This window comes from Streptococcus gallinaceus (assembly GCF_024170225.1).
In the GTDB taxonomy this organism is placed as follows: Bacteria; Bacillota; Bacilli; order Lactobacillales; family Streptococcaceae; genus Streptococcus; species Streptococcus gallinaceus.
In genome coordinates this window covers 1-57305 of sequence record NZ_JALJXU010000006.1, presented here as the reverse complement: position 1 = coordinate 57305, position 57305 = coordinate 1, and the positions used below count along the sequence as shown (strand labels likewise).

Annotated in this window: 58 protein-coding genes, 12 tRNA genes, 1 rRNA gene and 1 riboswitch (1 of these 72 running past the window's edge); of the genes, 9 read left to right on the top strand and 62 right to left on the bottom strand. The window is 42.0% G+C overall.

Annotation, left to right across the window (positions count from 1 at the left end):
* The 9 genes from J2T50_RS07945 to J2T50_RS07905 all read right to left on the bottom strand — a co-directional run.
* Window positions 1-184, bottom strand: the 5' portion of a protein-coding gene (locus J2T50_RS07945; RefSeq protein WP_253365454.1) for a hypothetical protein. Its footprint begins 101 nt before the window's first position; 184 of the gene's 285 nt are visible here — the first part of the coding sequence; its start codon is at window positions 182-184; its stop codon lies beyond the left edge, outside the window.
* A gap of 354 nt (window positions 185-538) precedes the next feature.
* Window positions 539-778 (bottom strand): hypothetical protein, encoded by a 240-nt coding sequence (locus tag J2T50_RS07940; RefSeq protein ID WP_253365452.1) that lies wholly within the window; start codon window positions 776-778, stop codon window positions 539-541.
* A 159-nt stretch (window positions 779-937) separates the two neighbouring features.
* Window positions 938-3016, bottom strand: coding sequence for an elongation factor G (gene fusA / locus J2T50_RS07935; RefSeq protein ID WP_253365451.1), 2079 nt, complete (start codon window positions 3014-3016; stop codon window positions 938-940).
* Window positions 3017-3247: 231 nt separating this feature from the next.
* Window positions 3248-3718, bottom strand: coding sequence for a 30S ribosomal protein S7 (gene rpsG / locus J2T50_RS07930; protein WP_253365449.1), 471 nt, complete (start codon window positions 3716-3718; stop codon window positions 3248-3250).
* A gap of 18 nt (window positions 3719-3736) precedes the next feature.
* Window positions 3737-4150, bottom strand: coding sequence for a 30S ribosomal protein S12 (gene rpsL, locus J2T50_RS07925; RefSeq protein ID WP_253365447.1), 414 nt, complete (start codon window positions 4148-4150; stop codon window positions 3737-3739).
* A 184-nt stretch (window positions 4151-4334) separates the two neighbouring features.
* Window positions 4335-5381 carry a zinc-dependent alcohol dehydrogenase family protein gene (locus J2T50_RS07920; RefSeq protein WP_253365445.1) on the bottom strand — a complete coding sequence of 349 codons (1047 nt, stop codon included), beginning with the start codon at window positions 5379-5381 and terminating at the stop codon, window positions 4335-4337.
* A 170-nt stretch (window positions 5382-5551) separates the two neighbouring features.
* The gene (gene groL / locus J2T50_RS07915) at window positions 5552-7174 is read right to left on the bottom strand and encodes a chaperonin GroEL (RefSeq protein ID WP_253365653.1); all 1623 of its coding nucleotides are present in this window, start codon (window positions 7172-7174) and stop codon (window positions 5552-5554) included.
* Window positions 7175-7236: 62 nt separating this feature from the next.
* Complete coding sequence (gene groES / locus J2T50_RS07910) at window positions 7237-7521, bottom strand: co-chaperone GroES (RefSeq protein ID WP_253365443.1); 285 nt, start codon at window positions 7519-7521, stop codon at window positions 7237-7239.
* 165 nt (window positions 7522-7686) lie between these two features.
* Complete coding sequence (locus tag J2T50_RS07905) at window positions 7687-8082, bottom strand: single-stranded DNA-binding protein (RefSeq protein WP_253365440.1); 396 nt, start codon at window positions 8080-8082, stop codon at window positions 7687-7689.
* Between the two features lie 90 nt (window positions 8083-8172).
* Between J2T50_RS07905 and J2T50_RS07900 the strand changes: the two genes are divergently transcribed.
* Window positions 8173-8880, top strand: coding sequence for a class I SAM-dependent methyltransferase (locus tag J2T50_RS07900; protein WP_253365438.1), 708 nt, complete (start codon window positions 8173-8175; stop codon window positions 8878-8880).
* A 9-nt stretch (window positions 8881-8889) separates the two neighbouring features.
* Window positions 8890-9663, top strand: a complete 774-nt coding sequence (locus J2T50_RS07895; protein ID WP_253365436.1) for a DUF2785 domain-containing protein — start codon at window positions 8890-8892, stop codon at window positions 9661-9663.
* A gap of 27 nt (window positions 9664-9690) precedes the next feature.
* On the opposite strand, the gene ytpR is transcribed toward J2T50_RS07895, so the two are convergent.
* Genes ytpR through J2T50_RS07880 form a run of 3 tightly spaced genes read right to left on the bottom strand, consistent with a single transcriptional unit; the run spans window position 9691 to window position 10916 of the window.
* Window positions 9691-10317 (bottom strand): YtpR family tRNA-binding protein, encoded by a 627-nt coding sequence (ytpR, locus tag J2T50_RS07890; protein ID WP_253365434.1) that lies wholly within the window; start codon window positions 10315-10317, stop codon window positions 9691-9693.
* A complete protein-coding gene (locus J2T50_RS07885) occupies window positions 10318-10635 on the bottom strand; it encodes a thioredoxin family protein (protein WP_253365432.1) in 318 nt (105 codons plus the stop codon).
* Window positions 10632-10916 (bottom strand): DUF4651 domain-containing protein, encoded by a 285-nt coding sequence (locus tag J2T50_RS07880; RefSeq protein WP_253365430.1) that lies wholly within the window; start codon window positions 10914-10916, stop codon window positions 10632-10634. Before J2T50_RS07880 ends, J2T50_RS07885 begins: the two co-directional genes overlap by 4 nt.
* A 52-nt stretch (window positions 10917-10968) precedes the next feature.
* On the opposite strand from J2T50_RS07880, the gene pepA reads away from it, so the two are divergent.
* Window positions 10969-12039 (top strand): glutamyl aminopeptidase, encoded by a 1071-nt coding sequence (gene pepA / locus J2T50_RS07875; protein ID WP_253365427.1) that lies wholly within the window; start codon window positions 10969-10971, stop codon window positions 12037-12039.
* A gap of 39 nt (window positions 12040-12078) precedes the next feature.
* On the opposite strand, the gene J2T50_RS07870 is transcribed toward pepA, so the two are convergent.
* On the bottom strand, window positions 12079-12636 hold the full coding sequence (locus J2T50_RS07870) for a folate family ECF transporter S component (protein ID WP_253365425.1): 558 nt from the start codon (window positions 12634-12636) through the stop codon (window positions 12079-12081).
* 41 nt (window positions 12637-12677) lie between these two features.
* Window positions 12678-12767, bottom strand: a riboswitch (THF riboswitch).
* A gap of 104 nt (window positions 12768-12871) precedes the next feature.
* Between J2T50_RS07870 and J2T50_RS07865 the strand changes: the two genes are divergently transcribed.
* A complete protein-coding gene (locus tag J2T50_RS07865) occupies window positions 12872-13588 on the top strand; it encodes a hypothetical protein (protein ID WP_253365423.1) in 717 nt (238 codons plus the stop codon).
* Window positions 13589-13660: 72 nt separating this feature from the next.
* Here J2T50_RS07865 and J2T50_RS07860 read toward each other — a convergent pair whose 3' ends face one another.
* From J2T50_RS07860 to comGA, 9 genes are read right to left on the bottom strand one after another with little or no spacing between them, the layout of a single operon-like run.
* A complete protein-coding gene (locus tag J2T50_RS07860) occupies window positions 13661-14857 on the bottom strand; it encodes an acetate kinase (protein WP_253365421.1) in 1197 nt (398 codons plus the stop codon).
* Between the two features lie 47 nt (window positions 14858-14904).
* Entirely contained in the window at window positions 14905-15858 is a 954-nt protein-coding gene (locus J2T50_RS07855) for a class I SAM-dependent methyltransferase (protein ID WP_253365419.1), read from the bottom strand.
* 19 nt (window positions 15859-15877) lie between these two features.
* Window positions 15878-16213, bottom strand: a complete 336-nt coding sequence (gene comGG, locus J2T50_RS07850; protein ID WP_253365417.1) for a competence type IV pilus minor pilin ComGG — start codon at window positions 16211-16213, stop codon at window positions 15878-15880.
* Entirely contained in the window at window positions 16191-16631 is a 441-nt protein-coding gene (comGF, locus tag J2T50_RS07845) for a competence type IV pilus minor pilin ComGF (RefSeq protein WP_253365416.1), read from the bottom strand. The genes comGG and comGF overlap by 23 nt, the downstream gene beginning before the upstream one ends.
* Entirely contained in the window at window positions 16615-16854 is a 240-nt protein-coding gene (gene comGE, locus J2T50_RS07840; RefSeq protein WP_253365414.1) for a competence type IV pilus minor pilin ComGE, read from the bottom strand. Before comGE ends, comGF begins: the two co-directional genes overlap by 17 nt.
* Window positions 16855-16879: 25 nt before the next feature.
* Window positions 16880-17314 carry a competence type IV pilus minor pilin ComGD gene (gene comGD, locus J2T50_RS07835; protein WP_253365412.1) on the bottom strand — a complete coding sequence of 145 codons (435 nt, stop codon included), beginning with the start codon at window positions 17312-17314 and terminating at the stop codon, window positions 16880-16882.
* Entirely contained in the window at window positions 17274-17588 is a 315-nt protein-coding gene (gene comGC / locus J2T50_RS07830; RefSeq protein ID WP_253365410.1) for a competence type IV pilus major pilin ComGC, read from the bottom strand. The genes comGD and comGC overlap by 41 nt, the downstream gene beginning before the upstream one ends.
* Before the next feature lies 1 nt (window position 17589).
* Entirely contained in the window at window positions 17590-18627 is a 1038-nt protein-coding gene (gene comGB, locus J2T50_RS07825) for a competence type IV pilus assembly protein ComGB (RefSeq protein WP_301282835.1), read from the bottom strand.
* On the bottom strand, window positions 18539-19489 hold the full coding sequence (gene comGA, locus J2T50_RS07820) for a competence type IV pilus ATPase ComGA (RefSeq protein ID WP_253365408.1): 951 nt from the start codon (window positions 19487-19489) through the stop codon (window positions 18539-18541). Before comGA ends, comGB begins: the two co-directional genes overlap by 89 nt.
* An 88-nt stretch (window positions 19490-19577) precedes the next feature.
* Between comGA and J2T50_RS07815 the strand changes: the two genes are divergently transcribed.
* Complete coding sequence (locus J2T50_RS07815; protein WP_253365406.1) at window positions 19578-20534, top strand: S66 family peptidase; 957 nt, start codon at window positions 19578-19580, stop codon at window positions 20532-20534.
* Between the two features lie 28 nt (window positions 20535-20562).
* On the opposite strand, the gene alsE is transcribed toward J2T50_RS07815, so the two are convergent.
* From alsE to pbp1b, 10 genes are all read right to left on the bottom strand, one after another.
* Complete coding sequence (alsE, locus tag J2T50_RS07810; protein ID WP_253365403.1) at window positions 20563-21249, bottom strand: D-allulose 6-phosphate 3-epimerase; 687 nt, start codon at window positions 21247-21249, stop codon at window positions 20563-20565.
* 18 nt (window positions 21250-21267) lie between these two features.
* Window positions 21268-22374 (bottom strand): PTS fructose transporter subunit IIC, encoded by a 1107-nt coding sequence (locus tag J2T50_RS07805; RefSeq protein WP_253365401.1) that lies wholly within the window; start codon window positions 22372-22374, stop codon window positions 21268-21270.
* Window positions 22375-22387: 13 nt separating this feature from the next.
* Window positions 22388-22837, bottom strand: coding sequence for a PTS sugar transporter subunit IIA (locus J2T50_RS07800; RefSeq protein ID WP_253365399.1), 450 nt, complete (start codon window positions 22835-22837; stop codon window positions 22388-22390).
* A 17-nt stretch (window positions 22838-22854) separates the two neighbouring features.
* Window positions 22855-23169: a PTS fructose transporter subunit IIB gene (locus J2T50_RS07795; RefSeq protein ID WP_253365397.1), complete on the bottom strand. Its 315-nt coding sequence runs from the start codon at window positions 23167-23169 to the stop codon at window positions 22855-22857.
* 35 nt (window positions 23170-23204) lie between these two features.
* The gene (locus J2T50_RS07790) at window positions 23205-23588 is read right to left on the bottom strand and encodes a PTS sugar transporter subunit IIA (protein WP_253365396.1); all 384 of its coding nucleotides are present in this window, start codon (window positions 23586-23588) and stop codon (window positions 23205-23207) included.
* On the bottom strand, window positions 23585-25045 hold the full coding sequence (locus J2T50_RS07785) for a BglG family transcription antiterminator (RefSeq protein WP_253365394.1): 1461 nt from the start codon (window positions 25043-25045) through the stop codon (window positions 23585-23587). Before J2T50_RS07785 ends, J2T50_RS07790 begins: the two co-directional genes overlap by 4 nt.
* A gap of 148 nt (window positions 25046-25193) precedes the next feature.
* Window positions 25194-25541, bottom strand: coding sequence for a DUF1033 family protein (locus tag J2T50_RS07780; protein ID WP_253365393.1), 348 nt, complete (start codon window positions 25539-25541; stop codon window positions 25194-25196).
* Between the two features lie 114 nt (window positions 25542-25655).
* On the bottom strand, window positions 25656-29282 hold the full coding sequence (gene rpoC / locus J2T50_RS07775) for a DNA-directed RNA polymerase subunit beta' (protein WP_253365392.1): 3627 nt from the start codon (window positions 29280-29282) through the stop codon (window positions 25656-25658).
* A gap of 83 nt (window positions 29283-29365) precedes the next feature.
* Window positions 29366-32926: a DNA-directed RNA polymerase subunit beta gene (rpoB, locus tag J2T50_RS07770; protein WP_253365390.1), complete on the bottom strand. Its 3561-nt coding sequence runs from the start codon at window positions 32924-32926 to the stop codon at window positions 29366-29368.
* Between the two features lie 256 nt (window positions 32927-33182).
* The gene (pbp1b, locus tag J2T50_RS07765; protein WP_253365389.1) at window positions 33183-35576 is read right to left on the bottom strand and encodes a penicillin-binding protein PBP1B; all 2394 of its coding nucleotides are present in this window, start codon (window positions 35574-35576) and stop codon (window positions 33183-33185) included.
* A 110-nt stretch (window positions 35577-35686) separates the two neighbouring features.
* Between pbp1b and tyrS the strand changes: the two genes are divergently transcribed.
* Together tyrS and J2T50_RS07755 are read left to right on the top strand one after the other, a co-directional pair.
* A complete protein-coding gene (gene tyrS / locus J2T50_RS07760) occupies window positions 35687-36943 on the top strand; it encodes a tyrosine--tRNA ligase (protein ID WP_253365388.1) in 1257 nt (418 codons plus the stop codon).
* A 43-nt stretch (window positions 36944-36986) separates the two neighbouring features.
* Window positions 36987-37370, top strand: coding sequence for an HIT family protein (locus J2T50_RS07755; protein ID WP_253365387.1), 384 nt, complete (start codon window positions 36987-36989; stop codon window positions 37368-37370).
* Window positions 37371-37535: 165 nt separating this feature from the next.
* On the opposite strand, the gene J2T50_RS07750 is transcribed toward J2T50_RS07755, so the two are convergent.
* From J2T50_RS07750 to J2T50_RS07710, 9 genes are all read right to left on the bottom strand, one after another.
* Complete coding sequence (locus tag J2T50_RS07750) at window positions 37536-37745, bottom strand: heavy-metal-associated domain-containing protein (protein ID WP_253365386.1); 210 nt, start codon at window positions 37743-37745, stop codon at window positions 37536-37538.
* Between the two features lie 13 nt (window positions 37746-37758).
* The gene (locus J2T50_RS07745) at window positions 37759-38190 is read right to left on the bottom strand and encodes a CopY/TcrY family copper transport repressor (protein ID WP_253365649.1); all 432 of its coding nucleotides are present in this window, start codon (window positions 38188-38190) and stop codon (window positions 37759-37761) included.
* Between the two features lie 154 nt (window positions 38191-38344).
* The gene (locus tag J2T50_RS07740) at window positions 38345-39013 is read right to left on the bottom strand and encodes a fructose-6-phosphate aldolase (protein WP_253365385.1); all 669 of its coding nucleotides are present in this window, start codon (window positions 39011-39013) and stop codon (window positions 38345-38347) included.
* Between the two features lie 9 nt (window positions 39014-39022).
* Window positions 39023-41479, bottom strand: coding sequence for a glycyl radical protein (locus J2T50_RS07735; RefSeq protein ID WP_253365384.1), 2457 nt, complete (start codon window positions 41477-41479; stop codon window positions 39023-39025).
* Window positions 41480-41674: 195 nt separating this feature from the next.
* A complete protein-coding gene (locus tag J2T50_RS07730) occupies window positions 41675-42976 on the bottom strand; it encodes a PTS sugar transporter subunit IIC (RefSeq protein ID WP_253365376.1) in 1302 nt (433 codons plus the stop codon).
* A gap of 18 nt (window positions 42977-42994) precedes the next feature.
* A complete protein-coding gene (locus tag J2T50_RS07725) occupies window positions 42995-43300 on the bottom strand; it encodes a PTS sugar transporter subunit IIB (protein ID WP_253365374.1) in 306 nt (101 codons plus the stop codon).
* Between the two features lie 18 nt (window positions 43301-43318).
* Window positions 43319-43639, bottom strand: coding sequence for a PTS lactose/cellobiose transporter subunit IIA (locus J2T50_RS07720; RefSeq protein ID WP_253365372.1), 321 nt, complete (start codon window positions 43637-43639; stop codon window positions 43319-43321).
* Window positions 43640-43865: 226 nt separating this feature from the next.
* Window positions 43866-44843 (bottom strand): sugar-binding transcriptional regulator, encoded by a 978-nt coding sequence (locus tag J2T50_RS07715; RefSeq protein ID WP_253365370.1) that lies wholly within the window; start codon window positions 44841-44843, stop codon window positions 43866-43868.
* Between the two features lie 13 nt (window positions 44844-44856).
* Entirely contained in the window at window positions 44857-45597 is a 741-nt protein-coding gene (locus J2T50_RS07710) for a DeoR/GlpR family DNA-binding transcription regulator (protein ID WP_253365368.1), read from the bottom strand.
* Window positions 45598-45727: 130 nt separating this feature from the next.
* Between J2T50_RS07710 and J2T50_RS07705 the strand changes: the two genes are divergently transcribed.
* Complete coding sequence (locus tag J2T50_RS07705; RefSeq protein ID WP_253365365.1) at window positions 45728-46507, top strand: glycyl-radical enzyme activating protein; 780 nt, start codon at window positions 45728-45730, stop codon at window positions 46505-46507.
* Between the two features lie 263 nt (window positions 46508-46770).
* Complete coding sequence (locus J2T50_RS07700) at window positions 46771-48198, top strand: sialidase family protein (RefSeq protein ID WP_253365364.1); 1428 nt, start codon at window positions 46771-46773, stop codon at window positions 48196-48198.
* Between the two features lie 35 nt (window positions 48199-48233).
* On the opposite strand, the gene J2T50_RS07695 is transcribed toward J2T50_RS07700, so the two are convergent.
* The 21 genes from J2T50_RS07695 to rrf all read right to left on the bottom strand — a co-directional run.
* Window positions 48234-48842, bottom strand: coding sequence for a YesL family protein (locus J2T50_RS07695; RefSeq protein ID WP_253365647.1), 609 nt, complete (start codon window positions 48840-48842; stop codon window positions 48234-48236).
* Window positions 48843-48923: 81 nt separating this feature from the next.
* On the bottom strand, window positions 48924-50378 hold the full coding sequence (locus J2T50_RS07690) for an ABC transporter substrate-binding protein (RefSeq protein ID WP_253365363.1): 1455 nt from the start codon (window positions 50376-50378) through the stop codon (window positions 48924-48926).
* Between the two features lie 73 nt (window positions 50379-50451).
* Window positions 50452-51378, bottom strand: a complete 927-nt coding sequence (locus J2T50_RS07685) for a carbohydrate ABC transporter permease (protein ID WP_253365362.1) — start codon at window positions 51376-51378, stop codon at window positions 50452-50454.
* Between the two features lie 9 nt (window positions 51379-51387).
* Window positions 51388-52341: an ABC transporter permease gene (locus tag J2T50_RS07680; protein ID WP_253365361.1), complete on the bottom strand. Its 954-nt coding sequence runs from the start codon at window positions 52339-52341 to the stop codon at window positions 51388-51390.
* A gap of 164 nt (window positions 52342-52505) precedes the next feature.
* Complete coding sequence (locus J2T50_RS07675) at window positions 52506-54008, bottom strand: zinc ABC transporter substrate-binding protein AdcA (RefSeq protein WP_253365360.1); 1503 nt, start codon at window positions 54006-54008, stop codon at window positions 52506-52508.
* 9 nt (window positions 54009-54017) lie between these two features.
* Window positions 54018-54836 carry a metal ABC transporter permease gene (locus tag J2T50_RS07670; RefSeq protein ID WP_253365359.1) on the bottom strand — a complete coding sequence of 273 codons (819 nt, stop codon included), beginning with the start codon at window positions 54834-54836 and terminating at the stop codon, window positions 54018-54020.
* A gap of 1 nt (window position 54837) precedes the next feature.
* The gene (locus J2T50_RS07665) at window positions 54838-55539 is read right to left on the bottom strand and encodes a metal ABC transporter ATP-binding protein (protein ID WP_253365358.1); all 702 of its coding nucleotides are present in this window, start codon (window positions 55537-55539) and stop codon (window positions 54838-54840) included.
* Between the two features lies 1 nt (window position 55540).
* Window positions 55541-55984: a zinc-dependent MarR family transcriptional regulator gene (locus tag J2T50_RS07660; RefSeq protein ID WP_253365356.1), complete on the bottom strand. Its 444-nt coding sequence runs from the start codon at window positions 55982-55984 to the stop codon at window positions 55541-55543.
* Between the two features lie 188 nt (window positions 55985-56172).
* Window positions 56173-56256 (bottom strand) — tRNA-Leu (locus tag J2T50_RS07655).
* A 10-nt stretch (window positions 56257-56266) separates the two neighbouring features.
* Window positions 56267-56338: transfer RNA gene (locus J2T50_RS07650), tRNA-Gln, on the bottom strand.
* Between the two features lie 11 nt (window positions 56339-56349).
* A tRNA-His gene (locus tag J2T50_RS07645) sits at window positions 56350-56422 on the bottom strand.
* Window positions 56423-56432: 10 nt separating this feature from the next.
* Window positions 56433-56503: transfer RNA gene (locus J2T50_RS07640), tRNA-Trp, on the bottom strand.
* Between the two features lie 7 nt (window positions 56504-56510).
* A tRNA-Tyr gene (locus J2T50_RS07635) sits at window positions 56511-56591 on the bottom strand.
* Between the two features lie 17 nt (window positions 56592-56608).
* Window positions 56609-56681, bottom strand: a tRNA-Phe gene (locus J2T50_RS07630).
* Between the two features lie 4 nt (window positions 56682-56685).
* A tRNA-Met gene (locus tag J2T50_RS07625) sits at window positions 56686-56759 on the bottom strand.
* A 9-nt stretch (window positions 56760-56768) separates the two neighbouring features.
* Window positions 56769-56858, bottom strand: a tRNA-Ser gene (locus J2T50_RS07620).
* A gap of 6 nt (window positions 56859-56864) precedes the next feature.
* Window positions 56865-56936, bottom strand: a tRNA-Glu gene (locus J2T50_RS07615).
* 10 nt (window positions 56937-56946) lie between these two features.
* A tRNA-Ile gene (locus J2T50_RS07610) sits at window positions 56947-57020 on the bottom strand.
* 39 nt (window positions 57021-57059) lie between these two features.
* Window positions 57060-57130, bottom strand: a tRNA-Gly gene (locus tag J2T50_RS07605).
* Window positions 57131-57133: 3 nt separating this feature from the next.
* Window positions 57134-57206: transfer RNA gene (locus tag J2T50_RS07600), tRNA-Val, on the bottom strand.
* A 4-nt stretch (window positions 57207-57210) separates the two neighbouring features.
* Window positions 57211-57305: ribosomal RNA gene (rrf, locus tag J2T50_RS07595) — 5S ribosomal RNA — on the bottom strand; the annotation flags it as partial.

Sequence of the window (57305 nt, the reverse complement as noted above, 5' to 3'; positions counted from 1 at the left end):
CTATTTCAATTTGAATTTTCCATCGATTGATAAATTGCAAAAACTGTCTTGATTCATTCCACCGAATCAAGAGCAAAACTGCATAGTCATTCTCATCGCTATAAACCAAAAAATCTTTCTCTTGATTGCCAATAAAAACTTTTAATTCTTCCGGCAAGTAAATCTGATAAATTTCTAAAGACATACTTCTTCATCTGCTTCCTCATCGTTATAATAAACCCTCAACTCTTTCTCTCTTAGTTCATAAATAACACCCTAGAAACTAGCCAAAGAAAGTCTCCCATTTTCTAAAAAATGGATAGAGGCACAAATAGAAGAATATTCTGGAAAAACCACTAAAATTTCTTCTTGATTTTCATTATAAACAGGATACAATCTATTTGAAATATAAATAGCGTAGTCCCGCAATTGAAACTGGTGCATATTTTTCCTTCCTACGGACGAAGATATTTCCCCTGACGATTATATGTTCCGATTCTATTGTTTTGCTTATTAAATAATTTCCAGTAACTATCCCCGTGTGGACCATTCCCAGAATTCACCGCACGATCTCGTGACAAACGATAACCTTTGTAATAAAAATCACCAGCTCCACCACCAAGCGCACTTCCCCCCCTTTTTTATTAACAAATGCAGCTAAGGGGAGGCTTCTTCCTCCCCCTTCTAACATCTTTAAAGCACTCCGCTCAAAAATCATACTTATTAATGAATGTTCGAATGTTAAATCATTTTGCCATGAATTTGCATAAGTGATAGAGGAACCTAAATTAACGGACATAAAAATTATTGATATTACTACACTTAATTTTGATAAAATTCTTTTTATAAAAAACCTTGTATATTTTTATAAAATTATATCACATAAGCATGAGAGGGGCAATAAATTTTATGCAAAACTCACAAAAACCCTCACAAAGTGAGGGCTTAGAAACAATGATTATTGTCCACCGTTTTTCTTGATGATTTCGTCTTGTACAGATTTTGGTACATCTTCGTAGTGGTCAAATACCATCATGAAGGTACCGCGACCTTGTGTTGCTGAACGAAGAACAGTTGCATAACCGAACATTTCAGCAAGTGGTACATAAGCACGAACGATTTGTGTATTACCACGAGCTTCCATACCGTCAACACGTCCACGACGAGCAGTTACGTGACCCATAACGTCTCCGAGATTGTCTTCTGGAGCTGTGATAGTCACAAGCATCATTGGCTCAAGGATAGCTGGTTGAGCTGATTTAGCTGCTTCTTTAAGGGCAAGAGATGCTGCCACTTTGAAGGCTGTTTCAGATGAATCGACATCGTGGTAAGAACCATCGTAAAGTTTTGCTTTCACGTCAACGATTGGGTAACCAGCAAGGACACCGTTAGCCATTGATTCAACCAAACCTTTTTCTACAGCTGGAATGAATTCACGAGGAACCACACCACCAACGATAGCGTTTTCGAATTCGAAACCTTTACCTTCTTCGTTTGGAGTAAATTCAATCCAAACATCACCGAATTGACCTTTACCACCAGATTGACGTTTGAAGAATCCACGTGCTTGTGTAGAAGCGCGGAATGTTTCACGGTATGATACTTGAGGAGCACCTACGTTCGCTTCAACTTTAAATTCACGACGCATACGGTCAACAAGGACATCCAAGTGCAACTCACCCATACCAGAGATAACTGTTTCACCAGTTTCAACGTTTGTTTCAACGCGGAATGTTGGATCTTCTTCAGCAAGTTTTTGAAGGGCAATACCCATCTTGTCTTGGTCAGCCTTAGATTTTGGCTCAACCATCAATTGGATAACTGGTTCTGGAACTTCGATTGACTCAAGGATTACTTTTGCTTTTTCATCAGTCAATGAGTCACCAGTTGTTGTATCTTTCAAACCAACCGCAGCAGCGATATCACCAGCGTAAACTGTTTCAATCTCTTTACGAGTGTTGGCGTGCATTTGAAGGATACGTCCGATACGTTCACGTTTACCTTTAGAAGTATTCAAAACGTATGAACCTGAGTTAAGGATACCTGAGTATACACGGAAGAATGTCAAACGACCTACAAATGGGTCAGTCATGATCTTGAAGGCAAGAGCTGCAAATGGCTCTTCATCAGATGCTGGACGAGTTTCTTCAGCGTCTGTATCTGGATTTACACCTTTGATAGCTGGGATATCAAGTGGGCTTGGCAAGTAGTCAAGAACTGCATCAAGCATCAATTGAACACCTTTGTTTTTGAAGGCTGAACCACACAATACTGGGAAGAATTCAACGTTGATAGTCGCTTTACGGATACCAGCCATCAATTCTTCGTTTGTGATTTCTTCACCTTCAAGGTATTTCATCATCAAATCTTCATCAGTTTCAGCAACTGCTTCGATCAATTTTTCACGGTATTCTTCAGCTTGTTCAAGGTATTCAGCTGGGATATCTTCTTCAAGAATGTCTGTACCAAGGTCGTTAGTATAGATTTCAGCTTTCATCTTGATCAAGTCGATGATTCCGCGGAAGTCATCTTCTGAACCAATTGGCAATTGAATCGGGTGTGCATTTGCTTGCAAACGGTCATGAAGTGTTGATACTGAGTAAAGGAAGTCAGCACCGATTTTATCCATTTTGTTAGCAAATACGATACGTGGTACACCGTATTCAGTCGCTTGACGCCATACTGTTTCTGTTTGAGGCTCAACACCTGATTGAGCATCAAGAACTGTTACAGCACCGTCAAGAACGCGGAGTGAACGTTGTACTTCGATTGTGAAGTCCACGTGTCCTGGTGTGTCGATGATGTTAACACGTGTGTCTTTCCATTGAGCTGTTGTCGCAGCAGATGTGATTGTGATACCACGTTCTTGCTCTTGCTCCATCCAGTCCATTTGTGATGCACCTTCGTGAGTTTCACCGATTTTGTGAATTTTACCAGTGTAGTAAAGGATACGCTCTGTTGTAGTTGTCTTACCGGCATCGACGTGGGCCATGATACCGATGTTACGAGTTTTTTCCAATGAAAATTCGCGTGCCATGAGGTTGTTTCTCCTATAAAATTTTTAGTTTACTTCTTATTATACCATTATTTATAAAAAACGGATAGGCAGGACCTACCCGTTCTATAAATATTCGCTTTTACATGAATTGAATCTAGTTGAGTTCGGACTACAAATTCTGGAAAAATGATAAATCTTCCTAGAGCTTTTAGGCACTTCGTCAGATTTCCTATTTTTCCTTGAATTTTCTTAACATCCTCACATCCTATCTTACCAGCGGAAGTGTGCAAACGCACGGTTTGCTTCTGCCATACGGTGAGTATCTTCACGTTTCTTAACAGATGCACCTGTGTTGTTAGCTGCGTCCATGATTTCTTTTGCAAGACGGTCAACCATAGTGTGCTCACCACGGTTACGAGCGATTGTTACCAACCAACGAAGACCCAATGTTGTACGACGTTCTGGACGAACTTCAACTGGGACTTGGTAGTTAGAACCACCGACACGACGTGCACGTACTTCAAGTACAGGCATGATGTTTTCCATTGCTGTTTCAAATACTTCAAGTGGCTCATTTCCAGTAGCTTCTTTGATTTGTTCAAAAGCACCGTAAACAATTGATGCAGCAGTACCACGTTTACCATCAAGCATAAGACGGTTGATCAAACGAGTTACCAATTTTGAGTTGTACAATGGATCTGGCAATACTTCGCGCTTAGGCGCTTGATTTTTACGACTCATTTAACGAATTCTCCCTTCTTACCCTTTTGGACGTTTAGTACCGTATTTAGAACGGCCTTGTTTACGATCAGTTACACCTGCAGTATCAAGTGCACCACGAACAATATGATAACGTACCCCTGGAAGGTCTTTTACACGTCCACCGCGAAGCAATACTACGCTGTGTTCTTGCAAGTTGTGACCGATACCTGGGATGTAAGCTGTAACTTCGATAAGGTTGCTCAAACGTACACGAGCGAATTTACGAAGGGCTGAGTTAGGTTTTTTAGGTGTCATTGTTCCGACACGAGTTGCAACACCGCGTTTTTGTGGTGATGAAACGTTTGTTTGAACTTTTTTACGGCTGTTGTAACCAACGTTCAAAGCTGGTGAATCTGATTTTTCTACTTTTGATTTACGCGGTTTGCGAACCAATTGGTTAATTGTAGGCATCTACATTCTCCTGTATATTTTTTTATTTTTGGTTGATAGGACACTTGGTGACAGTTCCTATCTGTGTGCACTTTTGCAACAATTGTCAGCACGTCTCTGTACACTTTTGAGAGACCAAAAGTAAAAAGTACCGTCTATCATAATAGCATAGACAGCACTCTTTGTCAATGATTTTTTCTTGTTTTTAATCCATTGTGAGCATAGCCTTGATAGTTTTACGGTCATGCATATCTTGGTAGGCTTGGTTGACGTCATCTAAGTGATATGTAGCTGTGAAGACTTTCCCAGGATTGATTTCTCCATCTAAGACCGCTTTTAAGAGGACACTTTTATTATAGGTTGTTACAGAAGCAGGGCCTCCTGCGAAGATAATATTTTTACCGAAATAGTCGCCCATGTTGACATCTTTTGTATGGGGAAGTCCGACACGTCCAACAGCTGCTCCTGGTCGAGCAATCTTAATTGCTGTCTCAGTAGACAGGTGAGTTCCGACACATTCCAAGGCTGCATCTACACCAGCACCATTTGTCAATTCAAGAACTTTAGCAACACCTTCTTCGCCTCGTTCGGCAACAATATCAGTCGCTCCAAATTCAATTGCAAGTTTTTGACGATCTTCATGGCGACTCATCATGATAATGCGCTTAGCGCCCCGCATCTTGGCAGCGATAACAGCACATAGCCCCACCGCTCCATCACCTACGACAGCAACCGTATCTCCAGCTTGAACATTGGCAACACGTGCCGCATGGTAGCCAGTCGGCATCACATCCGCCAAGGCAAGGAAGGACTTAATCATGCCTTCACTGTAGTCGCTTGGCTGACCCGGAACCTTGACCAGAGACCAATCTGCGTGGGTATAGCGCACGTATTCTGCTTGGTAACCGCCACTAAAATTCGTTGCATAAGTATGACTTTGACAACCTCCTTCAAATCCTGCACGGCAAGCCGCACAATGACCGCAGCCATGTGTGAATGGCGCAATGACAAAATCTCCCGGTTTCACGGTATTGATGTCGCTACCCACTGCCTCGACGATACCGATGATTTCATGCCCACTGTTTGCTGAGTGCTCTGCTTTGTTGTCATCTCCGCGATAAGCCCACAAGTCTGAGCCACATACACAAGAGCGCACCACTCGGATAACTGCGTCGTCTTCTTCAAGAATAGTTGGTTTATCAATTTCTGCAACTGCAACTTGACCTGATTTTACAAAAATAGCTGATTTCATTTCGTTTCTCCATTCATTTTTATCTATTATAACATTTTCATTTTTGTTTGACTTTGAAAAAGGTTGAATTAGTGATAATTCATTTTGGTAGGCTACTTTTTATCAGAATACTAGAAAGTTGGGCAAAACAAAAAGCCGTCCCAAAGACAGCTTTTATGTAATTTATAGACTTAGAATCCGCCCATCATTGATGGGTCCATTGCTGGTGCTACTGGAGCAGCTGGTTCTGGTTTGTTAGCCACAACTGCTTCGGTTGTCAAGATAAGACTTGCTACTGAAGCTGCATTTTGAAGGGCAGAGCGAGTCACTTTAACTGGGTCAATAATACCAGTCGCAACCATATCAACCCATTCACCTGTCGCAGCGTTGAAGCCTGTACCAACTTCAGACTGTTTCAAGCGTTCAATCACAACTGAACCTTCATAGCCAGCGTTGTAGGCGATTTGACGAACAGGTTCTTCCAATGCACGAAGGACAATGTTGCGTCCTGTAGCATCGTCGCCTTCCAGTTCAAGCGCAGCTACTTTCCCAATCACATTGACAAGGGCAGTACCACCACCGGCAACGATCCCTTCTTCAACGGCTGCACGAGTTGCGTTCAATGCATCCTCAATACGGAGTTTCATCTCTTTCAACTCTGTTTCAGTTGCTGCACCGACCTTGATAACGGCAACACCACCAGCTAATTTTGCCAGACGTTCTTGCAATTTTTCACGGTCAAATTCAGAAGTTGTTGTTTCAATTTGTGATTTGATGAGGTGAACACGATTGGCGATTGCTTCTTGGTTACCAGCACCTTCTACGATGACTGTAGAATCTTTGTCGACACTCACTTTAGCAGCTTGCCCAAGCACCGCCATTGTTGCTTCTTTTAAATCAAGACCAAGATCCTCAGTCACCACGGTACCGCCTGTCAAGATGGCAATGTCTTCAAGCATAGCCTTGCGACGATCCCCAAAGCCAGGAGCTTTAACGGCAACCACATTGAATGTTCCACGGATCTTGTTGAGAACAAGAGTCGGAAGGGCTTCACCGTCTACGTCATCTGCGATAATCAGGAGCGGACGGTTTGTTTTTAGGATTTCCTCTAAGAGTGGGAGAATGTCTTGGATGTTAGAAATTTTCTTGTCTGTAATCAAGATGTATGGGTTGTCAAGGTCGGCAACCATTTTTTCATTATCCGTCACCATGTATTGAGACAAGTAACCACGGTCAAATTGCATTCCTTCGACCACTTCAAGTTCTGTTTCCATACCGCGAGACTCTTCAATTGTGATAACACCGTCGTTACCCACGCGCTCCATGGCTTCTGAAATGTACTCACCAACTTTTTCAGAACGTGATGACACGGCAGCTACTTGGGCGATTGCTTCTTTGCTTGAAACAGGCTGAGCAATGACTTTCAACTCTTCTACCGCAGCAGCAACAGCTGTTTCAATTCCGCGACGGATGCCGATTGGGTTAGCACCCGCAGTAACGTTTTTAAGACCTTCGCGAACAACAGCCTGCGTCAAGACAGTTGCAGTTGTCGTCCCGTCACCAGCGATGTCGTTTGTTTTTGATGCGACTTCGGACACGAGTTTCGCACCCATGTTTTCGAAATGGTCTTCCAATTCGATTTCTTTTGCAATTGTCACACCGTCATTGGTAATCAGTGGTGAACCAAAGGCTTTTTCCAATACTACATTGCGACCTTTTGGTCCAAGAGTCACTTTGACCGTATCTGCTAAAATATCAACACCACGGACCATGGCACTACGTGCGTCTGCTGAAAATTTAATATCTTTTGCCATCATTATTTCCTCTTACTTACTATTTACTTACTATTTCTATTGTCAAACTTAAAGAGCTTTGATTAGCCCAAGATTGCCAAAATGTCACTTTCACGGACAATAGCGAGTTTTTCGTCTCCGTCCTTGATGTCAATCCCTGCGCCATTTTCCACAAGTACCAGATCATCAACTGCTACGCTCGGTGCAATCAAATCACCATTCAAGGTGCGCAGACCTTGACCAATCGCTACAACGGTCGCTTTCTTTGTCGCTTCATGTGATTTTCCTGCAAGGACAAAGCCGCCTGCTGTTTGCTCTTCAACTTCTTCAAATTTTACGACCACTCGGTCGCCTAATGGTTTTAACATAAGATTCCTCCCTTGATTTTTTATACTTTTTAGCACTCTTTTGTCTCGAGTGCTAATTCACATTTCTTATTGTATCACTCGGTCAAAAATAGTCAAGAAATACATCATGATTTTAGAAATTTTGCCCAAACTAAAAAGAGGAAATTTCCTCTTTTTAATGATGACTTAAAAAGGGAGGTCTTCCTCTTCCAAGACCAAATCAGCTAAATCTTCCGCGACATTATTTTCTCGCATAGCTCGCTGCGCTCGGCTTTCGAGCAGTTGGAAGCTGGAACCAATCACTTCTGTTACATATCGGGTTTGTCCATCCTTTTCATACTTGCGAGTCCGCAATTCGCCATCCAAGGAAATCAAGCTGCCCTTTGTTCCATAACTTGCCAAGGTATCTGCCAGTTTTCCCCAGAAAACAACGTTGATAAAATCAGCTTCTCGCTCACCATTTTCTGCCTTGAATCTGCGATTGACAGCGACGGTCACACGGGCGACGCTTTTCTTATTTGGGGTCTGGCTTACTTCAGGAGTCGCTGTCAAGCGACCAATCAAGATAACTTTATTGTACATTTTTCATCCTCCTATCTATTTATTCGCAAATTCTGTGAAAAATCTCCTTTTTAGACTATTTTTGTTATAATTTTTCAAAAGGAGGCAAATATGGTCAATCTCGAAAATTATCGTGCTATGTTGGAACAGCCGTGGGGGAAGATTCAGTACGAAATCACCTTTGCACAACTTGCACATCTAGAAGATAAACAAACCTTAGATTTTGGAGCTGGTTTTGGACTGGTTAGTCAATTTTTGGCAAAGAAAAATCAGGTGACCGCCGTCGAACCCAATGCAGATATGCTGGATATAGAAACAGAGACCGATTACCAAAAAGTATTAGGAAGTCTAGAGAAACTAGCTGCTTTTCCGGATAAGAGTTTCGATGTCATCACCTGCCACAATGTGCTAGAATACGTCGCTCCGGCTGAACGTCCGAATTATCTCGCAGAATTCAACCGTCTGCTCAAAGACGACGGTAAGTTATCCATCATCAAGCACAATCAAGTCGGGAAAGTGCTCCAAAACGTCGTTTTTTCAAACGATGTCGATACCGCACTAGACTTGCTAGCTGGCGGTGACTTCCACAGTCAATCATTCGCCCAAGGCAGCACCTACTCCTTAGACGAATTGCTTGAGCTATCAGGTTTGGAGCTAGAAAACTACCAAGCCATCCGTACATTTTATAGCCTGCAGCCCAATCACTTCAAAACCGAACCCGGCTGGCTAGAAAAAATGACCAAAGTCGAACTCGCCGTCTGCGACCAAACTCCTTACAAGGACATTAGCTTTTTGCAGCATGTTTGGTTGAGGAAATAGGAGGAAATTATGAAAGAAATCTTACAGAAGCAACTGGAAATGAACGAAAATTATTCCCAAGAGCAACTGACTTGGCTCATCGAGCATATCGGTGACGAAAATCCCCAAATCCGTGACGAGCTGGTCTATGCTAGCTTTTGCCATGCCATACTAGATGCCTTATTAACGCCAGAAGATTATCATTGGCTACTTCAGCAACTCTGGGAACACGGAAGTGTCACAAGTCCCCACACGCCCACTCGGTCTTTTACAGCCTTAGTTCTAGCTCTATTTCTATATGTGGATAGTCTAGAGGGAAGCCCTTATGAAAATAGACTAACTACAACAGACAAAGTGCAACTTTTCCAAGCCGCTCTGCAATTTCTATCAAATGAAACAGATAGCCGAGGTTGGGACGAGCAACTGGGCTGGCTACATGCCATCGCTCACGGAGCCGACTTCCTCCTGACAGCAGCCTGTCATCCAGATTTTCCAAAGGAAGACTTGGACAAGGTCTGGCAAAGTGTCCTATCCGTTTTCCAAAAGCAAACAAAAACGTTTTCTGCTGGCGAAGACCAGCGATTGGCAAATGTCATTGTTCAGTTAATCTTATCGGAAAAATTGTCTCCAGAAGAGTTGATTGACTTCTTAAAAACGACTACTCTTCCAAATCAAGAACCGCAAGACTATTTCGCCTATCTCAATTTCCAGCATTTTTTTCAGAAAATTTATCTAGACTTGGATAAGGAAAATCAGTTATCTGAAAATTTGAAGCTGGCAATTCAAGAGTGCTTAATCAACTAAAAAAGACGGAACGATTCGTCTTTTTATCTATGCATTCCAATGTTTCTCTGCATCAAAAGAAGCTCCCACTTCTGCATCTGCAGCTAGTTCAATAATTCCGCGTACTTGTGGAGCATTTGGCAATTCCAACTCACGCGCACTACATAGCATCCCGAAGCTGTCTTCGCCGCGCAATTGACCTGGGAAGATAAAGCTTCCATTTGGCATCATAGCACCTGGCAAGGCTGCAACTGTCTTCAAACCTTGAGCTGCATTTGGCGCACCACAAACAATTTGTACCACTTGACCATCGTGGATCTCCACTTGACAAATATGGAGGTGGTCGCTATCTGGATGATCCACCATTTCCTTGATTTGTGCAACAACAAATTTTGGTCCAGCATCGTTAATCAAGCGCTCAGAGAAACCTTCTTTTTCTAACTCAGCATTTAAGACCGCCACTTGCTCGTCCGTCAAGAAAACCTGGCCACGGTCTGCGATTTCCACCAAGGTAGAAAGATCAAAGATATTCCAAGCCACTGTCTCCCCGTTTTCTTCCAAATAGACACGCGCTACATTTCCCTTACGCTCAACGGTACGCTTGGCATCCTTCGCTTCCTTGACCAAAACCATCAAGGTATCACCGACATGTTCCTTGTTATATGTAAAAATCATCTATTTCAATCCTTCTAAAAATGTTACAATTTCTTTTTTACTTTTTCGATTTTTATCGACAAATCTGCCCAATTCCTGACCATTTTGCACAACTACAAAACTTGGAATCCCGAAGATATCCCATTGCTGAGCCACTTCTATAAATTCATCACGGTCAACCCGAACAAAGGTAAACTCTGGATTCTCTGCTTCAATTTCGGGCATGGCAAGGTAGATAAATTGGCAATCTGGGCACCAATCTGCTGTGAAAAAGAAGACAGTTTTCTGGTCTTTTTCGATATAAGACGCGATTTCTTCAAAACTAGTTGGAATAATCATTTTTCTTCCTCCTCGTAGGCAATCTCTCCTGCGTGATTTTCAAAAGTATAGACCTGGCCCGTTTCCATGACTACGCCTCCTTTTAGCAAATCTGCACTGGATTCTGCTTCATAAATGAATACCGTAGCAATCGGTCCCAGTTCCGCAAAAAATTGCCGCACCTGCACTAAAGCCTGTGCCTTTTTCTTTTCTTCCTGGACTTTCATATAATAACGCGCGCTAGCCGCAAGAATCCCAGTCCCCAAGACTCCTGCTAAAACAGCTGTCTTTTTCTTGTTCATGCAAACAATTTTACCATAAAACATGGTAAAATAATAGCAATAGGAGGTCATTATGACAAATCAATTATTCGATAAAATCAAGGAAGTAACAGAGCTTCAAGGCGTTTCTGGTTTTGAGGGACCTGTTCGTAACTATCTTCGCGACCGCATCACGCCGCACGTTGACCGCATTGAAACAGACGGTCTGGGCAGCATCTTTGGTATCAAGGACAGCCAAGCCGAACAGGCATCGCGCATCATGGTCGCAGCCCATATGGATGAAGTTGGTTTTATGATTAGTGATATCAAGGCAGACGGAACTTTCCGCGCTGTTGCTCTTGGTGGTTGGAATCCGCTCGTTATATCAAGCCAGCGCTTCACTCTTCAGCTACAAGACGGCCGTCACATTCCAATCATTTCAGGCTCAATGCCTCCTCACCTTTCTCGTGGCAATAACGGAGCTGCAGCTCTTCCTGCTATCGGTGATGTGATTTTTGACGCTGGATTCACTTCTAAAGAAGAAGCTATGGAATACGGCGTACGTCCTGGTGACACTATCACCCCTCTAAGCGAAGCAACCTTGACTGCCAACGGTAAAAACGTCATCTCAAAAGCTTGGGACAACCGCTACGGCGTACTGATGGTTTCTGAACTCTTGGAAAGCCTCTCTGGCACCCAACTTAATAACCAACTCATCGCCGGTGCAACTGTACAAGAAGAGGTTGGCCTACGCGGCGGACATACTTCTGCCACAAAATTTGACCCTGAAATCTTCCTCGCTGTTGACTGCTCACCAGCCGGCGACGTCTTTGGAGACCAAGGAAAAATCGGCGATGGAACCCTTCTTCGTTTCTACGACCCAGGACACATCATGTTACCAAACATGAAAGACTTCCTCTTGACAACTGCTGAGGAAGCTGGTGTGAAATTCCAATACTATTGCGCCAAAGGTGGTACGGACGCAGGTGCAGCCCATCTTAAAAATAGCGGTATCCCATCTACCACAATCGGGGTCTGCGCACGCTACATCCACTCTCATCAAACTCTCTACAACATGGACGATTTCTTACAGGCTCAAGCTTTCTTGCAAGCCATCGTGAAAAAATTAGACCGTTCAACAGTTGATTTGATCAAGAAATATTAAAAAAGAACCCTCTGGCGGGATGAGCCGGAGGGTTTTTCATTATTTTTTTACGCCTGCTAATTTACGTACTTCTGGAATACGTTGTAGCTGAGGAAGAAGGGCCATTGTCGTAAAGACACGAATTGGTAATTCAAATATTTTCAACCAACGACCTGCGATAAATTGAGCCACAAATGGAACACCAAAGTAAATCTGAATTAAGAGTGGTGTAAAGATAAATGTCCCAAATAGCAAGATTACTGCCATTGCTACCGTTACATGCACCCAATCTTTTTTATTGTTCCAATCCAGCTTTTTCCCATAGAAGAAAAAGCCGTAGAGGGCGCCTTGGACTGCTTCCATCAAGGTCCACCAAATGATAAAATCTGCTCCGCCTTTTGTCAGCATATCGACAATATCAATCAAGAAAAGACTGACGAAGCCCCAAAGTGGGCCACCAATCATCCCAATCACCGTATGAACGATAAAGGTAAAGGCCACCACCAATTGTTTGGGGATGATCGTGATAGAAAATTTCTCCACAATCAAGGTCAAGGCAATCAACATGGCTAAGGAAGCCAAGAGTTGAACAGATACACGAGGATTTTTGTTTTTCATAAATGCTCCTTTTTACTTGGAGCTGTCTAGGAATTTCCTTTGACAGCGGATGCAATGGTTTACCGCGCTTTCGCTTCGTTGTGCGGCAACATCCCATCCACACACACTTAACGCAAACCACCTACTCTGTGCAAATTGCTTTGCTGTTCCATTTTAACACATTCAGAAAAAATTGACTACTCCTATATATTAAGCTATAATGAAAGCGTATAATATATATACAAAAGGAGAAAATATGAAAAAGAACTTTTTTAAAGCACTATTACTTTCTTTAACGGCAGGAGCACTGCTACTAACGGCTTCGATGGTAAGCGCCGACTCATATGTCTATCGGCTCTACAATCCACGTAACGGCGAACACCTCTATACGACAGATGCCAATGAACGCGACGTCCTTTTCTTCGATCGCGGATGGGGGTATGAAGGAGATGGTTGGGTAGCTCCCGATCAAGGAACACCTGTCTATCGCCTCTACAATCGTGGTCTGCAGAACCACCTTTACACTTCTGACCTCAATGAAGTAAACGTCTTAACAAGCCGACACGGTTGGACAAAAGACAACAACGGTAAACCTGTCTTTTATTCAGGTGGTGAAACAAATATTTACCGTGTCTACAATCCAAAACTACGTGGATTGCACCACTGGACAACGGATGCTAATGAATACAATGTCCTTCCTCGTCACGGTTGGAGACAAGAAGGAGTTAAGTTCAAAGGTACTGCAATTGGCAAACAAATCCGTACCCAATATTTCGATCCAAATGCAGACATCATAGCTGGTGATCTTGGTAACTCTGAATGGCTCTTCCTTCGAAGTGATGATGCTGCATGGGTTGCCGAAGATGCACTCAATGACCCAAGTTCTGAATTCCACCAATATCAAGATTATGAAGTTGTCGAACTAAAAACATCAAATGGTGCCACTTTCTACTCTGTAGACTTTTTCAACTAAGAATATTGCCCCTTACTGGGGCTTTTTGATTGCAAAAAAGAAGACTAGTATAAGCTAGTCCTCTCTTTTTTATTATTTACTATTTTTCAATTTTTCAACGTCACGGGCAATCATCAACTCTTCATCTGTTGAGATAACCAATACTTTGACTTTTGATTCAGGAGTTGTGATGTCGCCACGGTAGCCGAATACATTTTTCTCAGGATCGATTTCCATACCAAACCATGACAAACCTGCAATCACGTCTTGACGCATCAAGTAGGCATTTTCACCCATACCTGCTGTGAAGACGATAGCGTCTGCACCATTTAAGACAGCGAAGTATTGACCGATAAATTTCTTGATACGGTCGATAAAGATGTTGTAAGCCAACATTGCATCAGGATTTTTAGCTTGAATACCTGCTTCGATATCACGCATATCGCTAAATCCACCTGAAACTCCAGCAAGACCTGATTTTTTGTTAAGCATGTTGACAACATCAGCTGCATCTTTCAACTCAGGGTCTTGTGCAATCAAGTATGGAATGATAGCTGGGTCAATGTCCCCTGAACGAGTTCCCATCATAGGACCTGCAAGTGGTGTGAAGCCCATTGATGTATCAACAGACTCACCATGGTAGTTAGCTGTGATAGATACACCGTTCCCGATATGAGCTGTAATTAATTTCAATTCTTCTAATGGACGGCCCAACATTTTCGCAGCTTCTTGTGCGACATATTTGTGACTTGTTCCGTGTGCACCATACTTACGAACCTTGTTCTCTGTGTAATATTTTTGAGGAATTGGATACATGTAAGCATATTTTGGAAGTGTTGTGTGGAATGATGTATCAAACACCACGACACTTGTAATATCTGGCAAGATATCTCTGAAAGCACGGATACCAGCTGCTGCACCTGGATTGTGAAGCGGTGCAAGAAGTGACAATTCCTCTACTTGCTCGATAACTTTTTCATCAACCAAAGCTGACTCTTTGAAGTACTCACCACCCGCAACGACACGGTGACCAACACCTGTAATCTCTGCAAAATCAGAGATGATGCCGTGTTTCAATAGGTCTTCTAACAAAATTTTTACTGCCACAACATGGTCTGGAATATCCAAGATTTGTTGGTCTTCTTCTTTTCCAAATTTAACTGTTGAGATTGAGTCTCCTAGACCGATACGCTCAATCAAGCCTTTTGCAAGAACTCCTTCTTCTGGCATTTGATAAAGTTGCCATTTCAAACTAGAGCTACCTGCATTGATTGCAATTGTTTTAGACATAATTTTCCCCTTTAAGCGTTTTCCTCATAAGTATATCAAAATTTCACTTACTTTGCATGTCCTTCATGCCATTTTTTAAAATTGTTTGTGAATTCCTGCAAGGCCTTGGCATCCTGCAAATCTTGAAGTGGGTAGACAAATGTTTGAGATGGATTTTCCGTTTTTTTCTGTAAGACAAAAATAGATTTTGCCATGCTTTGTGTCCCAAAAAGACTAGCCGGTAAGGCAATCATAGCTACCACACTGGCATGACTAGTCAACCATTTTTTCAACAAGTCGCTCTGCGGGCTAGTCAAGAGGTCATTCGGCGCTAAGAAAATAGCGTAGCCTTCTTGCTCCAGATATTTGAGCGATTGTTCCATGAGCAAATGGTGGGCGTAGGTATGTTCTTGACTGCTCGCCACGTCATATCGCTGTGCAATCTTGTCATCCGGATAATAGCCAATCGGCAGGTCGCTGATAATCACTTGACTTTCTTTCAAAATCTGTGGACGTACCGCATCACCTTGGGCAAAACTCATTTGGCTACCGACAACATCTGCAATGCTGGCTGATAAATCAATCAAGAGGTCGTCGACCTCGATTCCTAGGTAATCTAGCTGTTTCAGGCTATGATTGAGAATGGTCTGCGCCAGATTTCCCGTACCAGAACCGATTTCTAATACGGTAACATCCTTGGCTAGCACTAAGTTATCCAGTAAAAAAGTCAAAATAAAGCCGATGCTGTCTGGGGTAAACTGGTGATTGTACTGGAGAGGCTCCGTTTGATTAGCCTTGATAAATAAAAATTGAAAAGCCCTGCGCCACTCTTCAGCGGACAGGTTGAGACTTTTCAGTTTTTGATTGTTGGCTAGGACAATTTCTGAGTCACTTTCCGTGCTCAAATAAGCTGCATTTTGCTCAATCATGGCATCGTAGATATTGGTTGACAGAGCGTTTTGGATGGTTTGGACGTTTTCTAATAGCAGATCATAAGCCTGTTCAATTTTTTCAAAATTCATATATTTATGATACCAAATTTCACTTTTTTTCGCCATATAAAGGAAAGAAGTACTGGTAGGTTGGTCCTGATTTGAGGCTAACAACAACTTCAAGCTGCTGGTCCGTTTGCTGGTAGCGACTTTCTCCATCTGTAAAGACCAATTTTCCCTGCTGATTGCTTGCATTTTTCAAATCTACATTGTCACGCGTCAGCTGCGCCATCAGATAAGCTTGGCTACTATTGCGACTCGCCATATGCTCTTGCGCGAGAGCGTTTTGATTTCGCAAATAGAATTGTAGCAAGAAACTAAAGACCGCTAGCATGAGTAGGGTATAAAGCAGGATGCCACCACTAACTTTTTTCTGTAAAATCATAAACAAAACTCCGTTTTTTACCATTCTCAAAAGAAAATTCGATTTCGACTAATTTTCCCTCTTGCCTCATAAATACATCCCTGAGTCCATAAAGCATGGGCTGATAACCCTGCCCCTTTTGGTTGGTTTTCCGAAAATCATCCGACTTGGACAAACCAAAAGCGAGTTCCTGCTTGTTTTTTTCGACATAAAGTCGCTGATTCTCAACTTTCTGCAACCGTACACCGTCTAATTCGCTCCGAAATTGTTCCGAAAAGACCTGCCAATCTCGGTCAATATTCTTCGTCTGATAGTGCATATCCTGGCGCAACAGACGTGTCAATCCTTCAAAAACCAAGACGCTTCCTGACAAGACAAATAAGGAAATCAGACATTCCAACAAGGTAAAAGCTGCCATTTTCTTAGTCTTTTTCCACAAGAATAATCTCCTTTCCTTGGCTAAAAACTTGTATTTTATGCTGATTGCGCTCAACCTGGACGGAAAGGCCATTCTTTTCCAAATGAGCCTGTCTGGTCTGCACCGCCATTTTCATCACATTATACAACTCCTGCTCTTTTATCATGCTCTCCTGTCTCTGCCTAGAAAGGTCAATCGCCGACAAAAACAAGCTGACAACCATTGCCAAAATCCCCAGTGACATCAAACTTTCCAGCAAAATATAGGCCTTATTTTTCCGACTTTTTATAACGACCACTCCCCATATACAACTGATAATAGACCCGTTTCTCTCCTATCTGAAACTCTAATTTTGCTAAAGAAGAATTTCCACCCTTTTTATCAAAATCAATCACAGCTCCGCGAACCAACTGAACCGTCCGAGGAAGTTTTACCTGCTGAAATCCATTTTTCACTCCATCCTGATCAACAGTCAGCTGCACAGCTTGCTGAGAGGTCACCGCCAAACGCTGACTATTTTTATAAACCTGTTCAAATTCCAAAAAGAAGAGTTGTTCCTCCACCTGATGAAAAACTGTTTGAACTGAACCTGACAAAGCAACCGCTAAAAAGCTTGTAACAAATAGGGTTAAGAGACTTTCTAGCAGGGTAAAGGCAGCTAGTTTACGGCGCAACACTGGCTGACTGTCCCTTGTGTTTTGCATAGTATTCCTTGTAGGTTTGTGACTGCTCGCTAGTGATCGAGCCGCTCTCTACCAATTTTGCCAAGCTCGCATCTCCCATATTGTAGAGTTCGTAAAGTTCTGCCTGACTCTCAACAACCTTGATAACCGCCGCTGCACCTGTTTCCTTGACTTTGTCTTTTTGTTGGCTAAGATTCGGTACGAAGAGGAGCAAAAGAACACTGATGATAACCAGTACAACTAACATTTCTACTAAAGTGAAGGCTTTAGCTTTCATTTTTAACAATCGTTTCATATTACATCTCCATATTTTGGTAAATTGGCAGCAGCATAGCCGCATAAATCAACACAATCATCAGAGCAACTCCAATAAAAACCAAGGGTTGAATGAGTTGCATACTGGCTTGAATGCGACGGAAAAATTCTTCCCAACATTCATCAGCATAGAGGACTAACTCACTGCCTAGTTTCGATTTTACCTGCCCATATTCAATCATTAAGCTGAGCTCTTTTTTGAAAAAGGAATAGGTCTTGATGTGGTCATGAAAACTCTGACCATTTGACAAGGCAATTTCCATGTCTCGTCCGATTTCTTGAAAAAGGGAAGCCGACTGCTCCTGCATGATCGCCAATATCTGAGTCATTTCAAGTCCTTGTCCGATGAGATTTCCCCACTCACGCGCATAATAGGCTGTCAGATAGGTCTGTATCAATATTCCCACAAAAGGCAGCCGAGCAAGTCGGGTATAGACTTGAATCTTAGCTGTTTTCCGATACCACCAGACAAAAAGCAGAGCTAAAAGTCCAATCAGCACCAGCATTCCCAAGAAAACCGTCGGCAGATGGGGAATCAACCAAGTGGCTACATTTCCCTTTTCCATTTGTGGCAGGAGGTAATTTTTCAATCCTAGCATAATCACGATGAGAAAGCCGAGAAGGATTAGTGGATAGGTCACCACTTCCACCAACTTCTTGCGGACTTGGTCCAGATTACTCAGGTACTCTTGAATTTTCGACAAACTAAGATGCGTATTGCCATGAATTTCAGACAGAGCAACTTGGGTCACAACAGCATCTGAAAATTGCAAATCTGCTAGTAGCTGCGAAAAAGGCTTACCCGCTAGTAATCCGTCAGATAGAATCTGTGTATACTGGTCTGCCAGCAACTGACTCCTCTTCAAAAAATCAACCACTTCTCCCAGATGAAATCCACTGTCAAACAGATTATTGAAGAGTTCAATGACTTTACGTTGTCTTGTTAAAGGTAATTTTTTCGGTTTCCGCTTGGCGAAGACTGATATGTCCTGCTGCAAGAAGCGCATCAATTTGCTCATTCCACTCTTGCGGCTGATGTTCTTGGTAGCCGTCACTGGCATAATCCACCATCCCCTTTCCTTCTATCAAACGCTGGTAGGTAATCCCCTGTAAACAATTGTCCAGCTCAGCCTCTGAGATGCCAAATTCCAGCATCCTCGTATAAACGCCAGAGATACTCTTAGCGTGAACGGTTGAAAAGACAGTCGCACCCGTCAAGCTTGCTCGAATAACCGCACGCGCCGTTTCCTCATCGCGGATTTCCCCGATAATGAGAAGATCTGGTCGGTGCCGAAGCGATAATTTAATGAGATTGTCATAGGTTCCACCGATGGCCTCGTTGATTTGCAACTGCAACATGTCTGGGTGCTTGATTTCCACAGGGTCTTCGATGGTCAAAATCTGCTGGTCAGGAAACTTCAACTGGGCTAAATGATACATAAGCGTTGTCTTTCCCGAGCCAACCGGACCCGAAAAAAGATAAAGCCCTCGTCCTTTGATATGTTCACTTAACCGCTCGACTGCATCAAACCAAAATTTCAGATTGTCCTCTCCATCATAAAGAAAACGGATGACTAGACTTTCCTTCCCACGGTAATCACCGACCGTTGACAAACGAAGAGCAACCTCACCACTCCCATAATGGTAGTTACAAGCCCCCTGTTGACTGCGGCGTTTCTCACCGACATTGAGTCCTGCAACAAACTTAAAATGGCTAATCAAGGATGAGAATGCTACCTCGTCATATTCCCCTACAAACGCCCGCCCATCCGACTTTCGTTCATAGAGCTGGTAGGCATTCTCACGGGGGACCAGATAGATATCGCTCACCTGCTTTTCTACTGCCTCACTGATCATTTTTCTAGCTAAATCTTGTACCATAAGACCTCCTCAACTATACTATTCGAAAACGCAGTTTACTTTTGAAATCTTTTTTGTTAAAATAGTAAAAATTTTTAAGGAGGTTGCTATGAAAAAGTTAAAAAAAGGAGACCACATCCGCGTACTGAGTCCATCCTCATCTATTGAGCGTCTGGGTGGTTTCGAAGCCAATATTTCTGCCAAGGAAACTCTGGAAAAGCTCGGATTTAACTTGTCCTTTTCGGAGCATTATTTTGAAAATGACATCTTTTTCTCAGCTAGCATTGACAGCCGCGTTTCAGATTTACATCAGGCATTTGCAGATGAGTCCGTCCACGCTATATTAGCGACGATCGGTGGTTCTAACTCAAACGAACTCCTTCCTTACCTTGATTACGACTTGATTCAACAGCATCCAAAGATTATCTGTGGCTACTCAGATACCACCGCCATTCTCAATGCGATTTTTGCCAAAACGGGAATGCCGACCTACATGGGACCATCTTACTCCAGTTTTAAGATGAAAGAAGGTCAGGACTACCAGAGTCAAAGTTGGCTAAATGCGGTTACGCAGGAAAATTATGACCTCATCCCAAGCAAACAATGGTCTAGCGACCCTTGGTATGACCCAAGGCAGCCCCGTCATTTTTTCCCAACTGAATGGAAAGTCTACACCTCTGGACAAGCAAAGGGTACTGCCATCGGTGGCAATCTCTCCACATTCGGACTGCTACGTGGTACAGACTATGCTCCAAAACCAGACGAATACGTCCTCTTTCTCGAGGAAGCTGAAGTGGATGATTACATCGAGTTCGCTCGCAACTTGGCCGCTATCCTACAAGCCTATCCAAACCCTCAGGCTGTTCTCATCGGACGCTTCCCAAAAGAATGCCAAATGACTGAAGAACGATTGCTCGCTATCCTAGAAAAGCACCCTATTCTCAAAACTATTCCAGTCTTATACGACATCGACATGGCTCACACCCAGCCTCTTTTTACCATCACCATCGGCGGACAAGTCAGCATCGACACCGACACACCCCGCATCCATTTCCAGACAAACTAAAAAAACGCGATTGCTCGCGTTTTTTAATTTACAAACTTTTTCCAGTCATGTCTGTGTAATCTTGAGACATGATATTCCACGAATCCTCAATCTTCTCTGTCAAGCTAAACAAGCCACTACGACCAACAATATAGATATCTGGACCGGCAGTATCAATCTGCTTAAATGTTTTCCGACTAGATGAACCATCCATCTCAATGACATATGAATAACCATACTCATCTCGTAATTGACGAAGTTCGACAATCTTGTCCAGGGTAGACTCCAAGAATCGTTGTCCTGCAAAACCTGGATCGACAGTCATAATGGTTACTTTATCTAGCAAATCAATGTAAGGTAAGATTTTGTTAACAGGTGTTTCAGGATTCAAGACAACGCCTGCCTTTAAACCTGCATCATGAATCTGATCAATCAAACGAAATGCTAGTCCGTTAATCACTTCAGCATGCACACAGATCCACTCACACTTGATATCAATCATTTGCTGAACCCAGAAGGGTTGGTCTGTCACCATCAAATGGGCTGACATTGGAACTGTACTTACTTTTCGTACTTCTTCTACAAACCACGGAGAAAGTGTGATATTGGGAACAAAATGTCCATCCATAATGTCAATGTGATAGGACCCTACCTTATCATTCAAAAAAGTAATTTCTTCTTTAAATTTATCTAGGTTCATACACATTAGCGAGGGAGAAATTTCTACTTTACTCATCTTCTTACCTCTTATCTTTTACAAAATTTCAAGGTCATCGAGATCAATATCCGCTTCATCTTCAGCATTGACAACCGCAATTTCATCCTCTGCTGTAACTGGCTTTTTAATCAAAGCATATACCAAGCCTGTTACAAGAATGTTTGCCAAGAGTGCCAAGATACCTGCCATAGGACGTGACATAGTTGGGATCATCAAGATGCCTCCAAATGGAACGGTTGAATCCGCACCAAGTGTCATCGAGACAGAACCACCTACACAGCCACCAACTGCTGCTGCAATCAAACCTGGAACCAAATTGTTCATTACAACTGGAATAATTCCCTCAACAATATTCACAATTCCCATTGGTACTGCTGACTTTAGAGTTTCAATTTCATTTTGTGTGTAGATTTTTTTATTCATCAATTTAGCGATGAAGTATGCCAAGCCAAATCCAACCGGTGTTGCTGTATTAACCAATTGAAGGGCTGTGATTGGCTCATTTACTCCTTCGGCTTGCAAGGTCAATACAAAAGCGTAAACTGTTTTATTTAAAGCCCCACCAAAGTCAACGATACTCAAGATACCAACTACACCACCAAATACTAAACGAGATGAACTTCCTAAGCCTTGAAGAACACCTGTTAACCAAGTGGTAAATGCTGAAATAGGTCCGCCAATCAAGTAAATCATAATCAAGCTTGCTACAAACGAAGCCAACAGAGGAACAATCATGGTTGGCATCAATCCTTTAGCCCAGGCAGGAACCTTGAGATTTTTCAAGATGTAAAGGGCTAGGAAACCTGCGATGTATCCACCCAGAATACCACCGATAAAACCGGCACTTACAACGTTCGCCATTAAACCGACTACAAAACCTGGGGCAATCCCTGGTTTACCGGCGATAGAAAATGCAATACCAGTTGCCACGATAACTGGCAATAATCCTAGGGCCTTCCCACCCATAGTAGCCATAGCATCCCAAAAACTAAACTGACCAATCACCAAGCTATCTTGGGCATGGCCTCCGAGCGCCATACCAATCGCTACCAAGAAACCAGCACCACATACGATAGGCACCAAATAAGAAATAGCTGTCAGCAAGTGTCCTTTAAGATTTGCTTTTTTCATTAAATCCTTCATTTTTGTCTCCTTTTTATTGAAATGCCTCATAAACTGAGGTTGGATTTGTTGCCTTTAATAATGATGAAACGACCTGGTCATTGCCCAGTTTACGAGCAAATAATGACAAGAGTTTTAAATGTTCTTTTGCTGCCTCAGCGTCGTTTCCAACAGCAAATAAAATAACCACTTTTACACCGTTCCCATCTAGAGTTTCCCAAGGAATTTCAGATTTGTTAACGCCAATTGCAACGACAGATGTTGAAACAAACTCACTTTTCCCATGAGGAATAGCCACATAATTTCCAATACCCGTCTGTCCTTCCGCCTCGCGAGCATACACGTCTTTAAGAAATCCATCGACATCTGTTACCTTGCCCTCTTCATAAAGCAGTGTCGCCAATTCACGCAGGATATCGTCTTTATCTGTAGCCTCTAAATCTGTTTTAACAAGTTTTAAATCAATTGCATCCTTTGCTTCCATGTTTTCTCCTTTAATCTCTAAGCTTTTCCAGCAACCTCTGCTAATTTTGCAATCAGCTTGTTTGGAGATTTGATAGCTGTTTCTGTTGAAACTTTTACAACTTTCTTGCCTGCAAAGCGCTCTTCACCAGAAATTTTTACATCAACTGCTAAAATAACAATGTCTGCCGCAGCAATCTCCTCTGCAGTCAATTCATTTTCAATCCCAATCGTTCCTTGGGTTTCAATTTTAATATCGTAACCTGCATTTTTCCCAGCGGTTTCTAACTTCTCTTGGGCAATATAAGTATGGGCAATTCCTACTGTACATGCTGCAATTCCAACGATTTTCATCTGATTTTCCTCCTAAAAAGTAAACTTCTTTATGTTTAATTTTCTAGCAATGCTTGTATAAATTCTTCATCTGCTAGTTGATGAACAAATGCAATGAGTTGGCGCTTAATTTCTACTTCCTCATCTTTTTTCATGGCAAGTAGGATCATTAAACGAACATCCCTAGTTGTATTCAGCCACTGAATGCTATCCTGTAATTGTAAAATAATGATTTGACTCTCTTTCAAACGATTACTTTCCAAGTGAGGCATAACAACTCCAGGAAATATTTCAATACTTGCTAGTCGCTCTCGCTCTTCTAGCAAGTGTAAAAATTGAGTCGATTCATCCTCCCCCAGCTGTCCAACTAGAAATTCGTAACATTCTTGACGTGAACGAAAAGGCTGCTGGAAAAATTGTTTTTTTAGTAGACTCTTCATGAATTCAATTCCTTAAGTAGATTTTCTAAACGGGTTTGGTCATCTCGATGAAACATACCACTTACTAATAGAACCGGTATCGTTTGGTATTCGGCTATCGGAATGGTTGATATAATCAACTGAACTCCTTTTTCAAGCAACTCATCTTGATTGATATCTTTAGAAGCTAAGACTTTCACAATCTCAATTTGAGAAAACTTATTAGAAATCTTGGCTTTTAACAACTCAGATATCCCAATTCCAGTTGTGCAAACAATCACTACTCTTATAGGCTGTTGATTATTTTCCAACACTTTAGCAAAGTACAATGTAATAAATCCATTTTCATCTTCACTAATAGTCGGTAAATCATAAGCTTGACTAACAACCTCTGAGCATTCTCTGACTAATTCGAACAAACCTAGGTAGGTCGTCTTGATTTGCGAAAGTAGCCCATTACGAATGACAATCGCTTGCTTCAGCCGTTTAAGCATCGGCTGAATATGATTGGCTAAATCTAAAAATAAATCTTGACTCACTAGCTTCTTTTGCAGTTTAAAACTCATTAGTTCTATATAGTCATTTGAAATGCGCGTTACCAATTCTGAAAATGATTGTAGATGTTGGTTGGTTGCCGTCACACGCGACGCGGCAAGGTATTGATAAAGATAAAAAATCTCAACCTCAGGAACTCGAATTCCCAAATATTTAGATATATTTTCAACAATCTCTTCTGCTACTAAGTAGTGCTCTACTTGTTTATTCATCAGCTGGTCGTCAATATCAACAGCATAATGATGAAATTGACGCGCTCTTTGAATAAAAATATACAAATGGAGAAAAATATTGATATTATAGGGATAGGGCAATTGCGATTGGTAGTGTTGCTCTATGAGTTGGATTTGTCCTTTTAAAAAAGCAATGTCATTAGGATGAAAATCCAATTTGGCCTCTTTAATCAACACATCCAAATCCATTTGATCTGAGCGTTGATAAAAGTCAGATAGAGCACGGCGGACATCCCTCTCTGCTCCCAGAATAGCTAAACTACGATGTTTTTTCTGTAATTGTAGCCCGTAACTTGCCAGTTCCTTACCGAGCCAAACTTCATCAGTTGTCAGGGCAGATTCGCTGATAAAATACACCTCAAGAATATCGATAATCGAATATGAAGACGGTGATCTAAGAAGTAACTCCCGTAGTAAACTCACTCGACGCTCTTCAACCGTCATTTTTCCTTGAACATTACCTGTACTAGACCATAATAGATAATTTTCATAGTGAAGGCGATAACCTCGACCTTTTTCTGATAAAATTATTTCCCCACTTGGAAACTGAGTATTTATCTCCTTGACAAGGCGATAAATTGTTTTTGTGGAAACTGCCAAAGAAAGTGCCGCTTCTTCCGAGGAAATATAATCTGCCTGTTCCAATAGCAAGTGAACCAACTGAGTTTGACGATCCTGCTTTATTCCCATACTTCCTCCTTAATAAAATCATAACAGAAACAAATGTAAGCGTTTTATATTTTTGTGTCTTCTACAATAGACACTCCTAACTTATTTTATTGTATCAATCCCGTCATCTATTTTCCAGACAAACTAAAAAACGCGATTGCTCGCGTTTTTATGATTTTATCTGACAAGAACGAATACGTTTTTCGCTGGCTGATTTTTGTAAGCCCTTGGGAAGGACTTCCTTGGACTCCAACAACATGATGGAATGAAAATTTTGCAAGTGCTCATCACACTCTTCGCACCAATACTGATCCTCTGGCTCCCAAAAAGCTGTCATCATACCAACCTTGCTTTTTCGCTGAGGATATTCTTCTGATAGGTAAACCCATTCTTGTTGGTAATGCCTGAGCGCTTCTTCGTAGCGCTCAAACTGTTTACAACTGACTATATCTTCTTCCCAACCGTCTAAAAACCACCAGGGTTCACAGTCGCCATACATCTTCACAACACTATACATAACTACTCATTCTTCCTTTGTATGGCTTATTATAGCTTATTTTACGGAAAAAATGAAAAATTCAGCTCGGGAAAATGTTCACAAAAAAGCACACCAATTGGTGTGCTTTTACCTTTATTCAGTTACAGGTTCTTCTGTCACTTCTTCAGCTTCAATGATTTCAACTTCATTGATGGCTTGTGGTTCAAGGTTGCGGTAACGAGCCATACCAGTACCAGCTGGGATGATCTTACCGATGATAACATTTTCCTTAAGACCAAGGAGGTTATCACGTTTACCACGGATAGCAGCATCTGTCAAGACACGAGTTGTTTCTTGGAAGGACGCAGCTGACAAGAATGAGTTAGTTTCAAGGGAAGCTTTGGTGATTCCCATGAGAACTGGACGTGCTGTGGCTGGAATACCACCTGCGATAACCACTTCTACATTGGCATCTGTAAAGTCAGTGATATCCATAAGGGTACCCATGAGCAATTCAGTATCACCTGGATCCATGACACGAACTTTACGAAGCATTTGGCGAACCATTACCTCGATGTGTTTGTCACCGATTTCTACCCCTTGGCTACGGTAAACTTTTTGAACTTCAGAAAGAAGATAAGTTTCCACAGACAAGACGTCACGGACTTCAAGCAAGCGTTTTGGTTGGATTGAACCTTCGGTAAGGGCTGCACCGCGGGCAACTTTGTCACCCACTTCAACCTTCATACGAGCTGTAAATGGTACCACATATTCGCCTTCGCCAGTTTGACCTTTAACGTAAACTTTCTTAGTACGAGTTGCGGCATCTTCATCAATAGCTGTAACTTCACCCTTAACTTCTGTGATAACCGCTTCCCCTTTAGGGTTACGCGCTTCAAAGATTTCTTGGACACGAGGGAGACCTTGTGTGATATCGCTGTTAGAGGCAACACCACCCGTGTGGAAGGTACGCATTGTAAGCTGTGTACCAGGTTCACCGATAGATTGGGCAGCGATTGTACCAACTGCTTCACCAACCTCAACCGCATCACCCGTCGCCAAGTTAATACCATAACAGTGACGGCAGACACCGTGGCGAGTGTTACATGTAAATACGCTACGGATAGTAACTTGTTCAACACCAGCATTGACAATTTGACGAGCAATATCTTCTGTAATCAATTCGTTTGGACCGATGATAAGCTCACCAGTTTCTGGATGTTTAACAGATTTCTTAGTGTAACGACCTTGAAGACGTTCTTCAAGTGGTTCAATCATTTCTTTACCATCTGTGATCGAACGAATATCAAGACCACGGTCTGTTCCACAGTCATCTTCACGAATGATAACGTCTTGGGCAACGTCAACTAAACGACGAGTCAAGTAACCTGAGTCGGCTGTCTTAAGGGCCGTATCGGTCATACCTTTACGCGCACCGTGAGTTGAGAAGAACATTTCCAAAACGCTCAAACCTTCACGGAAGTTTGACAAGATAGGCAATTCCATGATACGTCCGTTAGGCGCTGACATCAGACCACGCATACCGGCAAGCTGTGAGAAGTTTGAGATGTTACCACGGGCACCTGAGTCCATCATCATAACGATTGGGTTCTTAGGATCTTGTGATTCTGTCAAACGTTTTTCAAGTTTTTCCTTAGCTGAACGCCACTCGTCTGTAACAGCAGTGTAACGCTCATCTTCTGTAATCATACCACGACGGAATTGTTTCTTGATTTGCTCAACACGCTCATGAGCAGCCTCAATGATTTCAGCCTTGTTGTCAATAACTGGGATATCGGCGATACCCACTGTCAATCCAGCAAGAGTTGAGTGGTAGTAACCAAGGTCTTTCAAACGGTCAAGAAGGGCAGAGGTTTCAGTCGTACGGAAACGTTTGAAGATTTCTGCGATGATATTTCCAAGATTTTTCTTCTTGAATGGTGGGTTAATCTCAAGTTCAGCAATTGCTGCTTTGATGTCGCTACCTGGTGTCAAGAAGTACTTATCTGGTGTACCTTCTGTCAAGTTGGCATTATTTGGTTCTTGCAAGTATGGCAAGCCTTCAGGCATAATCGCGTTGAAGAGAATTTTACCAACAGTTGTCATCATGACTTTGTGTTTTTGGAAGTCAGTCCAAGGTTTGTCAAGGCTGTCTGTTGCGATACCAACACGGGTATGCAAGTGAACAACGCCGTTGCGGTAAGCCATCACAGCTTCATCCGCATCCTTGAAGACCATACCTTCGCCTTCACGACCAGCTTCTTCCATAGTCAAGTAGTAGTTACCCAAAACCATATCCTGAGACGGTGTTACAACTGGTTTCCCATCTTTAGGGTTAAGGATGTGCTCAGCAGCCAACATCAAGATACGAGCTTCTGCTTGAGCTTCTTCTGACAATGGTACGTGGATGGCCATTTGGTCCCCGTCAAAGTCGGCATTGTAGGCTTCACAGACAAGTGGGTGAAGACGAAGTGCCTTACCATCAATCAAAACTGGTTCAAAAGCTTGGATACCAAGACGGTGGAGGGTAGGTGCGCGGTTAAGAAGAACTGGGTGTTCTTTGATAACTTCTTCAAGAATATCCCAAATACGGTCATCTCCACGCTCAATCAAGCGTTTCGCAGCTTTTACGTTACCGGCAATGTCACGCGCAACAATTTCACGCATCACAAATGGTTTGAAGAGCTCGATGGCCATTTCACGTGGCACACCACATTGGTACATTTTAAGAGTTGGACCTACAGCGATAACGGAACGTCCTGAGAAATCAACACGTTTACCGAGCAAGTTTTGACGGAAGCGTCCTTGTTTACCTTTCAGCATGTGGCTAAGAGATTTGAGTGGACGGCTACCTGGTCCTGTGATTGGACGGCCACGACGACCATTATCAATCAAGGCATCAACCGCTTCTTGCAACATGCGTTTTTCATTTTGTACGATGATACCTGGCGCATTCAATTCAAGCAAGCGAGCTAAGCGGTTGTTACGGTTGATAACACGACGGTAGAGTTCGTTCAAGTCAGATGCCGCAAAACGTCCACCATCCAATTGAACCATCGGACGAAGATCTGGTGGGATAACTGGAAGGATATTGAGAATCATCCATTCAGGTTTGTTACCAGATTTTTGGAAAGCATCAAGAACGTCCAAACGACGAACTGCTTTAATTCGTTTTTGACCCGTTGCTGTTTTCAACTCGTCCTTAAGCGCAGCAATTTCAGCAGCCAAGTCTACTTGTCTCAAGAGGTCTTGGATAGCTTCTGCACCCATTTTAGCGACAAATGAGCCTGAACCGTATTCACGTAAACGCTCACGGTATTCGCGCTCTGTCATGATAGATTTGTGTTCAAGTGGCGTTTCTTTTGGATCAATGACCACATAGGCTGCGAAGTAGATGACTTCCTCAAGTGCACGTGGACTCATATCCAAGGTCAGACCCATACGAGATGGAATTCCTTTGAAATACCAAATATGTGAGATAGGTGCTTTCAACTCGATGTGACCCATACGTTCACGACGAACTTTTGCACGTGTTACTTCAACACCACAGCGGTCACAGACGATTCCTTTGTAACGGATACGTTTGTACTTACCACAAGCACATTCCCAGTCTTTTGTTGGACCAAAGATGACTTCATCAAAGAGTCCATCACGCTCAGGTTTGAGCGTACGATAGTTGATTGTTTCAGGTTTTTTAACTTCACCGTAAGACCATGAACGGACCTTACTTGGAGAAGCTAACGTGATTTGCATACTTTTAAATCGATTTACGTCAACCACTATTTATCCCTTTCTGTTTGTTTCAAGCCGAATCATCGACTTTTGCAAAATAGGCCGGCGGGGAGAAACTCCCCAACCTATTTTTACTCTTCTGATTGTGCGAATGCTGCTGCGGCATCTGCTGCAACTTTAGCACGTGCTTTTTCAAGATCATCTACGTGGATGATGTCATCGTCTTCCCCTTCATCAAGGTCACGCAATTCAACTTCATTGTCATCTTCATCAAGGACACGCATGTCAAGACCAAGTGATTGCAATTCTTTTACAAGAACGCGGAATGATTCTGGAACACCTGGTTTTGGAATTGGTTTACCTTTTGTGATGGCTTCATAGGCTTTCAAACGACCCGTTACATCATCTGACTTGTAAGTCAAGATTTCTTGAAGGACATTTGACGCACCATAGGCTTCAAGGGCCCAAACCTCCATCTCACCGAAACGTTGTCCACCGAATTGTGCTTTACCACCAAGCGGTTGTTGGGTAACGAGTGAGTAAGGTCCGACTGAACGAGCGTGAAGTTTATCATCAACCATGTGGTGAAGTTTGATCATGTACATGACACCAACGGATACACGGTTATCAAATGGCTCACCTGTACGGCCATCGTAAAGAATTGTTTTGGCATCTGAATCCATGCCTGCTTCTTTAACAGTTGACCAAAGGTCTTCTGAGCTTGCTCCATCAAAGACTGGTGTTGCAATGTGGATACCCAAGTTGCGAGCAGCCATACCCAAGTGAAGTTCCATTACCTGACCGATGTTCATACGTGATGGTACCCCGAGTGGGTTCAACATAATATCAACTGGAGTTCCGTCTGGAAGATATGGCATGTCTTCAACTGGAACAATACGTGAAACGACACCCTTGTTACCGTGACGACCGGCCATCTTATCTCCGACCTTGATTTTACGTTTTTGAGCGATGTAAACACGAACAAGCATGTTTACGCCTGATTGCAATTCATCACCGTTTGCACGAGTAAAGATTTTCACATCGCGGACAACACCATCGGCACCGTGTGGTACACGAAGAGATGTATCACGTACTTCGCGTGATTTGTCACCGAAGATAGCGTGCAAGAGACGTTCTTCTGCTGATAGATCTTTTTCACCCTTAGGTGTGACTTTACCAACCAAGATGTCGCCTTCTTTAACTTCCGCACCGATACGGATGATACCCATTTCATCCAATTGGCGAAGTGCATCTTCACCAACGTTTGGAATTTCACGTGTAATTTCTTCAGGTCCGAGCTTTGTATCGCGTGTTTCTGATTCATATTCTTCCAAGTGAACAGATGTATAAACATCATCTTTCACAAGGCGTTCGCTCATGATAACGGCATCCTCGAAGTTGTAACCTTCCCATGTCATGTAGGCAACGATTGGGTTTTGTCCAAGGGCCATTTCACCATTTTCCATAGAAGGACCATCTGCGATGAAGTCGCCTTTTTCAATCACATCGCCAACTTTAACAAGTGTACGTTGGTTGTAAGCAGTACCTGAGTTTGAACGACGGAATTTTGAAACGTGGTAAACGTCCAAAGAACCATCTTCGCGACGAACTTCTACCTTGTCAGCGTCAGAGTAAGTAACCTTACCATCGTGTTGAGCGATGATTGCGGCACCAGAGTCATGGGCTGCTTGGTATTCCATACCTGTACCCACATAAGGTGCTTTGGGATCAATCAATGGCACAGCCTGACGTTGCATGTTGGCACCCATGAGGGCACGGTTGGAGTCATCGTTTTCCAAGAAAGGAATACATGCTGTCGCAACGGCAACTACCTGCTTAGGAGATACGTCCATAAAGTCAGCAGATGCAGCTGGGAATTCTTGGTTATTACCTTGGTGACGACCCATAACGATTTCGTCGATAAAGCGGTTGTTTTCGTCAAGTGGTGAAGTAGATTGAGCTACGATGTAGGCATCTTCTTCATCCGCTGTCAACCAGACGATTTCATTTGTGACTGTACCAGTTGCGCGGTCAATCTTACGATATGGTGTTTGGATGAAACCGTACTTGTTGAGGTGTCCATATGAAGACAAGTTATTGATCAAACCGATGTTTGGTCCTTCAGGTGTTTCAATCGGACACATACGACCGTAGTGAGTGTAGTGCACGTCACGTACTTCATATCCGGCACGGTCACGTGTCAAACCACCAGGTCCTAAGGCTGACAAACGGCGTTTGTGTGACAACTCAGAAAGCGGGTTGTGTTGGTCCATGAACTGTGACAACTGTGATGAACCGAAAAATTCTTTGATAGCAGCTGTTACAGGGCGGATATTGATGATTTGTTGAGGTGTTAAGACTTCATTGTCTTGAACGCTCATACGCTCACGCAAGTTACGTTCCATACGCGTCAAACCGATACGTACTTGGTTAGCAAGCAATTCACCAACGGCACGGATACGGCGGTTCCCCAAGTGGTCGATATCATCTACGCGACCCAAACCTTCAGCAAGGTTAAGGAAGTAAGACATTTCTGCCAAGATATCAGCTGGAGTAACAGTGCGAACATTTTCAGCTGGATTTGCATTACCAATAACAGTTACAACGCGGTCTGGATCAGTTGGAGCTACAATCTTGAATTTTTGCAAGAGAACAGGTTCAACGACAACAGCAGCGTCATTTGGAATGTATTCAACTTGGTTGAGCTCATCGAATTGTCCTTCAATTGATTCCAAAACGTCACGGTTCAAGACTGTGCCAGCTTCGAGAACAATTTCACCTGTTTCACTGTTGATCACATGTTCAGCCAATGTTTGGTTGAGCAAGCGTGTGCGAAGGTTGAGTTTCTTGTTGATTTTGTAACGACCAACAGGTGCCAAATCGTAACGACGTGGGTCGAAGAAACGAGCTGTCAAAAGGCTACGTGAGCTTTCAGCTGTTTTGGGCTCACCTGGACGAAGGCGTTCGTAAATTTCTTTCAAGGCTTCGTCTGTACGTGAATCTGCTGGATTTTTATGGATATCTTTTTCGATGGTGTTGCGGACTAATTCGCTATCACCAAAGATGTCAAAGATTTCATCATCACCTGAGAAACCAAGTGCACGCACCAAAGTCGTAAATGGAATTTTACGTGTGCGGTCGATACGAGTATAGGCAATATCTTTTGAATCTGTTTCCAATTCCAACCAAGCACCGCGGTTAGGGATAACAGTTGAGCCATAGCCTACTTTACCATTTTTGTCTATCTTATCATTGAAGTAAACACCTGGTGAACGAACGAGCTGAGATACGATAATACGCTCTGCACCATTGATGATAAAGGTTCCCATTTCAGTCATGATTGGGAATTCACCGAAGAAAACTTCCTGAGTTTTAATCTCACCAGTTTCTTTATTGACCAAGCGGAAAGTTACAAAGATTGGCGCTGAGTAGTTAGCGTCGTGCGAACGCGCTTCTTCCAATGTATACTTAGGCTCTTTCAATTCATAACCAACAAATTCCAACTCCATTGTATCTGTAAAGTTTGATACTGGAAGTACATCTTCAAACACTTCTTTCAAACCACTGTCCAAGAAGTCTTTGAATGAATCTGTTTGGATTTCAATCAAATTTGGTAAATCAAGAACTTCCTTGATTCTTGAAAAACTACGACGGGTACGATGTTTCCCGTATTGAACGTCATGTCCTGCCAAGTTAATTCTCCTCTATTTTTTCTATTGATTTTTTGCAAAATCAAACACATTTGTCTTTTGTTAGAATTTTTAGAATCTTTAAGAATAGGTTACAATTCCCAAAAATCCGTCAAATAGACACAAAAAGAGCAGCTAAATCTTCCTTTTTGAAAAGTATGATTTAACTGCTGCAAGCCTTGTATGGACAATATTTCACACAAGACACACGACAAATTATTTCTCTATATTATAGCATAATTCCGTGTCTATTACAAGTTTATTCGCTCCTTTGTGAGCTGCTTGGTGTTGTCGAACTGGATGGTTTTGTCGTAGATGAAGAGCTCTTGGTTGAGGACGATCTCTTGGTTTCATTCACCGTACCAAACAAGCTATTCCACGCACGCGCTTTATCGCTATCCGTTCCACCAACCATAAAGTCATAGCTGGTAATCGGTGCCCCATTTTTCGCCCAATAGCTGGTTGTGGTCGCACCAGAAACGGTAATGGAACGACCATTTACCTGGGCTGTACCAGATTTTTGACCCGTTGAGGCCAGGACTGATGAGGAAATAACCGAGCTATCCATGTTAAAGCCGGTAGAGAACCACTCGGGTTTGGCTTGCGCCAAGGCATTTACCAAGTAGGCTGAATACTGGGCGTTATTGTTGTACCCAGTCAAGTAGTGCATTTCTGTATTGTCATCGTGTCCCGCCCAAGTACCCAGGGTTACAGAAGGCGTTGATAACATAAGCCATACATCGGCCGTGTCATTACTTGTCCCCGTTTTCCCTGCCAAGACACCGCTTGAAGCAAGTCCGGGATTCAAGGCCGACAATCGACTCGGGAAGGTCGTTGTTTCGCCAGAAGTTAGTACTCCTTTTAGCAACTGCATCATGATGCTAGAGGTTGCTTTTGAGTAGACCTGCACAGGCTTAGCCTGATGCTTGTAAATCTCCGTCCCATCTGCTGCTGTAATAGAGTCGATGATGTATTTTTGCTGGTAAACACCACCATTTGCCAGTGCTTGGTAGGCATTGGTATTTTCTGCAACGGTTGTTTCAATTCCTCCACCGAGAGGCAAACTTTCAATATCGTACATCGAGATGTCGTAGTGCATCTTATCCATGTAGGATTTGACATCAACACCGTTGTTTTGTAGCATTTTATAAGTCCAGAAAGCTGGAATATTAGCCGAGGCGTTTAGGGCATTTTGTAAAGTCATCATGCCTGTACCACTACTATTTCCGTGCATAATCTGGGTGCCGTCTGCAAAGGTTGCAGGGTAATTGGACAGGATACTAGCCGACCCCATCAGCCCCTGGTCGATCGCAATACCATAAGCCAAGAAGGGCTTGACAGTAGAACCCGGCGAACGCTTCGTAGAAAGCGCGTGGTTGTTTTGGTTGTTGGCATAATCACGACCACCGATAAAACCTAAAATCGCACCGCTATGGTTATCTAATAACACACTCCCCGTCTCAACATAACCGTTATTGGCATCCAATTCATAGCCGTGGTTAGCTGCGACACTTTGCATAGTATTGTAGATCCCCTTATCAACTGTACTCTTGATTGTGTAGCCACCTTGGCTGATTTCTTTTTCTGCCAATTCCTTATAGGATGCTACCGTCTTGTCGTTTTTAAGGTCATTTGCAGATACTTTGTCACGTTTAATCAGGTAATCATACATGACATCCTTGGCTTCAGCCATGACAGCGTAATACAGATAATCCTTATTGTCTCCCGTTACAGGGGATGGTGCGATGAAATCTTTCTTGATATCGTAGGCTTTATAAGTCTCATAATCTTGCTGGCTGAGCTTACCTGTTCGATACATGTTGTAGAGAACATCTTTTTGACGAGCCAAGCCATAGCTCATATTTTCATCAGACTTAAAGGTTCCATCTACTGAGTACGGAGAATAGACAATGGGACTCTGTGGCAATCCCGCGATAAAAGCTGCTTGCGGAACGGACAAGTCCTTAGCTGATTTTCCAAAAATTCCTTGTGCCGCTTCTTCAACACCTGCAATATTCAACCCGTGGTTATTGCGGCCAAAAGGAGAAACATTCAGATAAATTGTTAAAATGTCGTCCTTTTTCATGGCCCGTTCTAGCGCCAAGGCTGAAACAATCTCGTTTGCCTTACGGCTAAATGTTGGCGCATCTCCTACAAGCTGTTGCTTAATCAACTGCTGCGTTAAGGTAGAACCACCACTTGATGAGCCCATTCCAGCTGAGCCCAAGGCAGCACGGAGAACAGCTTTCGACACCACTCCATTGTGAGACTCAAAGGTCGCATCCTCTGTCGCAACGACCGCATCCTTAATATTCTGAGAAATGTTGTCGCCTGTGACCGGTGTGCGTAGCAGGTCAGAGCTTACTTCTGAGATGAGACTATTGTCCGAGTAAACCACTTTGGAAATACTACTGATATTGCCCACTTGGGTCAGCAATTCCTTTTTGTCTGGCACTTTTACTTGGTCAAAAAGATTGGCAACAAATCCAACTCCAATCCCTGCTCCAAAGACGCCAAGTAAGCAGCCCAAGACAACTAAAAAATTCACCGTCAACTTAATACTACGCAGGATAATTCCTAAAATATCTCCTGCCGTCAATTTCTCATTTTCTGTTGACTTTTTCTCTTCTTTTTTATCCTGTTTATTTACCATAAAAAACCTCATATTACTCCTATTTTATCACATTTTCTTGTATTTGACGAAAATTTCCTATTTGATATAATAGAAAGATAGAATATTAATTAGAAACTGTAGGTGTATTTATGAACATTTTTGATGAACTCAAAGAACGTGGGCTTGTCTTTCAGACAACAGACGAAGAGGCGCTTCGTAAAGCGTTAGAAGAGGGTTCTATCTCTTATTATACTGGTTACGACCCTACAGCTGATAGTCTTCACTTAGGCCACCTCGTTGCTATCTTGACATCTCGTCGTCTTCAATTGGCTGGTCACAAACCTTACGTTCTTGTTGGTGGCGCAACTGGATTGATCGGTGACCCATCCTTTAAAGATGCAGAGCGCAGCCTTCAAACCAAAGACACCGTTGATGGCTGGGTTGGAAAAATCCAAGGACAGCTTTCTCGCTTCCTCGACTTTGAAAATGGGGACAACAAAGCTGTCATGGTCAACAACTACGATTGGTTTGGTAGCGTGAGCTTTATCGACTTCCTTCGTGATGTGGGGAAATACTTCACTGTTAACTACATGATGAGCAAAGAATCTGTAAAAAAACGGATTGAAACAGGGATTTCATATACTGAATTTGCCTACCAAATTATGCAAGGTTATGACTTCTACGAACTCAACAACAAATACAATGTCACACTTCAAATCGGCGGTTCTGACCAATGGGGAAATATGACCGCAGGTACCGAACTCCTTCGTCGTAAAGCAGACAAAACTGGTCATGTTGTAACGGTGCCACTTATCACCGATTCAACTGGTAAAAAATTCGGTAAATCTGAAGGTAACGCCGTTTGGCTCGATGCGGACAAAACATCACCATACGAAATGTACCAATTCTGGCTCAACGTTATGGATGCCGACGCTGTTCGTTTCTTGAAAATCTTCACTTTCCTCACACTAGAAGAAATCGAAGACATCCGCGTTCAATTTGAAGCAGCACCACACGAACGTTTGGCACAAAAAACATTGGCACGCGAAGTGGTCACACTTGTTCACGGTCAAGAAGCCTACAACCAAGCCCTCAACATCACTGAGCAACTCTTTGCTGGCAATATCAAAGGTCTTTCTGTCAAAGAACTCAAGCAAGGTCTCCGTGGCGTTCCAAATTACCAAGTGAAATCTGACGACAACCTCAACATCGTTGAACTCCTCGTAACAGCTGGTGTTGTCACTTCAAAACGCCAAGCGCGTGAAGATGTGCAAAATGGCGCTATATACGTCAACGGCGATCGCATCCAAGACCTCAACTACGTCCTTTCAGACCAAGACAAATTGGAAAATGAATTAACTGTTATCCGTCGTGGTAAGAAAAAATACTTCGTCGTAACTTACTAATACCCTTAACGAGCTTCGGCTCGTTTTTTCATAAGGAGATTTTATGGAAAATTGTATCTTTTGCAACTTCATCACAGAGAAGCAAATCATCCACCAAACACCTCACTTCAAAGTTGTCTTTGATATAGACCCTATCCAGACAGGTCATCTCCTCATCATTTCAAAAGACCATTACGAGAGTATGACCGAATTGCCAAAGCCACTCTTGCATGAACTCATCGAGCTACAAGCCAAACTGATTGCTGCGCTTGAAACGAGTTTGCCAATTGCTGGTGTTACAAGTGCCAGCAATGACAAGGAGCTGATGGATACTGGGACCCACTTCCACCTGCACTTGATTCCTAGACGGAAAAATGACGGATTTTGGGACAAACTTGAAATCCCGACAGAAGACTGGGACCTGAACAATTTTTTGAAGACAATCTAAAAGAATCTAGGACTCAGTCCTAGGTTCTTAACTTTTATTGTAATTTTAACAGATTGACGCACCGGGAGACCTTTTTAAGCTGGAAATAAAATTTGCAAAGCAATTGTCAACAAAATCGATTTCTGCGAAATCACGATTGAGTCCCACTCTCTTTTCATTTTCTACTTAGCCGACTGCAATGACTTCGTAGATCGTATCTTCAAGTGCCGTTTGGTAGTCCGTCTGCGAACGCTCGGTCTGTGTGTCAACTGTTGCTTGTTTTGCATCCAAGTCCACGCTGACACCAATCACTCCCTCCAGAGCAAACAAGTGTTCTGTGACATGTTTCACACAATTTTGACAAGACATGTGCTCGATTGTAAGTGTTTGTTTCATCTTTTTCTCTTTTCTAGTGGTGATGACCACAGGTACATTGACCTGATAAACAATGACAAATCAGGGTTTCTGGTGAATTTTTTGTCAAATTCTCTATTTTGCTCAAAATCTTGTGCAAGTCCGACGTGGAAAATTGCCCCTGCTCCAACAAGGCCTCCACCAGTTGACCATTTTTCGTCGAACAAACATTGTCCAATATGGTCTGGATTTGCCCGCTGAGATGCTCTTTTTCTGTCACCAGGGGTTGGTAACGATAGGTCGTCCCAACTTTTTCCATCTCTAAATAGCCTTTTTTCCGCAAACGACCCAGCAGGGTCTTAATCGTAGCCGCCTGCCAGTCAAAGCCTTCCTGCAGAGATGATATGATAAATTGTGAGTTAGAACCTGGATGAGCCCACACAACACGCATAGCCTGCCACTCGGCCGCAGACATGATTTGTTCTATCATAAAGACCTCCTAACCACTTTTAGTTTACATTTGTAATCAACATTTGTCAAGGAAATGTATTTCCGTCTAGGCATGGAGGCTATGCATCAAACATCGCTAGATGCACACAGACTCACAAAATAACCCTACCTAAAATTAGGTAGGGTTATTATTAAATGTAATCCTTGCCTTGTGTTGCTTTCCAATCCGCTGCAAAATCATCTACCGCTTTTGCAATCGAAGGCATCGCAAAGGCTGCTTCAAACACATCTGGACCTGCCGTGATAGATTGTGCTCCCTGGGCCAAGGCTTTTGTCACCTGACTTGCATTTTTGAAACTCGCCGCCAAAACTTTACTAGACGAACCTGTTCTGTCAATTGCATCCACCAATTCGCCAATCACTTGAATCGGATCAATATCCAGATTCTCCATCCGATTATAATATGGAGCTAGATAATCTGCACCTGCTGAAATAGCTAACAACCCTTGCATTGTTGTATAGATGGCGGTTGCTGTGATATTAAACCCTTGGCTCTTCAAGGTTTTAATCGCTGCAAGACCGTCCGGGGTTACAGGAATTTTGATATAGACATGGTCGTCTGTCTCCTCACGAATCTTCTGCGCATCTTTAACAATGCCTTCATAATCCTTTGCTACTACTTGGACATGTAAACTAGCATCTTGTCCAATAATCTCACGAACATCTCGAATTCGTTGGAAAAAGTCAATTTGACCTTCCTTTTTGGCAATGGTTGGATTAGAAGTTACACCAGCCAACGGTAAGATATGATGCCATTTTTTTATGGCCTCTAAATTTAAAGTATCTAGTAAAAATTCCATAATATTCTCCTAAAGAGCATGTTCTGTACGTGCAATGATATCGTCTTGTGTTGCTTTGGAAAGAACGTTGAAGAAGGCTGAATACCCTGCAACACGTACAATCAAGTCACGGTGTTTTTCAGGATGTTTTTGCGCATCAATCAAGGTTTCTCGCGATACAACATTGTACTGGATATGATAGCCATGAAGGCGATTGAAGAAGGTTCTGAGAAGAGCAATAAGTTTTTGCTTATCTTCTTCTTTGGCCAATGTTTGTGGGTTCACTTTTTGATTAAGAAGAACACCACCAACAATCTCTTCCGTTGGTAATTTAGAAACAGATTTCAAAACAGAAGTAGGCCCTTTTTTATCCATATTATGCGTTGGCGAGCAACCTTCTGCTAGTGGTGTTCCTGCATGGCGACCATCTGGTGTCGCTAACGTGCCACGACCTTGACCCACATTAGCAGAGATTGAGGATGTGCCAGAGTAGCGGATACCTCCAATTGGTCCTCGACCATAACGAGTGTTTGGATATTTCGCAATTTCGTCAACGTAGACATCATAGCACTCGCGGACGAGGCTGTCAGCATAGTCATCATCGTTACCGTATTTTGGTGCATCGTTAATCAACATTTGACGAATTTCTTCGCCACGTTTACCTGCATAATTACTTTGCAAGACATCCCACAATTCATCTGTCGTCAAGCGTTTTTCTTCAAATACTAGTTTCTTCAATGCCGCTAGAGAATCTGACAGATTGGCAATCCCAACTTGTAACCCAGAGATATAGTCGTAGACTGCTCCGCCCTCTTTCAGGTGCTTCCCGCGACCGATACAATCATCTGTAAGCGCCGAACAAAGGATATCCGGCACTTCCCGCTCAAGGCTGATATCAATTGCATTTTCTACGATAACACTCATACGAGTTAGATAACGAAGATTCTTATCCCAAGCTGCTTTCAGTTCTGCATAGGTCTTCATATCTTTAAAATGACCATAACCTGGAGTAAACCGTTTACCTGATGCTGGATCAATACCATCATTCATGGTAATGAGCAAGATTTTAGGGAAATTGATATAACTCATACCTGTACAACGGTACCCCCATTTACCCGGCACTGCTGTCTCTACACAGCCAATCGCAGAATAATCATAGGCATCATCTTCTGCAACACCTTTATTGATGAATGATGGAATAATAACTTCATCGTTGTTAAAAGCTGGCATCCCAAAACCAAGTTTCATTACTTCGATTGCTTCATTCATAAAATCAGGATTCAGTCCTGCATGGTAACGAACTGTCAAGTTTGGTTGTGGTAGGTGAGTTTGAGCAACAGATTTCAGTACTAAGAAGGATAATGGATTAACTGCATCTTTCTTATCACGTGTTTGTCCACCAATTGTAACATTTTGATAAAGTGGGCTCCCCGCTGATGAGAATGTATGAGCCTGACTGCGAACTTTATTGATAGTGATTGTCTTAATCCACAGGTTGGTCAAGCGTTCTACAACTGAATCTTCCGTTTCACGACCTGCTTCTAGATCTACCTTCACATATGGATACATGTATTGATCAAAACGTCCATAAGACAAGGAATGCCCATTAGATTCGATTTGGAGGATACACTGGATAAACCAGACTGACTGAACAGCTTCTGCAAATGTTTGTGCAGGATAGTAGGGCACGCGCTCACAGATTGCTGCAATTTCTAATAGTTCTTTACGACGTTTCTCATCTGCTGTTTCTGCCATTTCTTTGGCCAAGGTTGCAAAACGAGTAGCATAGGTTTTAACCGCTGCAATCGTAATAAGAATAGAATCATAAAAATGGTACTTATCAATGCTTGCTGGGTCTGTTAAATCAAGTTTAGCTTTCGCTTCTCTAGTACGTTTTTCAAAGCCAACCAAGCCAAATTCAAGGAGTTTTTGGTAGTTTACCGCTAGATGGGCATCTCCTGAGTTCATCTTACCTTCCATACCGAAGAAGCCTGTTTCCATATAAACTTGTACTTCATCAGGGAGCATTGCGCCTGCACGCGCACGTAAGTTGTTATTTTCCCAAAAAGGAGCAATCTCACGTAGCTGCTCTTTTGTTTCTTCTGTGATGTAGAAAACATCACCGTCACGCTTTTCAAAGAGATCCAGCTCTTTCATGACAAACTCAAGTGTGTACTCAGGGAAGATTGGAGCGTCTTTATCTGATGAAGCTTGGTTCCCAACAATCATTGTTTCATCGTCAATATAAAGAGTCATTTTTTCCAAAATATTTTGAAGCATATAAGCGCGTTTCAATACATTTGGTTTTTCTTGATGTTGACGGTAACTTTCTGTAGCTAAGATAGCACGCTCTGCATCGATATAAGGCTTCTTGTCCAAGACCTTGTCTCGATAAGCGTACATGCGCTCAGTCAAATACCCAAAATGTTTTTGAGAATTTTGTTGGACATCGTTGTTGTATTTTTGTGTTAAACGTTGGACTGTCATAAGCGGCTCCTTTGTTTCGTTTGTAATTTTTTTGTTTACTTTCGAAATTATCATATCGCTTGTAATGCTATAATTCAAGTAAAAATACAAGTTTAGGTAAACTGGTTTCCAGACGCACATTTGTGCAATTTTTTATTTCTTACTCCTGCAAATCAATTTATTAAAAAGCTAGGGAGATAGCCTCAGCTTTTTACATTATGCTTTTTCAGACGCACATTCATTTTGATAGGCAATATTGTCCTGGATTTTAAAGAATGGGAAATAAACCACTGTGGAAACAGCCAAGACAATCAGCTGCACTACCACACCTTGCCAACCACCCACCATAAATCCTGAAATAATGGCTGGTGTACTCCACGGAAGAGTTACTCCTGAGAATGGTTGCATGAAGCCAATTGCGATCGAGCCGTAAACAATCAGAGCTGCTAAGATTGGCACTAAAATAAACGGAACAAACATAACTGGATTCATCACGATTGGGAAACCAAAAACGATTGGTTCATTTACATTAAATAAGGTAGGAAATGCTGCCACTTTCCCAAGCGCTTTATATTGTTTTGATTTTGCCGCGAACATCATCGCAACAACCAATCCAAAAGTAATACCTGAACCTGATAAAATCAAAAAGCTATCCAAGAACTGTTGGGTCACAATATGCGCACCATTGTCGAGAGAAAGTTTGTCTGCCGCTAAGAGAGCTTTGTTGGCATCTAGGTTGGACAAGAGAAGTGCTGTAACAATCCCATTGACCACCGACTGACCGTGAACCCCAAACCACCATAAAAATGAGATAAAAAAGGCAATACCGATGGCACCATAAAGCGAACCCGTCAAACCTTGCAATGGCACCTGAATAATAGCATAAATCATTTCAATAAAGGTGCCGCCAGTAGTTGCTTTAGCAAAGATATACACAAGCATAGACAACAGGAAGACAACAAAAGCTGGAGTCATGGCTTCAAACTGCTTCGAAATAGCTGGTGGAACTTGATCAGGCATTTTGATAACAACATGGTGTTGAATAAACCAAGTGTAGATGGCGCCGACTGCTAGACCTATTAAAATTGCACCAATAATACCTTGCCCTCCGAACCATACCTTAGCCATCGCATCTGCTATTTCTTCTCCCTCAGCTGGTATGTAGGAAGATTTTAATAAAATAAAGAAAGAAGAAACGGAAAGAACTCCTGCCGGTAATGGTTCAACACCGCTATTTTTAGCATAAGCATACCCAATCGCAAAACAAGAAATCAAGCCCATGATAGCAAATGTTCCTGCATACACTTGCATAAACGGTTCCGTCCATCCGGCACCAAATACATTTGCAATCGCCTTGTTTAATCCCTCAAAGGGTAACTGTCCCAAAATAAGAAATAAACTTCCCACTACAGTAAGTGGTAAAATAGCGAGCATCCCATCTTTCAGAGCAATAATCCCCCGCATATTGACAAATTTCATAATTGGGGTAATCACTTTTTGAGTATCAAATTTTGCCATTTCACACCTCTTCTTTTATCAGGCAATCAAGTCAAGCGCCAAATTAAGCACTTTTTCCCCATCCAACATACCATAATCTGCCATCGGAATAACTGCTATTGGCACATCATGTTCTTTACAAATAACTGCTGACTTATCCAAAGTATAGGCTACCTGTGGGCCAAGTAGAGCAACATCAATATTTGGAGCATAGTCGGCAATTTTTCCTTGAGAGTAAGCATTAATCTCTGCTTCCAATCCACGCTTGCCTGCTGCCACCTTCATGTTATTCACTAACATTCCTGTAGAAAAACCTGCTGCACAAAATAATGCTATTTTCACCATGATAAAACTCCTTTAAATTTATTTTTGAGATAGTTCTTGACGTAGGTCAATAATTTCTTTGATGAGATTGATCTCTGTAATAGAGGTCATCAAGTGGTCCTGTGAATGCACAAATAATGCTGTAATTTCCGACTTATTTCCACTCGCTTCCTGCGCTAAAAATTGTGTTTGTAGATTGTGTGCTTCTAGCAATGCGTTGTCTGCTAAATCAATCTCCGCTTGGCACTTATCAAATTCCCCTTTTTTTGCTAGATTCAAAGCCTGATAAATATGTTGCTTCGCGTCACCAGCATTAAGAATAAGTCCCATAATAATTTGATCTGCTACAATAATTTCCATCAATATTCCTCCTCTTTATTTTCGGGTGCTATGATTTCAATAGACTCTTTTTGTTTTGTTCGTAAACAAATCGATTTCGTTTGACATATTCAATATATCATTCAAAGCAAGCGTTTTCAATACCTTTCCTCGCATTCTTTTTTTTGGCACTTTTGTGCATTTTTAAATATTTTTTCATTAAAATATAAAAAAAGTCATAGTCTACATACTATGACTTTCCACTGATTTATTCCTCAGAAAACTCAAATTTATCATGATCTAACCACAGCATCTTCATTGCCGTCTCTTTATCTGTCACCAAATGATTGATGTAACCTTGCCGAATAGCTGCTAAAATCGCTGCCACCTTTTGGTCTCCGTAGGCTATCCCAATCGTTTTAGGGATACGCGCCAATCCCCCTAACTCTATGCCAATCGTACGCTCTTGCAATTCTTTATGGACAGGAGAGCCGTTTTCATCAAAGAATCGACAACAAATTTCCCCCACAGCGTGATTGTCAAGTAATACTTGATAATCTGCAGCCGTCAACAAATCTCTCCACTGACTATCTTCTGAGGGGGTCAATTGTCCCCCTATTCCAACAATCGCCACATCGATTTTGTGCCAAGCTTCTCTCAATTCTTCAAAATACTTAGAAAAACGAACACCTTCTGCTAATTCACTCGTTTCCTGCACTGCGATAGAATTGATAAAGATATTTTGGCTATGAAAAGCTTGCGAAAGTCTATAGACAAGACTATTCACATGAAAGCGAGAATTGATATGGCTTGGGCCACCCGCCAATGGACAGACTAATACCCCCTGCAAGCTCTTATACCCTATCTTATCAATTGTCCGACTCAAGGTTGAACCCCAAGATAAGCCAACCACATCTCCTGAACGGACAATCCCCCTTATCATCTCTGCAGCAGCACTAGCAATTTCCTCTAACTTTTCATCTTTAGTGGCCCCTTGAGATACTTCTATCAACTCAACCTGTTTTAATCCATACTTTTTTCTAAGATATTCTTCTAGAGCAAAGAGATCTTGATTAAATTCCTTAATTGAAATTTGAACAATTCCCTCTCGCTTTGCTCTCTCCAACATTCGACTAATTGTCGTTCTATAGATTCCCAACTCTTCGGCGATTTGAGCCTGACTCTTGTCCTCTACATAGTAAAGATATGCAACTCTAGCCAATAATCTTTTCTTCTCCACCTTCATCAGTCTTACCCAATTACTCTGATACTGCCAACAATTTATCAGCCAATGTAGCTTTTAATTCCTTAGGGATCGCTGCGTCAGAGATGACGTATGAGACCTGATCTAGCGAGAATTGTTTGACAAGACTATGTTTCGTAAACTTAGACGAATCTGTCAAAATAATCAACTCCTCCGCATGCTCGGCCATACAATTAACAACTTCACAACGCATCAAATCCTTACACATAAAGCCACTATTCTCATCATAGCCATCCGTTCCAACAAATAGCTTATCAACATGAAACAGACGAATCATTTCTTTTAAAAGTGGACCAACAGTGACCTCTGAGTTCGTTTGATATTCTCCTCCCAGCAAGAATACACTACAAGTATCATAACTACGAATATAATTAGCGATAAAGCAAGAGTTCGTAATTATTCGAACATTGCGCCGCTGCTGGCAAATCATTTCGGCAAGCAAGGCACAGGTTGAACCCGACTCTATCATAATAGTATCATTGTCTTGGATAAGCTCTAAAGCTCTTTGAGCAATCTGTTTCTTCAAATTATAATTGTAAGATAGACGTACATTCAAATCATCACCACTATTCAACACAGCATAGCCATGCTCACGATGCAATAATCCTTTGCTTTCTAACTTGTCCAAATCCTTGCGAATCGTAACCTTAGACACTTCTAACAGTTCTGACAATGTATTCACATCAATCCGTGTTTCCTGACTAACTAACTGAATAATTTTTTCTAATCGTTTCATAATAAGACCTCTCTATCTATTTTACCACATTATTCCCTTTCTTTTGAAGATAAATGTTTTTACGTTCGTAATTGAATTTCTTTCGTAACTATGATAAACTTATCACAAATAGAGAAAAGGACGATGTAGTATGGACGAAAAACAATCTGGTATTATTTTTAATATTCAACACTTCAGCATTCATGACGGTCCTGGTATTCGAACTACTGTTTTCTTAAAAGGTTGTCCTTTACGTTGCCCTTGGTGTGCCAACCCCGAGTCACAAAATAGACAACCCGAGAGCATGCTCAATCAAGTAACAAATACTCTCGAAACCATCGGAGAATATCGTACAGTTGAAGAAATTATGGAAGAGGTCCTAAAGGACCGTGATTTCTATGAGGAATCTGGCGGGGGTATAACACTGTCTGGTGGAGAAATTTTTGCTCAATTCGACTTTGCTATCGCAATTCTGAAAGAAGCAAAAAAACACAATCTCCATACAGCTATTGAAACAACGGCATTCGCAAAGCCTGAAGAATTTAAAGAACTCATTGAATATGTTGACTTCATTTATACAGATTTGAAGCATTATAACCAACTAAACCATCGTAAGGTTACTGGAGTAAATAATAGCCTTATCATCAAAAATATTCACTATGCCTTTGCTCAACAAAAACAAATCGTTTTACGTATCCCCGTTATCCCTGACTTCAATGATAGCTTGGAAGACGCTGCCGCATTTGCTCAGCTATTTAACCAACTGTCGATCACTACCGTTCAACTTTTGCCATTCCATCAATTTGGGGAAAACAAATACAAACTACTGGGACGAAACTATACCATGTCCGATGCAAAACCTTATCACCCTGAGGACCTTGTCGAGTATCAAAATATCTTTCTCCAACATCAAATCAACTGCTATTTCTAACATCATTTTATCAAAACTACTAGCCAGACTAGTAGTTTTCTTCTCACCTATGCGCTCCACCATGACAGCTGTACCCTTGGTTCCCCCTCTGCCATCACCTATTTGATTCTAAGTTTACATTTGTAATCTCTTTTTGTCAAGAATGGCTCGCTCCTTCTACAATCTTTATTCCTTCTTCTACAGATTTTAGGCATAGGAAAATGGACATTGTTCCGTGCACAACTTTGTGATACTGTGGAAAAAAATAGAAAAGAGAAAGACAAATGATAAATTTTGAAAATCTGACTGTCAGTCCTCCTCAACTAATTTTTGAAGGTGGTCAACAAGATCAGAAAAGTTCTCACGGCGTATTTAGCTATCGGATTCCCGCTCTTCTCCTAACACACTCTGGAAACCTATTGGCTGCAGCTGACCAACGAATGGAGCATCACTTTGATTGGGGGGATATCCGAACTGTTATCAGACGAAGTCAGGACAAGGGGATAACTTGGAATCCTATTACAACTGTGGTTGATTTGGCAGACAATCCAAATCCTGCTACAGACGAAGAAAAAGCAGCCTTTACCATTGATACCGCCCTCATCCAAGAGCCTAGTAGCCAACGTATTTTTGCCTTGTATGATATGTATCCTGAAGGACGTGGCATTTTTGGTATGGCAGAGCAGTTTGAAGCAGCCCACACGCGCATCGGAGAAAAGTACTATCTCAACCTCTATTGCAATAAAAAAAAACAAGCCTATACTATCAGGGAAAATGGACAAATCTTTAGTCCAGAAAATGAACCAACGGACTTTTTTGTAACCATAGAATCCACCCAGGCTCCCTACTCAGACTTAGGAAATCTCTATCAAGAAGGAAAATATTTGGGCAATGTCTTCCATACTAGCAATCAGACTGCCCCTTTCCGCGTTGCCAAAACCAGTTATATCTGGTTATCCCACAGTGACGATGACGGTCAAACTTGGTCCTGTCCCCGTGACATCACAGCCCAACTCCGTACGCCACAAATGAAATTCCTAGGTGTTTCTCCTGGAGCAGGTATCGTCCTAAAATACGGATCATACACTGGGCGCCTCATCATTCCAGCTTATACTACTAACTTTGTTTCTCACCTCACAGGATCCCAAAGTTCTCGCATCATCTATTCCGACGATGCTGGACAAACCTGGCAAATAGGGCAAGCTATTAACGATCATCGTAGGCTTTCAACAGAAGAAATCATTCATTCTGAAACGATGGACAATGAACTGGCTCAAAATACTGAGTCCGTAGCTGTTCAACTAAAAAATGGAAATCTCAAACTCTTCATGCGCAATCTCAATGGCCACCTTCAAGTTGCAACCAGCAAAGATGGCGGTCTAAGCTGGGAAACTACCATTCAGGAATATCCCAACATCACCGATGCCTATGTCCAACTATCTGCTATACAACTTGAAGAAAACAACGAAGAATACATCCTCCTCGCCAATGCAGAGGGACCTGGCCGTACCAATGGGCACCTTCGTATTGCTAAAGTCGAAGAAAATGGTGACTTCACTTGGCTTTATTCCCACCTTATCCAGGAAGGTGAATTTGCCTACAATTCCCTTCAACAACTTTCCGCCAACGAATTCATACTACTCTACGAACACCGCTCAGAAGAGCAAAATCCCTTCTCTATCTACGCACGAAAACTCACCTTCTCATCCTAAACCACATTAAAAAGCAGAGGTAAAAACCTCTGCTTTTATTGGTCTGATTCAATCATTTGGTCAATCAACTGACGATTCGGTTGAGTCACCTGATGCAGAAACAAGACCAGCAACCCAAAAGTAAGAAAAAGATAGAGTCCCTTATATTGCCACGTCAGCACTAAAACCCCAAAGAGCGCCAACATGGTCAAGAGAAATTGCTTGAAACTAAGAAAGACACTGATAAAAGAGAGCTTTATATTCTCCCAAAATGGAATGTCATACTCAGCGTTGTAGAAAATCAAGTACACATACATCATGAAGTTAATCACAATTGCAAGCATAATGAGGAAAGAAACCATCCAAAAGAGTAAATTTTGGAATTGGATAGACCAATAGAGATTGAAAACAAGGAAAACAGCAATGAAACTGAAGAGCCAGAAACAAAGGTTCGCCTTCACAAAAGAGGACTTCCATACTGAAAAAGCTCTTTTAATCGAATAATTCTTCTCATAACTTTTTGTTTCTAAAAAAAGAGTGACAATTGTTTCCCAAGCTGGACCAATCCCAAATACAACTCCCCCCAATATTGTCAACAAATGAAAGAGGAAGGTCAATTGCATCAATTTCCAAGTGATGTAAAATAATTTTTCCACCCCTGTCATCTTTCCATCTACCATACTCTCTCCTTCCACAAAGAGGGCTATCACTAGCCCTCTCACTATCTTTACATCTAGTCTTACATCTTATTTTTTATGTGCAACAAATTCGTCCAATTGTTTTTGCAATTCAGCTTGAACTTTGTCCCATCCAGCATCTTTCAAGTCTGACAAGAATTTTGGAAGAGTGGCATCTGGATCAACGGTACCTGTGTTCAAACTTGCTTTGTACCGGTTCATAACGTTTGAGATGTTTGACAACTCAGTCTTAATGCTGTCTGTATTCACCGCAAAACCAAGAATTGGTGATTCAGCTGCATCTTTGATAGATTGGTCGCGTTTTGCAATCATCTCATCTGTGATAGATTCTTGTGTGTAGAGAATCTTGTTGTTACCAGTGTTCCATGCTGACATGTGTGTACCTGGTTTGTAGCCGTCAAGCAATTTAATTTTCTTGTCGCCGACTTTTTCCCAAGCTTCGCCTTCTACACCATATACCAAGCCATTGAGCAATTCTGGGTCACTGTTTAAAAGCGCCAATACTTCAACTGCCTTTTCTTTGTTCTTAGAAGCATTTGATACGACAAAGTTTGCCATTTGGGCTTGTGAAGTTGTCTTCAAGGCTTTTGTCAATGGACGAGAAACGATTTCTTTGCCGGCAGCATTTGTAAGGATGGTGTCGCCGTAGTCCATAGGACCTTGTGTTTCTTCGCGCATGAACCAAGTGTCACCATCAAGTGGGTAACCTTCAGTGTTTGTAGCCGCATCACTTGGAATCAAACCTTCTTGGTACCATTTATGCATCAAACGTAAGTTTGCTTTGAAAGAATCTTCAGCGTATGGGTTGATAATAGTTGCTTTTCCAGCATCAACTTTCACTGCAAATGGATTGTTTTTGTTGAGTGGGTAATCATAGTCACCTGAAAGGTTAAATACTTGACCAATAGCAAATGCTGCAACGTTTGGTTCTTTTTCATGGAAAGCTTTCAAGATTGGTTCAGCATCTGCATAGGATTTAATCCCTGAGATATCCAAGTTGTATTTATCCAAGAATTTTTTATTGAATGACAACATTTGTTGAGCATAAACATTGGCATCTACTGGGAAGGCATACAATTTACCATTTACCAAGTTCCCTTGGATGTAAGCTGGTTCAAGATTATCATAGGTTTCCTTGGCATATTTTGGCATCAAATCTGTCAAATCAGCAAAGGCACCTTTTTGCGCATTTACCACATAGTTGTAAGCATAAGCAATATCATAGCTTTCACCTGAAGCGATGATCGTACTCATCTTATCCCCCCATTCACCCCAACCGATGTACTGCATATCAATGGTTGCACCAGTTTTTTCTTTGATGCGTTTGTTGGCGATTTCCATCAACTTATCAAAGTTATCAGGTTTTTCACCGATTTGGTACATCAATAATTTGGTGTTGCCACCTTTTTCAGTTGAAGCAGATTTTCCGCTGCCACATGCAACCAAGCTGGTAGCTGCTAAAGCTGTACCTGCAAAGCATAATAGTCGTTGCCACTTTTTCATAAGTGAACCTCCTAAGTTTTTTCTTTGTTAAGACAAATTAAATGAATTGACCACACGGCCTGCCATCCAAATCCTACTCTTTTACCCCACCAATCGTCAAACCACCAACAAAGTGTTTTTGGAAGAATGGATAGGTGACAGCAATTGGTAATGTTGCAATCACGACGATGGCCATCCGCACAGACTCTTTTGGCAAGGAAGCCAGACCTTCTGACACCTGAGCACTCATACCAACATTTTCTGCTAAAGCCTGTAAGTTGTTTTGGATTTTCATCAGCAAGAATTGCATTGGAAACAGCGCATCATTTTGAATGTAAAGTAGCGCTTGGAACCAGTCATTCCAATAGCTCAAGGCTGAAAAGAGACTGATTGTCGCAATCCCTGGCACGGCCAGCGGTAAAACAATTTTGACAAATACTTTGAATTCACTCGCGCCATCAATCCGAGCAGATTCGATAATGCTATCTGGAACCGTCTTCTTAAAGAAGGTCCGCATGATCATTATCCCGAATGGCCCCAATGCCATCGGCAAAATCAAGGCCCAAATCGAATCCTTGAGCTGGAGAAGATTGGTCACAACCAAGTAGTTTGCTACCATCCCTGATGAAAAGAGCATGGTGATCAAAGCATAGATTGTAAAGAATCGACGATATGGGAAATACGGCCGTGAAATCGCATAAGCGTAGGTCGATGTCATCGTTGTATTGATGATGGTTCCCACCACAGTTACAAAGATAGATACCCCAAAAGAACGCATAATCCGCTGAGCCATTGCTCCCTCAAAAACATAATGATAAGCATGTAACGACATCAATTTTGGAAAGAAACTATATCCATGCTCCAATAGATAATTTTCATCCGTTAGCGAGATAATGATGACAAAGACAAAGGGAATAATACAAGAGAGAGAGAACAGGGCTATCAAAACATTAAAAATAAAATCTGTTCGTTTATCAAACGTCCGTACATTGACTTTTTTTACTTTTTTCTTTTTCTCCATTTCTGCCTCCTAGAACAACGCGCCGTCAGGATCCATACGTCGAACAATCGCATTTGTTATCAACAAAATACAGGTTCCAACTACCGACTGATAGAGACTAGCAGCTGAAGCCATACCGATATCTCCCGTCGCAGTCAAGCTATTGTAGACGTAGGTGTCCAAAACGTTTGTTACTTCATACAAAGCACCCGAATTCTTTGGAAGTTGATAGAAAAGACCAAAATCTGAACGGAAGATATTTCCGATGTTGATAATCAACAGCACTGACATCATTGGCAAAAGCTGAGGAATCGTAATATTCTTGATTTGTTGCCACTTACTAGCACCATCCACCATTGCAGCTTCATAATAGGTATCACTAATCCCCATGATAGAAGCATAGTAAATAATACTATTGTAGCCAAGACCTTTCCAGACACTCATAAAGAGCAAAATGAACGGCCACCACGTCGTGGTGGAGTACCACATGATTCCTTTTCCTCCGTGTTGAACAATCAAACTATTGATCAAACCGCGGTCTGGATTTAAAAAGGCTCCCAAGAAATACTGAATGACTACCCACGATAAGAAGTAAGGCAACAAGGACATTGTGTGGTAAACCTTCACCAGTTTCTTATTGCGCAACTCACTCATGACAATCGCAAAGGCAATCGCAAAAAATACATTAAAGGCCAAGAAGACCAAGTTGTAACCAATTGTATTACGCGTAATCAGCCAAGCGTCATTTGAAGCAAAGAGGTATTTAAAATTATCAAATCCAACCCATGGACTTTCCTTCAAACTTTGAAAAAAACCACCCGCTGAATAATGGAAATTTTTAAAGGCAACTACATTGGCTAACACTGGTATGTAAAAGAAAAATATAAACCAGACAAAGCCTGGCAAGACCATCAGCAATAGCGCCTTATAGCGAAATACGTTTTTCCAAAAGGATTTTTTCTTCTTCGTGGTCGCTTTCTTCATTTGCCAACCTCCTTTTGTTGAACTCGTTTTTATATTCTAATTATAGTAAGCGCTTTTATTTTGTATAAGCCACAAAGTATAGATTTCATAAAACAAATTATAGGTGTAAATTTTCTTGCCTCTTACATACAAAAAATCCACTGCCTAGCAGTGGATTAATCTGATTAGTGAGCCATCATTTCTTGTGCAATTTCAATACCTGATTTATCACTTGGATAGAATGTTGGCCAGTTTTCCAATTCATTCAAAATCTCATCTTGGCTAGTATTGCCGTAGAAGATATGGAAGTGGAAAGCTTTGCTTGGAGCAATACCGTGGTCACTAAATTGAACGTATTTAAATTGACCAGGATTTGCATCTGTTGCTTCAAAGAGGAATCGAACCCCACGATTTCCTTTTTTGTAATTCAATACCTTATAACCAACATATTTGTAGGTATGTTTTTCTGATTTACCATTTACTACAAATTCCATTGTATCACCCTTGATATTGATGTTGCTGATATCTGATTTGTAGCCTGTGTCATAGTAAGCTTTGTATTCTGCCGCTGTCATGTCCCCCTTCAATTTTGCTTTGTAATCAAAGACTTGATCCAAAGTACCATCTTTCAAGAGTGGATAAACAGATTGCCATTCACCTGCGTAGTCTGACAACTCGCGGTCTTTGATATCCGCATCCGCAAAATAACCATTGTAAACTGTCTTAGCTGTTTCAGCAGCAGTTTCTGGTTTAATTTCAGGACCAGCTTGAGAAGTTGTCTTTTCAAGAGATTTCAGATTTTCTTCCATGACAGAAATATAATCTTCACCCTTGTCCATTTGTTCTTCCGTCAAGCTTTCCAATGGATTCAAAACAGCAGTTTTTGCACCAGTTTCCTTGGCCAAGGTCTCAGCAACCTTCTTAGAAGCATTTTCTTCAAAATAGATATACTTGATACCATTGTCCTTCACATATCTGCTCAATTCAGCCAAACGAGCAACTGTTGGTTCTGTATCAGCAGAAACGCCTGTAATTCCGACTTGTTTCAAACCGTAATCCAAAGCAAGATAAGCAAAGGCTGTATGCTGTGTCACAAAGGCTTTTTGCTTAGCTTGTGCCATGCTGTCGTCATATTTTTTATCCAAAGCTGTCAATTTCTTAATATAAGCTGCGGCATTTTTCTCAAAAGTAGCTTTCTTATCTGGGAATTTTTTACTCAATTGGTCACGGATAGACTCTACCATTTTAATAGCGCGCTCAGGTGACAACCACACGTGTGGGTCATAAGCATGGTGGTGACCTTCGTGCCCCTCTTCATGCCCATGATCGTGCTCTTCCTCTTCACCACCTGGCAATAGAACCATACCCTCAGTCGCCTTGATAGCCTTCACTTTTTTACTATCAAGTTTAGAAACCCAAGTTTCCATGTTTTCATTTTCGTATACAAAAGCATCTGCTTCTTGAATTTCAGCAATGTCCTTTGCAGAAGGCTCGTAGTCATGTGGCTCTGTACCAGCTTCAACTAAGAGTTCTACATCTGCAGTATTTCCTGCAACTTGTTTTGTAAATTCATAGACCGGATAGAAAGTTGTTACAATATCCAACTCACTCTTTTTCTCGGCTGAATTACTACAAGCAACTAAGACTAGAGCTGACAAACTCAACCCTAAAACTGCTAATTTTTTCATGATTTTCTCCTATTTTTTCAAAAATTTATTGAACACATTTACTACTAAAAAGATACTAATAAAAATCAAGGTAATACTTGCACTAGCAGGCGTCTCTGCATAGTAAGAGGCAAACAAACCAGTCACCATACCAAAGAATCCAAGCCCCATCCCAATAAAGATAACGGATTTAAAACTTTTTCCAAGACGCAAGGCAATCGAAGCTGGCAAGACCATAATCGTCGATACCAAGAGTGCTCCAGCTGCCGGGATCATCAAAGCAATAGCCACACCCGTAATCACATTAAATGCAATCGACATGGCACGAACCGGCAAACCATCCACAAAGGCAGTATCCTCATCAAAGGTCAAGATATACATTGGGCGTAAAAATAGCAAGGTCAAAACAATCACGACAAGCGCAATCACAAATAAAGCAATGACCTGCTCCTGATTGATGGTCACAATAGAGCCGAACAAATATTGTTCCAGACTAACACTACTACGACTACCGCCACCACGATTCATCAAAATCAAGGAAATTGCCAACCCTGTCGACATGAGAATGGCCGTACCAATTTCCATGAAATTTTTGTAGACCGTACGCAAGTACTCCAAGAAAACAGCTGCCACAATGACCACAATAATCGTTGACAAAGTCGGTGAAATCCCCAATACCAATCCAAAGGCAACCCCTGCCAATGAAACGTGGCTCAGCGTATCACTCATCAAACTCTGACGACGTAAAATCAAGAAAATTCCCAAAATTGGCGAGAAGAGACTCATCGCAATAATCGCTAGAAAAGCACGTTGCATGAAATCATAATTCAAAATAGAAAAATCAAACATACTATTCCGCACCTCCTTCTTCAACGCCATGCACATTGAAGCAACGCCAAGGAGACTTCTGGTCACGAATCAAGTAAATATTTCGATCAGCATATTTCTCAAGCTCATCTGGATCATGTGTAATCATCAAAACTGACTTTCCATGTTTCTTTGCACTATGGTGCATCAATTCATAAAAAGCATCCTTTGTCCCACTATCCATACCCGTTGTAGGCTCATCTAGAATGAAAATATCTGGATCTGAAGCAAACATTCGAGCAATGACCGCACGCTGCTTCTGACCACCGCTAAGTGCTCCTAATTGCTTATCACGATGTTCCCACATACCAACTGCATCTAAACTGGCCTTGATATGCTCCTCATCATGCTTGGTCAAACGACGAAACCAGCCATTACGAGGATAACGACCCGATTTTACAAACTCATAAACCGTACTCGGAAATCCAGCATTGAAACTAGCAATCTGCTGCGGCAAATAAGCCATCCGTAATTTCTTCCCTTGAATACTCTTCTCTGCAATCGTCACCTTACCTTCTTTGGGTTTCAAAATCCCCAAAGTTGCCTTTATCAACGTTGTCTTCGCAGCACCATTTTCACCCGTCAAGGTCACAAATTCGCCACTATCCAAGTGATAATGAATATGCTCCAAAACAGGTTCATTGTCATAATGAAAAGACAACCCTTCAACTGTAATGTATCTCATCTTATTTACGAATCTTTCCAATCAAATCATTCAAAAAACGACTAATAATTTCCTGCTCACTGTCAGAATAAGCCGTCAGAAGCTCATTGTAAGACTCAATCGTATGATGATGATGATGGCTATGTTCCTCAGCGATTGGCTTAGCCAAATCCGTCAATTGATAATGAATAACACGAGCATCCTTCTCATCCCGAACTGCCAACAACATCCCTTGCGCCATCAAAGACTTAATCGCCTTAGTAATAGCAGCCTGACTAACATTTAATTGCTTAGCAATTTCAGAATTGGTAAAAGACGAATCCTCAATCAACATCAAAATATGCTCCTGAGTATTGGTCAACGTCACATCACTCTGACAATGACCAACTAAAATTTCTAATTGATTTTCAGAGCATAACACAATCTCACGCAAAGCTTGATCAATCTGATGCGCAACTTGATTCATATGAAGTACCTCATTTTTCGTAAACTTGTTAATTAACTAGTTAATTATACATTAAAAAAATACTTTTGACAAGAATTATGAAGCGTTTCTGCAAATTTTTGGAAATAGCTAACTTTCTTGATAAGTAAAGCCCCTTCCCCATATTCTTTAAAACAAAAAAAAGAACCCAAAGGTTCTTTACTAAGCTATACCGGCGGCCGGGGTCGAACCGGCACGTCCTTGCGGACACTGGATTTTGAGTCCAGCGCGTCTGCCAATTCCGCCACGCCGGCTTAGTGTCAACTGGGGTAGCTGGATTCGAACCAACGCATGAGGGAGTCAAAGTCCCTTGCCTTACCGCTTGGCTATACCCCAATAATAAAATAGGCGAGTGATGGGAATCGAACCCACGAATGTCAGAGCCACAATCTGATGTGTTAACCACTTCACCACACCCGCCATATTGTAACACGGGCAGTAGGAATTGAACCCACACTGAAGGTTTTGGAGACCTTAGTTCTACCTTTAAACTATGCCCGTAAAGGTATGGAAGGGGAGGGATTCGAACCCCCGAACCCGAAGGAGCGGATTTACAGTCCGCCGCGTTTAGCCTCTTCGCTACCCTTCCAGAATATAAAGTTTTAATGGCGCGAGACGGAATCGAACCGCCGACACATGGAGCTTCAATCCATTGCTCTACCAACTGAGCTACCGAGCCAATATTGCGGGAGCAGGATTTGAACCTACGACCTTCGGGTTATGAGCCCGACGAGCTACCTAGCTGCTCCATCCCGCGATGTGTGTAAGGAGGATGTGGGATTCGAACCCACGCACGCTTTTACACGTCTGACGGTTTTCAAGACCGTTCCCTTCAGCCGGACTTGGGTAATCCTCCAATATATAGTCCGTACGGGATTCGAACCCGTGTTACCGCCGTGAAAAGGCGGTGTCTTAACCCCTTGACCAACGAACCATATTATTAATGGGCACGAGTGGAATCGAACCACCGACCTCACGCTTATCAGGCGTGCGCTCTAACCATCTGAGCTACGCGCCCAAACATTCTTTCGAATGAGTGGTAATGGACAAAGTCCAAAGCGGGTGACGAGAATCGAACTCGCGACAACAGCTTGGAAGGCTGTAGTTTTACCACTAAACTACACCCGCTTATGGGAGTTAACGGGATCGAACCGCTGACCCTCTGCTTGTAAGGCAGATGCTCTCCCAGCTGAGCTAAACTCCCAATTGCTAAGCGACTACCGTATCTCACAGGGGGCAACCCCCAACTACTTCAGGCGTTCTAGGGCTTAACTGCTGTGTTCGGCATGGGTACAGGTGTATC

Coding starts and splice junctions, on each gene's coding strand:
- J2T50_RS07755 (WP_253365387.1), top strand. CDS start 36,987: ATGGAAAATTGTATCTTTTGCAACTTCATCACAGAGAAGCAAATCATC.
- J2T50_RS07675 (WP_253365360.1), bottom strand. CDS start 54,008: ATGAAAAAATTAGCAGTTTTAGGGTTGAGTTTGTCAGCTCTAGTCTTA.
- ytpR (WP_253365434.1), bottom strand. CDS start 10,317: ATGATTTTTACATATAACAAGGAACATGTCGGTGATACCTTGATGGTT.
- J2T50_RS07735 (WP_253365384.1), bottom strand. CDS start 41,479: ATGACAGTCCAACGTTTAACACAAAAATACAACAACGATGTCCAACAA.
- J2T50_RS07705 (WP_253365365.1), top strand. CDS start 45,728: ATGGACGAAAAACAATCTGGTATTATTTTTAATATTCAACACTTCAGC.
- J2T50_RS07870 (WP_253365425.1), bottom strand. CDS start 12,636: ATGAAAAACAAAAATCCTCGTGTATCTGTTCAACTCTTGGCTTCCTTA.
- J2T50_RS07855 (WP_253365419.1), bottom strand. CDS start 15,858: ATGAATTTTGAAAAAATTGAACAGGCTTATGATCTGCTATTAGAAAAC.
- groES (WP_253365443.1), bottom strand. CDS start 7,521: ATGTTAAAACCATTAGGCGACCGAGTGGTCGTAAAATTTGAAGAAGTT.
- comGG (WP_253365417.1), bottom strand. CDS start 16,213: ATGATTTTACAGAAAAAAGTTAGTGGTGGCATCCTGCTTTATACCCTA.
- J2T50_RS07780 (WP_253365393.1), bottom strand. CDS start 25,541: ATGTATAGTGTTGTGAAGATGTATGGCGACTGTGAACCCTGGTGGTTT.
- J2T50_RS07725 (WP_253365374.1), bottom strand. CDS start 43,300: ATGGTGAAAATAGCATTATTTTGTGCAGCAGGTTTTTCTACAGGAATG.
- J2T50_RS07880 (WP_253365430.1), bottom strand. CDS start 10,916: ATGAACAAGAAAAAGACAGCTGTTTTAGCAGGAGTCTTGGGGACTGGG.
- pepA (WP_253365427.1), top strand. CDS start 10,969: ATGACAAATCAATTATTCGATAAAATCAAGGAAGTAACAGAGCTTCAA.
- J2T50_RS07680 (WP_253365361.1), bottom strand. CDS start 52,341: ATGAAGAAAGCGACCACGAAGAAGAAAAAATCCTTTTGGAAAAACGTA.
- tyrS (WP_253365388.1), top strand. CDS start 35,687: ATGAACATTTTTGATGAACTCAAAGAACGTGGGCTTGTCTTTCAGACA.
- alsE (WP_253365403.1), bottom strand. CDS start 21,249: ATGAGTAAAGTAGAAATTTCTCCCTCGCTAATGTGTATGAACCTAGAT.
- J2T50_RS07660 (WP_253365356.1), bottom strand. CDS start 55,984: ATGAATCAAGTTGCGCATCAGATTGATCAAGCTTTGCGTGAGATTGTG.
- J2T50_RS07685 (WP_253365362.1), bottom strand. CDS start 51,378: ATGGAGAAAAAGAAAAAAGTAAAAAAAGTCAATGTACGGACGTTTGAT.
- J2T50_RS07900 (WP_253365438.1), top strand. CDS start 8,173: ATGGTCAATCTCGAAAATTATCGTGCTATGTTGGAACAGCCGTGGGGG.
- J2T50_RS07715 (WP_253365370.1), bottom strand. CDS start 44,843: ATGAAGGTGGAGAAGAAAAGATTATTGGCTAGAGTTGCATATCTTTAC.
- J2T50_RS07920 (WP_253365445.1), bottom strand. CDS start 5,381: ATGAAATCAGCTATTTTTGTAAAATCAGGTCAAGTTGCAGTTGCAGAA.
- J2T50_RS07940 (WP_253365452.1), bottom strand. CDS start 778: ATGTCCGTTAATTTAGGTTCCTCTATCACTTATGCAAATTCATGGCAA.
- J2T50_RS07895 (WP_253365436.1), top strand. CDS start 8,890: ATGAAAGAAATCTTACAGAAGCAACTGGAAATGAACGAAAATTATTCC.
- rpsG (WP_253365449.1), bottom strand. CDS start 3,718: ATGAGTCGTAAAAATCAAGCGCCTAAGCGCGAAGTATTGCCAGATCCA.
- J2T50_RS07665 (WP_253365358.1), bottom strand. CDS start 55,539: ATGAGATACATTACAGTTGAAGGGTTGTCTTTTCATTATGACAATGAA.
- J2T50_RS07865 (WP_253365423.1), top strand. CDS start 12,872: ATGAAAAAGAACTTTTTTAAAGCACTATTACTTTCTTTAACGGCAGGA.
- comGE (WP_253365414.1), bottom strand. CDS start 16,854: ATGTCACTGGGGATTTTGGCAATGGTTGTCAGCTTGTTTTTGTCGGCG.
- fusA (WP_253365451.1), bottom strand. CDS start 3,016: ATGGCACGCGAATTTTCATTGGAAAAAACTCGTAACATCGGTATCATG.
- J2T50_RS07740 (WP_253365385.1), bottom strand. CDS start 39,013: ATGGAATTTTTACTAGATACTTTAAATTTAGAGGCCATAAAAAAATGG.
- J2T50_RS07795 (WP_253365397.1), bottom strand. CDS start 23,169: ATGAAAATCGTTGGAATTGCAGCATGTACAGTAGGAATTGCCCATACT.
- J2T50_RS07805 (WP_253365401.1), bottom strand. CDS start 22,374: ATGAAGGATTTAATGAAAAAAGCAAATCTTAAAGGACACTTGCTGACA.
- J2T50_RS07860 (WP_253365421.1), bottom strand. CDS start 14,857: ATGTCTAAAACAATTGCAATCAATGCAGGTAGCTCTAGTTTGAAATGG.
- comGC (WP_253365410.1), bottom strand. CDS start 17,588: ATGAAACGATTGTTAAAAATGAAAGCTAAAGCCTTCACTTTAGTAGAA.
- J2T50_RS07790 (WP_253365396.1), bottom strand. CDS start 23,588: ATGAAGAGTCTACTAAAAAAACAATTTTTCCAGCAGCCTTTTCGTTCA.
- J2T50_RS07700 (WP_253365364.1), top strand. CDS start 46,771: ATGATAAATTTTGAAAATCTGACTGTCAGTCCTCCTCAACTAATTTTT.
- J2T50_RS07750 (WP_253365386.1), bottom strand. CDS start 37,745: ATGAAACAAACACTTACAATCGAGCACATGTCTTGTCAAAATTGTGTG.
- J2T50_RS07720 (WP_253365372.1), bottom strand. CDS start 43,639: ATGGAAATTATTGTAGCAGATCAAATTATTATGGGACTTATTCTTAAT.
- J2T50_RS07785 (WP_253365394.1), bottom strand. CDS start 25,045: ATGGGAATAAAGCAGGATCGTCAAACTCAGTTGGTTCACTTGCTATTG.
- J2T50_RS07695 (WP_253365647.1), bottom strand. CDS start 48,842: ATGACAGGGGTGGAAAAATTATTTTACATCACTTGGAAATTGATGCAA.
- J2T50_RS07730 (WP_253365376.1), bottom strand. CDS start 42,976: ATGGCAAAATTTGATACTCAAAAAGTGATTACCCCAATTATGAAATTT.
- J2T50_RS07905 (WP_253365440.1), bottom strand. CDS start 8,082: ATGTACAATAAAGTTATCTTGATTGGTCGCTTGACAGCGACTCCTGAA.
- J2T50_RS07710 (WP_253365368.1), bottom strand. CDS start 45,597: ATGAAACGATTAGAAAAAATTATTCAGTTAGTTAGTCAGGAAACACGG.
- comGB (WP_301282835.1), bottom strand. CDS start 18,627: ATGAGCAAATTGATGCGCTTCTTGCAGCAGGACATATCAGTCTTCGCC.
- pbp1b (WP_253365389.1), bottom strand. CDS start 35,576: ATGGTAAATAAACAGGATAAAAAAGAAGAGAAAAAGTCAACAGAAAAT.
- J2T50_RS07690 (WP_253365363.1), bottom strand. CDS start 50,378: ATGAAAAAGTGGCAACGACTATTATGCTTTGCAGGTACAGCTTTAGCA.
- comGD (WP_253365412.1), bottom strand. CDS start 17,314: ATGCAAAACACAAGGGACAGTCAGCCAGTGTTGCGCCGTAAACTAGCT.
- J2T50_RS07885 (WP_253365432.1), bottom strand. CDS start 10,635: ATGATTATTCCAACTAGTTTTGAAGAAATCGCGTCTTATATCGAAAAA.
- J2T50_RS07670 (WP_253365359.1), bottom strand. CDS start 54,836: ATGTTTGATTTTTCTATTTTGAATTATGATTTCATGCAACGTGCTTTT.
- J2T50_RS07800 (WP_253365399.1), bottom strand. CDS start 22,837: ATGGAAGCAAAGGATGCAATTGATTTAAAACTTGTTAAAACAGATTTA.
- groL (WP_253365653.1), bottom strand. CDS start 7,174: ATGGCAAAAGATATTAAATTTTCAGCAGACGCACGTAGTGCCATGGTC.
- rpsL (WP_253365447.1), bottom strand. CDS start 4,150: ATGCCTACAATTAACCAATTGGTTCGCAAACCGCGTAAATCAAAAGTA.
- comGA (WP_253365408.1), bottom strand. CDS start 19,489: ATGGTACAAGATTTAGCTAGAAAAATGATCAGTGAGGCAGTAGAAAAG.
- J2T50_RS07815 (WP_253365406.1), top strand. CDS start 19,578: ATGAAAAAGTTAAAAAAAGGAGACCACATCCGCGTACTGAGTCCATCC.